The sequence below is a fragment of the Prochlorococcus marinus CUG1415 genome (assembly GCF_017696015.1).
Taxonomy (GTDB): Bacteria; Cyanobacteriota; Cyanobacteriia; order PCC-6307; family Cyanobiaceae; genus Prochlorococcus_A; species Prochlorococcus_A marinus_AE.
This window is the reverse complement of sequence record NZ_JAAORL010000002.1, coordinates 172,470-230,140: the sequence shown is the minus strand read 5'-3', so window position 1 is coordinate 230,140 and position 57,671 is coordinate 172,470. Positions and strand designations below refer to the sequence as shown.

Below are 57,671 nucleotides of genomic sequence, written 5' to 3'. Positions count from 1 at the left end.
CATTTGGAATGCGACGCATTGGATGGATACGCTTTTGGGTTCAATCCATTTTAGGTGTTGTCGTTGCGGCTGTTTTGCTTTTTTCAAATGTTGTTAATAATAACGAAGGACAGCTTGGCTTAGCGCCTGGACTATCACTTACAACAATATCCTTGATTTTACTACTTTTTAGTCTTTGGCAAGGTTGGTTAATAGTTAGAACTGGTAGAGCAATCGCAAGCAACGCAAGACCCTCAAGAGGACAAACTAGTAAATTAATAAAAAGAGGTCTCATAGTCGATTTATTAGGAATTTTGTTTGGATTAATTGGATATCAAGCTCTTATGGGTGCTCTATTTATACAAGCATCCTCTCAAACAACTGGACAATTGATAACAGCGACATCTGATATCCCAATTACTGGACTTGAAATATTATCAGTTCTCAGTAATACACAAGTTATTGCTGCGCATTTTTTAGGTCTTTGCTTTTCTTTATGGCTTTTAAGAAGGATTTACAAATAAATTATTAATTTTAGGTAAGTCGTCTAAATTACCCCTCCAAAATAAATCTGGTTCTACAGGTGTAAGCGAAATTTTATTGTCTTGTATTTGAGATACGTCACTGGGCCAGTTTTTTGGACCATAACCTTTTGATTTGAGATCTAAAACTACCTCACCTGCCAACCAATAATAATCGTCACCCCTTGGGTCTTCCCTTTTGGAAAATTGATTTTTATATTTTCTTACTGATAATCTTGTCCAGGATAATTCTTTTATTTTACTTTTCTCGCAAGGAGGTATATTCAAGTTTAATAGAAGTGAAGCTGGCCAGCTATCAATAATTGCTTGTTCGGCAATATTCATTGCAATTTCTCCAGCAAATTCAAAATTCTTCCATTTAAAACTAGCAACACTTATTGCCATGGAAGGAACATTTTCTAAGGTGCCTTCCATCGCTGCAGCGACTGTCCCTGAACAAAAAATATCTGTTCCTAAATTGGGCCCGTGATTTATTCCAGATAGAATTAGATCAGGTTTATTATCCAAGAGTTCAGATAGTGCTAATTTGACGCAATCAGCAGGCGTGCCAGAACATCCCCAAGCTTCAATGCCTTCCCCAAATAATTCGTCCGCTCTTTCCACTCTTAATGGAGATTGTAAAGTAAGACCATGACCAGTAGCTGATCTTTCTTGGTCAGGACATACTACTTTTACCTTATGCCCTCTTTTTTGCGCTGATTTTGCTAAAGCTCTTATCCCCGCAGCAAAAACACCATCATCATTGCTAATTAATATATTTAACGGTTTCATTAATCAATACATTTTATTTATGGACGATATTTAAGTAAGATAAAGCAATACTTATTTTTACTATATCAGTGAGTCAAATTGAATCATTAAGTCAAATTGAGGAAAAACTAAATAATCTTTCTCTTAAAGCAAAAAATAATATAGATAATTCCAATACTAAGGAAGAACTGGATCAATTAAGAGTTTCCTTGCTAGGGAAAAAGGGCCATTTGTCAATTATCTTGAAAACAATGGGTCAATTATCTGCTACTGATAGACCAATTGTTGGTCAGAAGGCAAATTTAATAAAGATTAATTTGCAAGAATTAATAACCAAAAGAAAAAATCAATTAAATAGTGAAGCCTTAGAGAAAAAGATTAAAACAGAAAAAATTGATGTAACTATTCCTCCAATTGGAACCCCCCCTGGAAGTAAACATCCTTTAATTTCAACTCAAGATGAGATCATAGATATTTTTTGTGGTTTAGGATATTCAGTTGAAAGTGGACCTGAAATAGAAACTGATTTTTATAATTTTGAGTCTCTCAATATACCTAAAAATCATCCTGCGAGAGATATGCAGGATACTTTCTATTTAGATGAGAATCGACTTTTGAGGACTCATACTTCTCCCGTTCAGATAAGATACTTGGAAAATAATCCTCCTCCAGTAAGAATTATTGCTCCAGGAAGAGTTTACAGGAGAGATGCTGTAGATGCTACTCATTCTCCTGTATTTAATCAGGTTGAGGTTTTATGTATAGATAAAGGTATTAATTTTAGTCATCTAAGAGGAACGGTTCTTACTTTTTTAAAGACATTTTTTGGAGATATCCCTGTAAGATTTAGAGCTAGTTATTTCCCATTTACTGAACCTTCAGCCGAAGTAGATGTTCAATGGAAAGGTAAATGGTTAGAAGTAATGGGATGCGGAATGGTAGATCCTAAGGTCTTAGAAAAATTAGGAATAGATTCTGAGACATGGACCGGATTCGCAGCTGGATTAGGAGTTGAAAGATTTTGCATGGTAAGACATCAGATTGACGACATAAGAAAATTTTATACAAATGATCTTAGATTCTTAGAACAGTTCTAATAAAATTGAAATTTTAAATTAGGATTGTCAAGCAAATTAGTTTAAAATAGTTATAGTTTTAGTTTTTTGATTGGTACGTAAAGCAGGGCTAATCGTTAATGATGGGAAAGAACTTGCTGTTCAAACTGCAAGTTCAGTTCAGAATAAATTGGAAAAATCCAATTATGAAGTTGTAAGAGTTAGTAGCTCTGGCGGAATGGTTGGATTCGCCAATCCTGATCAACATGTTCGTCCTTTGGGGTATAAGAACTGTGTTCCAGAGGGGTTTGACTCGTCAATGGAATTTGCAATTGTTCTTGGTGGAGATGGAACTGTTCTATCTGCAGCAAGGCAAACAGCACCTGCTAAAATTCCAATCCTTACAATAAATACAGGTCATTTAGGTTTTCTTGCGGAAGCTTATTTATCAAATCTTGATGAAGCAATAGATAAAATCATTGCTGGAAATTGGGATATTGAAGAAAGAACTTGCTTCATAATAAGTGTTATGAGGAATGAACAGAGAAGATGGGAGTCTCTATGCCTTAATGAAATGGCCCTTCATAGAGAACCTCTTACAAGTATGTGTCATTTTGAGATTTCTATAGGGCGACATGCTCCTGTGGATATTTCAGCTGATGGCGTAATTTTATCTACTCCAACTGGTTCTACTGCTTATTCTCTGAGTGCTGGAGGACCAGTTATTACACCTGATTGCCCAGTTGTGCAATTAACTCCAATTGCTCCACATTCATTGGCCTCAAGGGCATTGGTTTTTAATGATTCAGAGCCAGTGACTGTTTTCCCCGCAACTCCTGAAAGGTTGGTAATGGTTGTTGATGGAAATGCTGGTTGTTATGTTTGGCCTGAAGATAGAGTTTTAATAAGAAAAAGTAAACACTCAGTAAAGTTTATTAGACTTGAAGATCATGAATTTTTCCAGGTTTTAAGAAATAAACTAGGTTGGGGTTTGCCCCATGTGGCTAAACCTAACAAATAACAATTATCGAAATTTATTTTTTCCCTTTTAATAAAAAAACAGGATTATTTGGCTCTAATCTAATTCCCTCAGCGATACTTAAGCTTTTATAGGTCTGAATTAAATTTAAATTGGTTTTGAAATTTTTATCTTCTAATTCCTCTTTCAATTCTTTAATAGTTTGAATGTCAATTATTGGTATAACTATAATGTCTCCAATATTCATACCCTGAGTAAGTTTATTAATAATTTGAATTTTAGTCTTTTTATCACATCCTCCAACTACTAATCTATTAGGTATTTCAAAAGAACTTAAATTTCTTGTATTCAAGGTATTGTTTATGTCTTCTTCAAAAATAAATTTTGGTTTAACTCCAAGCCTTTTTGAGTTCTCTAGTATTAATGCTTTTGAGCCAATCCTTTTGTCGATACAAAACAAATCTAAATTAGGCCTTAATTTTAATGCCTCTAAACCAATTGACCCACAACCTGCTCCTATATCCCAGATGACACCATTTTTAGGGAGCTCTAGATCAGCTAGGATTTGAACGCGAACCTCCCTTTTAGTTAATAAATTTGGTCTATCATCAAAAGTTTTAAAAATATGGTCACTGATTCCGAAAATAGGGAGATTATTATTTGAGTAATTTTTCTTTGTTTCTGTAAGAACAACAATGTTCAAACTTGATATGTCTGAGGGCAATGAATCTTTAAGATTTAATTTTCTTATATTTTCATTGTCGAAGCCTATCTCTTCACAGAGCCAAAAATCATAGAAATCAATCAGATTTAATTCTGATAAGTTTTTTTTGATTATTTCTAAACTTTTGTTATTGGAATCTGTAATAATAGCCAAACTTGAAGGCTTTGCTTTTAGAGCCTCAACTAACTTAGTCGAATCTCTGCCGTGCATACTTACATTAACAGTATCTTGCCATGGGATCTTTAACTTACTAAACGCTAATTGAATGCAAGTATTTGAAGGGTAGAAACTTAATTCATCTTTTGAAAAATTTTCTAGTAGGATTCTACCTATTCCAAACCAAAGTGGATCTCCTCTCGAAATTAAAATAACATCAGTTTTTTGAGATCTAAGCCAGTTAACAAGTTCGTTATTACTGTTACTCGAAAAAAATAATTTCTTTTTTTCTAAATCATTTTCGCTCCATGATTTAATTTCTTCAAAATATGAATTCGGAACTGCAATATTTCCTGTCTTTATAAATAAATCTTGTAATTTGGAAGGTAAATCTTCAAATATATATGAATTAATACCTACTATATGAATTTTTCTATTAACTTCAGTCATCAATATTTAATGAAAAGGAACTAAACTGTTTGAATGTTTTATTAAATTATTTTATGATTATTCGAGTTATCATAGTAAATTAATTGTCTGAAAGGAGAAAGAGATTACATGATTTATTGTTAACTCTAATTAATAAGGATAATGAATTTGAGTTTATTGAGGAAGATTCTAGCGATTTAACATCTAGCTATTCTGAAAAAGACACTTTGAATTTATCTCGAGTTATAGAAAAAAATCGTAAAATAATCAAAAGGTATCAAGCTATTGTAAGAACAGCTGTAACTTTAGATGCCCTTATGGATTCTGAAAATGAAGAAAATTACAAAATCAAATAAAAATATTTTTTTAAAAGGAATATTACTTTTGATTTTACTACTATCCTTTATTTTTAACCCAATAAAAGTATCTGCAGAAGTTGCAGAAACAGAAATAAATGGGGAGTTAATAAATGCTAGTAGTGAGTTTTTAAGGGACTTGGACTTTGAAACTTGGCAATTAGTAGCTTATAAATCACCTCTATTTGCAGATAAATTGATCTTGAGAGTAATAGGTTATCCAGGAAATCTTAGGATTGATCATCCCACTGACTTGAGGGTTGAATCAGGCAGAAAACAGTGGCTTTTAGATGATAAAACATTACTTAATGTAGAATTAGCAAATGATGGAAGACAAGCTGCTGCAGAATTTGATCTTGATGAATTGATTAAAAATTTAGATAAAAATAGACCATTAAGATTATTTTTGTCAGGAGTTTTTTCTGAGTTACCTGTTCCTCCTTACCTAGTTAAAGAATGGAGATCATTAAGTTGATTATTGATAGAAGAAATGTCTAAAAAAAATGTAAGCCATACAAAATGGATGAAAAGAGCAATTTTTTTGGCTTCTTTAGGTAAAAATACAACTAGTCCTAACCCAAAGGTGGGAGCAGTAATACTTGATAAAAATGGAAACCTTATTTCAGAAGGATTTCATTTCAAGGCCGGGATGCCCCATGCCGAGGCAATGGCTTTTAGGAATTTAAAAAAGGATGCTAAAGGGGGATCAATGTATGTAAATCTTGAACCTTGCTGCCACCAAGGTAAAACACCTCCATGTGTAGATAAAGTAATATCGTCAGGGATAAGAAAGGTATATGTATCTATTCAAGATCCTGATAAAAGAGTCTCTGGTAAAGGTATTAAATTGCTAAAAGAAGCTGGAATTCGAGTTCACTTAGGATTATGTAAAAAAGAATCCTTAGAATTAAATAAAGCTTTCATTCATAGGAATATTACAAAAAAGTCATTTGGTGTTCTTAAATGGGCTATGAGTATTGATGGCCGAATAGGTTTAAAAAATGGCAAAAGTAAATGGATTACTAGTGAGCAATCAAGGTCAATAGTTCATTCTTTTAGAGCAGAATTTGATGCAATAATCATTGGTGGAAACACATTAAGGAAAGATAATCCACTTTTGACTACCAGAGGTTCAAAAAATCCTGAGCCTTTGCGAGTTGTTTTTACAAAAAGTTTAGATCTCCCCTCAAAATCTAGTCTTTGGGATTGTAATAAAGCAAAAACTATAGTTATTTATGATTCTTCCACAGCAAATGAAAGCTACCTCAAAAGGATTCCAAAATGTGTGGAGGTTGAAAAGATACCATCAGATAATCCAGAGTTAATTTCAAAATTACTTGCTAAAAGAGGGTGTAATAAAATCCTGTGGGAATGTGGTCCTAGATTGGCTACCGCCGCTATCCAAACTAATTGTATTCAGGAAATTATTACTTTTATTGCTCCAAAAATATTAGGTGGAGAAAATAGTATGAATCCCTTTGGTGATTTTGACTTTAGAGAAATGGATGAAATTATTAAATTAAGTAATTCACAGGTTAGTTTGATCGGTAATGATATATGCGTTAAGAATTCATTTGAAAATTAATTTTTCATACTTAATTCTTATTCATCAAAGTATATAGCGTTCGGTTCTTACCCAAAAAAAATAATACGGATACGGAAACTTTTTGTTTAGTTTATAATGAGTAAAAATTGATCACTACCATGCCAATAAGACAAGATGATAATCAACCTAATAGAAGATTTGGAATTGTTAATATCATCTTAATAGGAGTTGGAGCATTACTTTTATTTAGTAGTCTTTTCCCTAATCAAAATATGCAAATACCTAGGGTTCCTTACTCTTTATTTATAGATCAAGTGAATGATGGAGAAGTAAAAAGAGCTTATATTACGCAAGAACAAATTAGATATGAGTTAAATGGAGCAGAAGAAGGCGCACCTTCGGTTTTAGCAACAACCCCAATTTTTGACATGGACCTTCCACAAAGGTTAGAAAGTAAGGGGGTAGAATTTGCTGCTGCTCCTCCCAAAAAACCTAACATCTTCTCAACAATTTTAAGCTGGGTTGTTCCGCCTTTAATTTTTATCCTCGTTTTACAATTTTTCGCCAGAAGAAGTATGGGAGGCGGAGGTGCTCAAGGAGCTCTAAGTTTTACTAAAAGTAAAGCCAAAGTTTATGTACCCGATGATGAATCAAAAGTAACATTTGATGATGTGGCAGGAGTTGATGAAGCTAAGGACGAATTAACTGAAATAGTTGACTTCTTAAAAAGACCTGAGAGATATACAGATATTGGGGCTAGAATTCCCAAAGGAGTTCTTCTTGTAGGCCCTCCTGGAACTGGAAAGACTCTCCTCTCTAAAGCTGTTGCTGGAGAGGCTGAAGTCCCTTTCTTTATTATTTCAGGTTCCGAGTTTGTAGAATTGTTTGTTGGAGCTGGAGCAGCCAGAGTTAGAGATTTGTTTGAACAAGCCAAGAAAAAAGCACCATGTATTATCTTCATTGACGAATTGGATGCTATTGGAAAAAGTCGTTCAGGTTCAATGGGAGTTGTTGGTGGTAATGATGAAAGAGAACAAACATTAAATCAGCTACTTACGGAAATGGATGGTTTTGCTTCTACAGATAAGCCTGTAATTGTACTTGCTGCAACCAACCAACCAGAAGTACTTGATGCGGCATTATTAAGACCTGGAAGATTTGACAGACAAGTATTGGTAGATAGGCCTGATTTGTCTGGCAGAAAAACAATTTTAGAAATTTACACCAAAAAAGTTAAATTAGCAGAATCCATCGATTTAGATTCCATTGCTCAAGCTACAAGTGGATTCGCAGGAGCAGATTTAGCAAATATGGTAAATGAAGCCGCATTATTAGCTGCTAGAGCCAAAAGAAAAAGTGTTGAGCAACAAGATTTGAGTGAGGCTATTGAAAGAGTTGTTGCAGGTTTGGAGAAGAAAAGTAGAGTTCTTCAAGATGATGAGAAAAAAGTTGTTGCTTATCACGAAGTTGGGCATGCAATAGTTGGTCATTTAATGCCTGGAGGATCAAAAGTTGCGAAAATTTCAATTGTACCAAGAGGTATGAGTGCTTTAGGATATACACTCCAGCTTCCTACTGAAGAAAGATTTCTTAATTCTAAAGAAGAGTTGAAAGGGCAAATAGCTACACTCCTAGGAGGTAGATCTGCTGAGGAGGTTGTTTTTGGGAAAATTACAACAGGTGCTTCTAATGATCTCCAAAGAGCAACTGATATTGCTGAACAAATGGTAGGTACTTTTGGGATGAGTGATATACTTGGCCCTTTGGCTTATGATAAACAAGGTGGCGGACAATTCTTAGGAAATGGTAATAATCCAAGAAGGTCTGTTAGTGATGCCACTGCACAAGCTATAGATAAAGAAGTTAGGGACTTAGTAGATGATGCTCATGAGACTGCCTTAAATATTTTAAGAAATAATTTACCACTACTAGAATCGATATCCCAAAAAATACTTAAAGAAGAAGTTATTGAAGGGGAAGATTTAAAAACTCTACTAGCAGAAACTAAATTGCCTGCATAGTAGAATCTTGATTTCACTAGAAATATTTATGATAAAACCAAACAAGCTTACCAATAACAATTTTTTATCAAGCTTGGATGTATCATCTGAAGAATTTATTCATATTTTAGATATAGCAAAGAATTTTAAAAATAAAAATCTTAAAGTTGAACTAGAGAATAAAGTTTTGGGCTTAATTTTTGATAAATCTTCTACTCGTACTAGAGTTAGTTTTCAAGTAGCCATGTCAAGACTTGGGGGAACTACTATTGACCTTAATCCTTCAACTTCACAAATAGGAAGGGGAGAACCAATCAAGGATACAGCAAGAGTTCTCAGTAGATATTGTGATGTTTTGGCAATAAGAACTTTTGATCAGTCAATTTTGGAGGAATATGCAAAATGGTCTACGAAACCCATAATTAATGCGCTAACCGATTTGGAACATCCATGTCAAACTCTTGCTGATTTTCTAACTATTCAAGAGGAATTTGGTGATTTGAAAGACGTTGTAATTACTTACATTGGCGATGGTAATAATGTTGCTAATTCTCTAATTTTAAGTGCTGCTTTATTTGATATTGAAATAAGGGTTGCGTGTGCAAAAGATTATGAGCCTAATCCTTCAGTAATCAATAAAGCAAATAGCTTATATAAAAAGAAAGAGGTAAAGATAACTCATAACCCTTTTGAGGCATGTAGTGGTACTGATGTAATTTATACTGATGTTTGGTCATCTATGGGAGAAGAGAATTTAAAAATAAATAAAGACAAAGACTTCAAAGACTTTACTGTGGATAAAAATTTTATTAATAATGCTAATCAGAAAGCAATTATTATGCATTGTTTGCCAGCCTATAGGGGCAAAGAGATAACTGATGAGGCTTTTGAAAGTAAGAATAATAGGATTTTTGAACAAGCTGAAAATAGGATGCATGTTCAACAAGCTTTACTAGCCTGCTTGCTTTCTTAATAAAACTTGCTTTATAAGTACTATATAGGTACAAATGTATTAGAATAATAATTCCTTTGATGGCTAACTTGTCTGAAGAAAATCTTACTTATGCTCAGAGTGAGCTATATGAATGGATTAAAAAATATATCAAAGAATTCCAGCATAGTCCATCAATTAGGCAAATGATGGGAGCTATGGGTTTAAAATCACCTGCCCCTATTCAAAGTCGCCTGAAGCACTTGCAAGAAAAAGGTCTTATAAGTTGGCAGGAGGGTAAAGCTAGGACTCTTCAATTAGCAGGTGAAGTATTTGATGGAGTACCTGTTTTGGGCTCTATAGCGGCTGGAGGTTTAATAGAGAGTTTTTCTGAAACAAATGAAAAGTTAGATGTTACTGAGCTTTTTCAAAATAAGGATTTATTTGCTTTGACAGTGAATGGAGATTCTATGATAGATGCTTGTATTGCTCATGGTGATATGGTCCTAATGGAACCAGTTAAAGATTGCTTTGGCTTGAAAAATGGAGATATAATTTCTGCATATGTTCCTGGCTTAGGTTCAACATTAAAATATTTTGTGAAAAGAAAAAATAAAATATTTTTAGAGGCTGCTAATCCATCATATGAGCCTATTGAAGTTAATCCTGAGAGATTAAATATACAAGGTAAACTTGTTGCAGTTTGGAGAAAAATTTAAACAATTTATCAATAAAATTGTTTAATTTGCTCAAAAAAATTATATATTTATAAATAAACTTTTAAAAATGAATAATCGTGAATTTATACATAAAAATGTAAATAATTTATACGAAGAAGTTCCATATCCGCTGTGGGATCATAAAAAAAGAGTTTCGAAATTACCTAACGAGATTTTACGTTATAAATATCTGAATTTAGAAAATGTGCTTGAAAATGCTAATGTTCTAGATGTAGGTTGTGGTACAGGCAATAGGTCAATACTAGCAGCTAAACATTTTAAAGTTAAAAAATTATATGGCTTTGATGCTTGTACGAAATCTTTAGAAATTGCATCAAAAGTAGCTAAAGAGGAAAATTATGATAATTTTATTCCTATACATGGAGATTTATTTAATCTCCCTTTTGAAGATAATTTTTTTGATGTTGTAATTTCTTGGGGTGTACTACACCATACTTACAACCCTAAGTTAGGACTTAAAGAAATGCATAGGGTATGCAAATATGATGGTTATATAGGATTTTTTGTTTACAATTCTTTCGCTGATTGGAGACATAATCTTCAGAGAAAGGATGTTTTAACTAATGGTGGTAATACAATAAGTGAAAAATTAAATTATGCACTTAAGCATTATGGAAAAACTAATAAATACAAAAGGTTTAAGAAAATTGAAGATTTAAGTCAAGAACTTTTAACAGAATTTAGGGATGAATTTATTCACCCTCATAAGTCAGATCACACTATTGATGAAATTTTGGATTGGCAAAATGAATTAGCTATTGAATTTACTGGTTCTTTCCCTCCATTGAGATTTAGAGATACTATTTCTTGGATAAAAGATAGGTATAATATGAGATTTAAATACCCTATCAGTAAATCTAAGTTAGTAAATGTTGTTGGATTTATTGCTAGTTTATTTCCTAGAAGAAAAGTTTCTTATAAATTACCAAGTAAATTACATATTCTTTTATGGCATATATTTTATTTTTTACAGGGAGCTGATGGATCTTTTTCTCATGGACCTGTAATTGCTGGCAAAAAAGTTAAAAATTAACTTTAGAATTATAAAAATAAATAATGAATAGAAAAAAAGTAGGGATAATAATAAATTCAAATAATATATCTGATGAATTAAATGACTTTCTAAATGAATCAAAATATTCAAAATATTATAAAGTTGAATACATTATATTTAATAAATATTATGTACTAAATAAAAATTTATTAAGAAATTTAAGATTTCTACTTACTAAAAAATGTAGTAATAATTTTTTCAAAATATTAAATATATTTTCATTTGATATCATTATTACCTTAGAAAAAATTCTTTTTAAACTTTTACGTTTACTAAAGAGTAGAAAATTTATTGATTTTAATAGAAATAATTTTAAGATAAAGAAATTGTCTTTTTTCCCAATCTTTAATGCAGACTCTGGATTAACTTACAATGAAAAAGAAATAATTAAGTTTAAAAAACTAAGAATTGATATTCTCATTTATGAAGGTGATTTAAATATACCAAATAGTTTGATTTCCTTATGTAAGTTTGGTTTGGTTAATCTAAATTATTTTTCCGAAAAATATAAATTTAATAAATATTCTACATTTTTATCAATAATAAACAAAGATTCTACGACCGATTTTAGTATCAATATAATAAGTTCTAATTCCCTTCAATCTAAGATAATTATAGATGGTAAAATATCTACGAATTGGCTATATTCGTTAAATATAAAGAAACTAAAAGCTAAAGCTTATGCTTTTTTAAATTTAAAAATAGAAGCAATTATTAATGATCATATTCATAAAAAAACTGAAGAAGAAGATATAAATAACCGTGATGTCATAATCTATAAAAATCAATTTATCAATAATTTTGATTTATATTATCCAAATATTTTTTTAGTAATTAAATATATTTTTAATTGTATATCAAAAATATTTCCTAGTAAATATATTTGGGCAGTCGGATATCAGTTTTCAGAAGACTTCATAAATGTTGATCTTGGCAAAAGCAGATTAATAAAAAATCCTAAAGGAAGGTGGTTAGCTGATCCTTTCGTATATTTTAAAAATAATATTCATTATTGTTTTGTAGAGGATCTTAATTTAAATACGAAAAAAGGAGCTATTTCCGTATTTGAGCTTAATAAAAAAAATCATAAAGAGTTAGGTATTGCGCTAAGTGAGGATTTCCATCTCTCTTATCCTTTCTTATTTGAAGCCTATGATAGTTTATATATGTGCCCAGCAACTCCTGATGCAAAAGAAATTAGATTATATAAATGTATGGATTTTCCTCTTAAATGGAAATTAGAAAAAATATTGATAAGTAACATTCATGCAGTTGATACCAACATTTTTTACTTTAAAAATAAATGGTGGATACTAACCAATTTAAGCTCCTCAAAAATAGGAGACAATAATAGTGAATTGCATATATTTTATAGTGAAAATTTATTTACTAATGAATGGAAAAAACATCCTAAAAATCCTGTAATTTTTAATCCAAATCATGCTAGAAATGGAGGTCTAATTATTAATAATGACCAAATTTATCGAGTCTATCAAAAACATAAATTCAATGAATATGGCTTTGCTTCTGGGTTAGCAAAAATAATAAATATTTCAGAGAATACATATGAAGAAAAAAAAATAAATCAGTTTTTACCAACTTTCTTTAAAGACATAAAGGGAACACATACTTTAAATTTTAAAGATAATTGTATAGTATTTGATATTAAATTAAAGTAAAATAATTTAATAATTACAAATAAGACTTATTTATTATTGAAGTCTTTCCATAATTTTTGTCTTTGGATATTAAATTTATTTGTTTCAATATAAATTTATAAAAATTTTCAATATTTTCATTATTTAAAACTTTCTCAGGATTATCTTGAGGCTCTATCCAATTAAAAGAAAATGATTGATCAATTATTTTAGCTATGTAATCAATCAACTCTTCATAATTATTATTGAAATTTTGAAGATAATAATTAATTTCTTCTCCCCATTTAGCTCTTGGGATCTTTTTTAAACTTAAAATATTTTTGTAAGAGTTATAAACAACATTACCTAATGTAATTACAGGTTTGCCAAGTAATATAGCCTCCATACCTGCAGTACCACTGATTGTTATAGTGGCTTTAGTTTTCTTAATAAGTTCAAATGAAGAAGTACTTGGATTAATAAATCTTACATTTGGAATATTTTTTATTGTTTCATAATAATTCATGTTTCTTCTGCCAATCATACCAGGATGCTCTTTGACAATGATTCCATTAGAAATTGATAAACTATTAGAAAGCGAAATTAAAGTACCAATTTGATCAATACAATTAGTTCCGCAAATCATGGTTGTATACTCAGGTTGAATATGTAATGGGAAATAAAACCATTGGTTAATATCATCTGGAATAGATTGATAAGAAATTAATTTTTGAAATATCTTTCTTTTTAATCTTGTTTCAATTTCTGAAACCAACTTAATGTGGGGTGGATTTTTTGTATGGTCACCATAATAAGTTTTTGAAAAATAATATCTATATATATATCTAAAAAATCTATATAAATGCCCAAAAGAAAACTTGAAATGACTATAAGATAATAAACTCTCCAAAACTGGCTTTTTAGGATTCTTATTGAAACTATCAATAAGCGATTTAGCCTTCACAATAGAAGCTTTTTTGGGAATTATTTCATTGTTAATTCCATGTGTTTCAGACTCTTCATATTGAGTAAATGAAGGTAAATGATAATTTTCAAGTCTAGAATTTAAAGGGTAAATTATTGGTATTCTTTTGCTTTGACAAATATCTGAAATTGCAAAAAAGGGTAAAGCTCCAAATCCAGAAGTTAAAACAAGATCTGGTCTAATTGTCTCAATAAATTCTTCTAATTTTTTATAAGTTTTAATTATTCTTCTGGCTCTTTCAGTCCTTGGTTGATAATAATATGTTCTATCACTCATGGCTGCTGCGTTTAAAGTTGGCCGACCATATTTTTTTTCGTATTTTGCGATATCTTTTAATACTTCTACCCAATCTCTGCTATCTATCCCTTTTTTTAATTCACCAACCAAATCTTGCATAAAAAAACATTTTTCAAAACCATCATTTTTATATTTTTCATAAAATATTTTTCCATTTATCACTCCAAAACAAATTGCATTTAGCTCGTAATTTAATTTTTTAGCGATTTCTTTATATAAAAGAGTAAAATCCCAATCACATGCAAATAATATTTTCATGAATCACATTTTGAAACAACTAAATTATATCAAAAGTTTATTTTTTATATTACTTTCCAACTAAGTTTAATTGTTGGTGAAAAATTTTTTGGAGATTTTCTCTATTATTAGTTTCGTAATTTGCTCAGCAGCTTTTTCACTGCTAATCCCTTTTTGTATTATGGAAATTGTTTGTTTTGTCTTAACTCTTCCCAATCTTGGAGTAAGGATTACAATATTTTTATAAATCTTCATTAATCCATTAACAATAATTTCTAAAGCAGACTTGGAGGCAGCATACTCAACCATTCCTAAGGGAATATCTTCAATTGCAGTTGATGATGGAATAATAATTAAAAATCTTTTTTTAAAGCCTTTTATTTTGTTTGTAATTAAAATTAGATGTCTAATATATTTTTTAGAAAAGTCATTAAATAAATTTAAATCGATTTTGTTTTTTTTACCTCTCATTATTTCAGGTGTTGTACAATCTACAATAATGTCAAAATGATTGAACCTAATTGAAGATCTCTTAAATGATTCATATTGGATAATTTTAAAATTCTGATTTTGTGAGTTGAGAATTTTTTCTCTTTCTCTTAATTGCTGATTGCAAGTCCTATAGGTTGCAGTCACATTTAAACCATAACTAGAAAGTCTTGTTGATAAATCGAGGCCAATTCCTTGGCTCGCACCAATTACAATAGCTTTCAATTTTAATCCTTTATATTTATTAAAATTTGAATGTTTTATAAATTTTTCTGAAGCCTCTTTATCTTTATTAATTGAAGGTCTTAAAAAAAAATTGACTTTGGATTCTGAATGAACAGAACTTATTTTTAATTCTCCAAAGGATGCAATTTCTCTATATTTATTGAGTAAAACTATATATTTATCACTAATTTTATTTGAATCCGACTTGTATTTAATACTTGATAAAAGTGATCTTTCTCCAGGTATCTTCATTCCTACAAGAAAGGAAAAAAAACAAATATCTTTTATAAGATTAAAATTTGAAATTGTTAATTTTGGGAATAATAGCTTAGATTTTGCAATATCTAAATTGTAATAATATTCTTTTGGAATATTTTGTAATTTTAAAATCTGATCACTAGTTAATCTTTCAAGACTTTTATCAAAATCAAAGTTTTTGTTCTTTGAATGAATAAAACTATAATCTATATGCTTAACTTCAAAATTTATAGAAACCATTTCAACCTTATCTAAAGTTAGAGAAATGAAATTATTAAATTTGTTTATTACTAATTCTGAATCATGCGGCACTTTATCTTTAAATGTACATTCTACTGAAGATATTTTGGTATCCTTATTTATGATTTTTTCAAACAAAGAAAGTATAATATTTGCTCCAAATTGTATTTTATCTTTATAAAGACCTTCCTTATTATTTTCTAGATGAATTGGATTTTTGTCACAACTAAATTCGCTAAATTCTTCAGAGCTAACAAATTTTAATGACTCCATACAATATATTTAAATATCAGGATTATAATTTCTAATAACTTTTATTGGTAATTTATTAATGTAATCAAAATGTTTTATGGCATCTTTCTTACTTAATGAGAATGCTTTCTTTGTTAAATTTGATAGATACTTTTCAATAGATTTATTTTGTTTAGTAGAGACAAAATCAAAAAAAACATCTTTTTCATCCGCTTTAGATTGCTCTAATAAAGGCAATAACATTGCATCTTCTATGCTTTTACCAAAAACTCTACAACTAAGAATAAAGTCAATTACTTTTATTTTATTATTAGAATTCTGAAAACCTATTACTGAAATTATGCCTTCGGCCCCTACATTATCAGATAAGTAACCATAATAATAATCACCATTTATTAATTGCTTAAAAATACTTTTTTTATTATATTTTGAGCCTTTTAAATTAAACTGGTTTGTTCTATTAAATAATTGAATACATCTATCTAAGTTAGGATCACTAGGTTCTATAGAATATATATTTAAATTTATGTTTAATGATTTTATCCAATCAAGGTGTGAATTATTATGATATTTAGTGAGTAAATTAAATCTTTTTATTCTATCTTTATAAAGTTTTGTTCTTTTTTTGTCTTCTTCAGTAACTCTGTTTATACCTAAAAAAATCTTTTGAATTAAAAATTCAGGAAAGGAATATATATTCTTTGGAACTTTGATCACTTCTATTTCATTTAATAATTTTTTTACTTCATCACATTCATAATCGCTATCATCAATAAAAATTGTATCTTGTGGAGAAATATTTAATTCACTGCAAATTGAAATTATATTATCACTTTTATTATTCCAATTTATTCTATAAGTAACCACATCTTCTTCTTTCAAAAGACAAGCAGGATTATCAAATAAAGCTTTTAAAGCAATATCTTCATCATTTTTACTGCAAATTGCGAGTAAAAAACCATTATTTTTAAATTTTAAAAGTATATTTTGGACTTGATAAAAAACACTACCAACTGGATCGGATTTATCCATCCTAATACCTGTTATGGTATCTTCACCCACTAATCCTTTCCATATTGTATTGTCTAAATCAAAAATTATAAGTTTTTTATTTTTTATAGAATTTATAGAATAAAACTCTTGAATTTGTTTAATCAGAATATTACTATTCTGTTTGTCATAAATACTTGAAAATCTGAAGTAAACTTTATCAATGGATTGTTCTAATTGAGATATGCCCTTAAAAAAAATAACATTGCTATATTTATTACTTAAAATGAATAACTCAGCATTTAGTAGATCTATAAATCCATCATAAGAATTATTTGGGTATATTTCGTCTGAATTATCCTTATATATAAAATGTCTCGGGACAGCAAATAAGAAAATATTACTGCTATTTTCATTAATTACTTTCAATCTCATATCTAATTTTTCTAATTCCTCATATAGTTTTGTCTTGGAATTTATATAAGAATATAGATTAGAAGAAATTATTTTATAAAAAGTTTCTGAAAGCATTATTATTAAATCCCCCTCTCCTATTTTTTGATATTCATATAAATTGATATCATAAGAAATAAAATCTTTTATTAAAATGTTATTTTCTTTAGCTACTTTATTAAAAAGATATAACTCAGAATCACAGATTACGTTTAAAATCATTTTATGGAATTGTAAATTATATCCATCAAATTTTCAAATGTAAGTGTTTCTTCCTGGAAAACTCTATCAAAAAGATCATATCCCTCAACCCCTAAATTCTCTAACCTATCTTCAACTGAAGCAATAAAACTAACAATATCTATGCTTTCAATAATAGAGTCTACCCCTATGAAATATGAATCCAATTCTATATTTTTATAATTTTTGAGATTCAAATTAATTTCTTCCAAAATTATTTCTTTTATATTTTCTTTTGAAATCATATTAAAAAAATTTTTTATCTTTTATTTGAAATGGTAATACTTTTTATATGATAAATATTTCTTATATTATAGTAACATTGTGTTGCTTTAAAAATTTTATTGTAAAATTCCTAATTTTATAAATAACTGATGTCACAAGATTTTAAGAAAACAAAATTTAATAAACTTAAAATTGTTCTTATAGATTCTAAGGAATCATTACTTGAAAATATCAGTTTCCTAAAGAAAGGCTATGGTTGGTCAAATAATAGATCTCAAAATCTATTAAATAAACTATTAATAAATAATAAAACAATTAAATTTTATGGAGTAAAGCTAACTAATAAAGAAGGAATTATATTAGGGAGTTTGCTGATATTTTATCAAGGTTTGACAAAAGATAATATTAAAATCATTAACATGTCTTCAATATATGTAGAGCCTAATTCTAGAGGAATAGGTTCAATATATATGTTGAAGCAAACTGTAGAATTGCTCTCGGATTTTGTAATTACTAATGTAACTTCTAATTTAGCTGTTAATAAAATTCTTACTAAGTTTGGTTTTTATAAAGGAGAATTTAAAAATTATAATTTTAATATATTTAATTTTATTCTAAAATTTAATATTTTTAAAATCATAAGCATAAATAAACTTTCAATATTACAGAATAATAAAGATTTCTATTATCTAAATAATATCAGATATCAAAAAGGAGATTCTTTTGAAGTATCAATAAATATAAATTATAAGGTTTTAAATTTAATAATTTTAAAATGCACTATATCTAAAAATTTTTTAAAAGAAACAGTTAACTTTAATATGGTAAAAATATTATATGCATCCAATATAAATTTATTCAAAGATTATTTTAACGAAATACAATTATATTTAATGTTTAAAACACAATCATTTTTTGTAACTACACACTTAGAAATACCAGAATCTTATAAAAGGTTTAAAAGTAGTAGCGAACAATTATTTTTTAGTCAAAAAAATATAGGTATTGATTACTTGTCATTAGGAAGTGAATTAACCTTTTATGCATAAAGATTAAAGAAAGGTCTCTAGATAAAATCATTACCTTATTATTTGTAAAATTTTTGTTGAGTTTTAATAGATGTATAGTCGAGGTTATTTAAACTAACAATTAGCAGATCCTCTTTAATATAATTATAGAATTTTTAAACTCGAAACCTAATTTTCGAAAATATCTTTTTGAATAAGCTTCTTCTATAAGAATTTGATTCCTTAATTATCGATTTTAATTTCCAATCATTATTTTCTACAATTTTGAATTAATCAAAAGGTTTTTTTAAAGTAATAAAAACAAAAATATATAGTCATTTAATACATATATTTATTTATGCGTAACTTGAAAATTAATTTAAAAAATCATTTCGAAATAAATTCTTTCTAAGATTTGCTTCAAGATTGTTTTTGGATTAAATTAAAAATAAATATTTATCTTAATGTCAAATGAGAATTCATATTTATATTTAAAATTTGAACTAAAAGACAACTCTTATTTTTCGTATTTTGATTCTTTAAAAAGATATTTTTTAATAAAATATAATTCAAAAATTACATATGAAAAATCTATAAGCTCAATTAAAGTAAAAAGTGAATACTATGATGAACTATTAATTACAATCAAAAAAGATTTTCCTCTTTTTATTCCTGAAAAGAGATCAATACCAATAAATGAAATAAAGAGTTTAATAAATGAAGGATCTTATCTAGATCACACTAATAAGCTTATATCTGAAAAAATCTTATTCAAATCTGATACACTTGGCAATTTTATAGAAAGTGCAGAATTTAGTGAAGCAAAGTTATTGCTTGATCAATTTATAAAAAATACAATAAGCAAAGAAATAAAAAATGTTATTGAAGTTAATGTTCCCCTTACAGTTAGCAGTGATGCAATAATTAAAACAGGTTATATAGATAAATTCACTGATATCTTAATTTTAACTTCTGGTATAAGTAAAGAAAAAATAATAGATATTAAAAATGATAAAAGGACTCTAAGTGGTGAGAATTTTCTTTCTCCTACCGTTTGTTTTAGGGTTTTTCCTCATATTAGAGAAAAAATAAAAAGTAATTTATCCTTAACAGACTCTACAATTCTTTTTACTTCAAGAGCTCAATGCTTTAGAAATGAAATTCATGTTTTAAATACAAGTCTTAGAAGATTAAATGAATTTTCTATGAGAGAGTATATATTCGTTGGTTCTCAAAAAGAAATAACGAAAAATATTGATTTATTTACGCAAATTATAAAAAAAGTTCTAGAGGGATTATTTATCGAAAAATATTCTATTGAAGAAGCAAATGATGCCTTTTTTATAGGGGCATTTAGATCTAATTCGAAATATCAAAAATTACTAAAGCTAAAACAAGAATTTATATCTTTAGTAGATAATTATCCTTTATCATTTATAAGTATAAATCATCATAAATTAACTATGCTTAAAGCATTTAAAATTTTAAATCTTATTCAAGATAAATATACGGATCCTACTTCAACTTGTATTGGATTTGGACTAGATAGAATGATGCTAATTTTATATTCAATACATGGATTCAAAAATAAAAGTCTAATAAATTTTTTAAAAAAATTAAATTTATAGTTGTCCCTTATTTGAAAACTATATATTATTAATCCTAAAATAAGAATCTATTCATGAGCAAAGAAGAATTAGATAAAAATTTACTAAATTTAAGAAACCTAACTTTTAAAAAAATAGAGACAAAGCAAGAATTAGTAAGTGTAATTCTTTTTCTCAAGAAAGGTTACCAATGGTCCTCATACTACTCCAAAGAATTGGCAAATAAAATTTATATTTTAAATAAAGAGTTAGATTTCTTTGGATATTTTCTTATAGATGAAAATAAAAAAATTTATATTGCGATGCTTTTTTATTTTCAAGGAAAAATTAAAGTAAATAAAGAATTTATAAGCATCATCAATTTTTCTGCTTTATATGCCACTAATAAAGCAAGAGGTGTACTTTCTACATATTTTTTTAAAAAATTGATCAAGCAAAATTCTCAATTTATACTAACTGATTGTACTCCAAGTACTAGTATACAAAGATTTCTATTAAAAAATGGATTTTTAAAGACTAACAATTTTAATTTTAGTTTAAGTATCTTTTACTTATTCCCAAATTTATTTAAAGACCTATCCATTTTAAAAATAAGATTTAAAAATGATGTTGATTATCAGTTTAAGACCCCACCTAATGAGTTTTTTTTAGGGGAATGCATTCAAGAGAAATTAGAGGTAAACAAATCGAAATTAACTATATTGATAAATAAATCCTTTAAAGAAAAGAAAATCAAAAATCTAACAATAAGATTTAAAGCAATTAAAATTATATGGACTTCAGATAACTTGCTATTTTCTAGTAATTTTTATCAGATAATGTTTTTATTATTTTTAAAAAATAATTGCTTATTTGCGACTACTCATGTAAACCTTACAAATATAGTCAAATCAGTAAAAGATAAAGCGCATCATTTTTATTTAGCCCCAAAGGATATCAAATTTGATCAAATAGCGATTGGATCAGAATTATGCTATTGAGTTCACTAATCCAAAACTTTAGAATTAAAAATTAATATATAAATACTTAATTATGCAAATAATATTTCAAATCAATTAAATTAATTTATTAAAAATTGTTTATTAATCAATATTTGAAATCAAGATCTGCTTTTTAAAAACTTTAACTCTAGAAGAAATTTTATAAATAACTTAAAAAGTATTCTTTAACTTTTAATTAACATAAAGGTTTTTAGTTCTATATCTAAGATCAAAAACTATTATTTAGATTATTAAGAATTCATATTAGATTAAAAAAATTTTTATAAATTAACGTTTAATAAATTACCCTAGAGGAACTAAGAATATGATAAGTGAATTTACTTTTTGTTTCTGACCTGGATTTTACAATATTATATAAAGAAATAGCAGGTCTTTTTAAGAAAAAACTAGATTATAAATGCGATGCCTTGATTGGAGGGAGGTTGTTCTATGAAAGATACAAGAATGATATAAGTTTTCGAAAAACTTGGTATTTTCAAGAGATTTGTGGTGAAAACGAAAAAATATTAAGTGATATGAGCTGGGAAAAAGTTTTAGAAGAAATAGAAGTTTATGAAAATAAATATGGCAGACCTACTTTGTTATCGGCGGCACTCAGCGATAGAACATATTGTAATCTACCAAGACAAGATAGAGCTCGAAGAGTAATTGGGACTTATAAAAGAATTGAATCATTTTTAGATGAAAATAAGCCGGATTTCGTTATATCAAGTGGCTTTGAAGCCCTACCTCATTTCATCTTTTCAGATGTTTGTCAATATAGAAAAATTCCTGTTTTTTATTTTTTATGTACCAGAATCTTGAATCTACATTCTTCAATGTATAACCAATATGAGGAATCATCCTCACACGGGATAAATTTAAATTTGGAACCTTCCAATGAATCGCTAATTAAAGCTGAAAATTATATTGAGGCATATATAAAAAAACAACATAAACCACTTCTAGAACAACTTTTACCATATGATAATTATAAAATTGGCTTTAATAAAATATATAATTTCTTTCGATATTTATATAGATATTATGTAACTAAAACTTATGCAAATGATCATGCCTATTTATCGCCAATTAAAAAAATTAACTTTGAAATAAAAAATAGAATTAAAAGATTTAGTCATAAATATCTTAATTATTCAAATCTGCCTGATGATTTAGAAAATTGGTATTATTTCCCTTTACATGTTCAGCCAGAATATACGACATTAATTGCTGGTATTAATGCACAAGATCAAATTGGAACAATAATATCATTATCTAATAGTATTTCATTAGGAGAAGGGATTGTGGTCAAAGAACATCCGGGAATGCTTGGTAGAAGAAGTAAATTATATTATAAAAAAATAATGGCTTTGCCTAATGTTCGACTAGTTAAACCATCAACAAGTACTTTTGAATTAATTAGAAAATCAAAGGGATTAATTACAATTAATGGAACAGCAGGAATGGAAGCGGCATTAATAGGTAAACCTGTTATAACTATTGGGAATGCAGTCTTTAATAACTATTACAACATTCTCAAACTGAAAGATATTCCTAGACGAAAATGGGCTGAAAATATTCGATCATATACTAGAGGTTTCAAATTCAATAAAACTAAACTAATTAAATACGTCGCACAAGTATTTTCACAATGTAATAGCTTTGATTTCGTAGAACCTCAAAATTCAGATGCTGTTATTGAAAAAGAAAATATTCTTAAAATTTTTAATCATATTAATAATGAAATTAAAAAATCAATTTCTGATAAGAATTATGGATTGCAGATTATTGAAAACAAATCATATATTTAATTAATTAAGGTTTTTTATCAATTATTTTTCTTATCAAATTATTAATGCTATTTGGAGAATTAAGATCTTTCATATCTTCATTTCTAATTAAAGATTCTTCCAGTAAGTCAATTTGCATATTATATTTTTCATGAATTTTATTTTCTAACGTAATAATAAACGTGGCAAAATCCATTGAATCTAACATTCCATTTATGCCAATTAACTCTACATCAGGAACTAATGGGATTTTTTCATTTTTATCTAAAGTTTTATTTATCTCATCAATGCTCTTGTAGATTATTTCATATACTCCTTGTTCATTCATTATTAATTACAAATTAAATTTAAATAAAAAATTATAAGAAAGAATTTGTCAATACTTTTAAAAAAGGTTAAATATCAATTAGTTTATACATAAAAATTCATACTTTGAAGAGAAATATATATGAAAAAATTTTTTATTTCCAAAAAATAAAATTATCTTTTTAAATGTAAATTATTCAAACATTCGGAAATTTTAAAGACTTAATTTTGATACTGAAGTATAAATTATTCATAAAAGTAATAAAGGCATTATGAAAGGCATTGTTTTTAAAGAGGATGAATTTATCCCTTTGGTCAAAGAAGAAAATATTCTAAAAAGGATAATTAATTTGACATTGGAGGAATTTCCTTCGCATAAAAAAAGTTTAATTAAGAATATTAATTCACATTCACCAGAAGATTTTAAGATCCTAAAAAAACTTTTGAATAATATTAGTCTTTTAATAAGCGATGAAATTGATGATTATATAAAAAGTTATAAATGGTTCTGCCAAGAAATATTAAAAGATCAAATATGTTTTTTAAAAACCAATAAATATAGGAGAACAAACTTTAATGATGTATACAAAGATATTTATGATAATCAGAGTTATATGAAAAAATATATAAGAGGTCTTTTGCTATCTCAAATATTATGGAATAACCATTCTAAATCATTTATAAATTACACAAGATTCATAGAAAGTCAGAAAACTAATTATAGATTATTAGAAATAGGTCCAGGCCATGGTCTTTATTTAGCAGCTGCTTTAGAGAATAAAAATTGCAAACATGTTTCTGGATGGGATATAAGTGGGGAAAGCATTAATCAAACTAATTCTTCAATACAGAAAATTAAAATAGCAGATAAAGTTTCTCTAGAACAGATAAACATATTAGATGATATAGAAAAAATCCATATTGGAAGGTATAGAATAATCGTAATGGTAGAAGTATTAGAGTGCATTGATAATACAAATAAAGTTCTTAAGAATATAAAGTACTTACTTGAAAATAATGGTATTCTTTATCTAAATTTCCCGATTAATAGTCCAGCTCCAGATAATATTCTGCATCTAAAAAACATTTCAGAAGTTGAAAATATTCTTAAAAATCAAGGCTTTTCAATCTTATCTACTGCCAGTTATCCAGCTAATGGATATGACTTGAATCAAGCTATCAAAATGAAATCAACTATTTCTTGCGTTGTAATTGCAAAAAAGTAAGAAATTTCTTTAATTTTTTTGTTGATTTTATAAGTTCTTTTTGAATTCGTAATATTGATATGAATTTGGACATAATTCATATAGCTAATTTTCTAGATTGCTTAAATCTTCAAATCCCAAACTCAAAATTCCCTATATTTCATAGGAAATAAAGATTTGCTAAATTGGTAAAATATAATTTTAATTAAGTTTTTTTATCGTAGTCATCCTAGATAGTTCACTTATGCTTTAAATTAGAATTTATGTACCTCTCTTTGTATGAATAAAATATACTTTTATAAAGGGAAGTTAATTACTTTAATTATTCTTAAATTGTTCTGATGAAACAAAAACAGTTATCATCGAATTTATTAGATTTTGTTTTAATTTTTTATAATGATGATCCAAAATTTAAAACTTGGAATAAAGGGGAACTCAAAAAAAAAGATTTAAACATCTCTGTTTATTTTATAAAAATACTTTTAGTTTTGTTATTTATTTAATATGGAGAAAAAATATATCCTAGGGATTTCATGTTACTACCATGATAGTGCGGCAGCATTAATTTTTGACGGTGAAATAATTAGTGCAGTTCAAGAAGAAAGATTTACTAGAAAAAAGCATGATTCTAGTTTTCCAGAAAATGCAATTAAATACTGTTTAAATTCAAATAATTTAGACTTGAGAGACATTGAGAATATCGTATATTACGAAAAACCATTATTAACATTTGAGAGACTTTTAGAAACTTATATTGCTGTTGCACCTAGGGGTGGGAGATCTTTTATATCAGCGATGAATGTATGGTTAAAAGAAAAACTATTCTTAAAATCAGAATTAAAAAAAGGTTTGAAAAGAATTCAAAATGAAATTTTACATAGCAATCAAACATATATTCCAGAAATACTTTATTCAGAGCATCATCAATCACATGCTGCCGCTGCATTCTATCCCAGTCCTTTTAAAGAAGCAGTAATACTTTGTATGGATGCAGTTGGAGAGTGGGCAACAACCTCTGCCTGGATTGGCTCAAATAATAAAATAAAGCCACTTTGGGAAATAAGTTTCCCCCATTCCTTAGGACTTTTATACTCTGCATTCACTTATTATTGCGGATTTAAGGTTAATTCTGGTGAATATAAATTAATGGGATTAGCTCCTTATGGAAACCCTATATATGCGAAACAAATAGAGTCAAAATTAATTGATATTAGAAAAGATGGCACATTTAAATTAAATATGGATTACTTTAAATTTCATAGAGGGTTTCGAATGACGAGTAAAAAGTTTCACAAACTTTTTGGATCACCACCTCGCAAGCCTGATGAAGAATTGAGACAATTTCATATGGATTTGGCTGCATCTATTCAGTTATTAACAGAAGAAATACTAATTAAAATTGCTTATTCCTTAAGAAAAGAAACTGGAATAAACAAGATATGTCTTTCTGGAGGAGTTGCTTTAAACTGTGTTGCAAATGGTAAATTACTCGATAAAAAAATATTTGAGGATATTTGGATTCAACCTGCAAGTGGTGATGCTGGTTCCGCTTTAGGAGCTGCATTTATAGGTTGGCATGAGAATTTAAATAAACCAAGGAAAGTTGATCTAAATGATTCTATGAAAGGTACTTACCTAGGTTGTAATTTTTCTAATGAAGAAATTAATCATTATTTAAAAAAAGTAAATGCGCATTTTGAAATTTTTGAAGATGATGAACTATTTGAAAAGCTTGCTTTATTACTTGATGATGGCAAAGTTATTGGCTGGTTTAATGGACCAATGGAATTTGGACCAAGATCTCTTGGAGGAAGATCAATTATTGGAGACCCTAGGAGTCAAAAGATGCAAAGTTTGATGAATCTAAAAATCAAATACCGAGAAAGTTTTAGACCATTTGCTCCTTCAGTACTTGAAGAGGATCTTACTAGTAATTTTGAAATGAAAACTAAAAGTCCTTATATGCTGTTCGTTTCATCAGTAAAAAAAGAACTTTGCATTGAGATGAATAATGATCAAAAAAATCTTTTTGGTATTGAGAAGTTAAATATTCCTAGATCTTCATTACCTGCAATTACGCACGTTGATTACTCTGCGAGAATTCAAACGGTAAGTAAAAGAACTAATCCTCGTTATCACAGACTTATAACGGCTTTTAAAAAATTAACTAATTGTTCAGTAATAGTTAATACATCATTTAACGTTAGAGGAGAACCTATTGTTTGTACTCCTCAGGATGCTTATCGCTGCTTTATGAGAACAGAAATGGATGTATTAGTTCTACAAAATCATATACTTCACAAGAAGAATCAACCAAAAACTGAAAAAGATGAAACTTGGAAACAGACTTTTGAACTAGATTGATGATGAATAACAATATATCAAAAAAAATATTAAGAGAATTTGGATTTCTTATGAGTTTTGCCTTCCCAATTTTAATTGGATGGCTTTTACCTTATCTTTATGGTCATTCTTTTAGAACGTGGACCTTATTGATTAGTTTTCCCTTACTAATTTTTTCTATAGCTGCCCCAAGTCTACTCTCATATCCATATAAGGCTTGGATGAAACTAGGATACTTTCTAGGATGGTTTAATAGTCGTATAATACTTGGGATAGTTTTTATTTTAGTTCTACAACCTATTGCATTAATAATGCGAATTTCTGGTCATGATCCACTTAGAAGGAAAAAAACTGATCAAAAATCTTATAGAGAAATAACTACTAACAAAAAAATTAATTTAAACAAGATTTTTTAAATATGGAAGTATTTTTAGAGCTAATTAAAGACATATGGGATTTCTTAAGAGTAAGAAAAAAGTATTGGTTAGCCCCGCTTATTGTCACTATTTTACTTCTGGGAATTCTAGTTGTTTTTTCTCAAGGCTCTGTTGTTGCTCCCTTTATTTACACTATTTTTTAAACGAGTTAAAAAATAAATTTAGTTACTTATTTTCTTCTAATGTCTTTTTTTGTATGGCATTAAAGATAATTTTAGCTACTTCTTTATTGCCAAGAGGTGAGAAATGTCCTTCCCTAGGGGAGTAGTAATCAAGGTTAGTGAAATCAAATTCCTCAATCAGATTTATAAATTGAATTCCATATTTTTTAGATATTTTCTTGATATTATCTCCATAGTTTCTCGTTAATCTTGTATTAGACCTTTGCGGAATATAAGCTATATAAGGCTTACATTGATTATTACAAGCTAATGATAGCTTCTCAATACTTCTTGCTGTTACTGTATCTTTAAAATAGTCAATAGATAATTTAGATGCAATATGTTGCAAGCTAGATTTCAATGGAATTCCAAGATATAACCTGGTAGCTTTTAATTTTAATGTCTTAATTAAAAATTTTTTAACTTTTTTCCGGATTTGAGCTTTTTCATTATACCTTTCAAGACCGCCAGTATCTTCAAAATCCTTTATAGCATTTTTAAGTGCTTTTAAATAGTTTGAATTTATTCTTAAATTGAGATTACTTGAAAAATTTATTGGACTAGAACTTTTAATTAATTGATTATTTGAATTTATTTTTTCATGTACATTGTCATTGTCATAGTAGACAACTATCACATTCATCTTACTTTTATTAATATTATTTAGCGGCTTCACAATATGCTTAATCAATGCCATATATTCATAGGGAGAATTGCTACCTGAGGACAAGTTAATAGTATTAATTCCTGATAAAGATTGATAATAATTAGTTAATCTTTTTTCCTCTTCCACGCATTCACTTGCTATAAATGAATCACCAATAAATAGATTTAATGATTGGAGTTTTTCTGATTCCCAATTATTATCATTATTTCTTAAGCCGAATCTATCAGTCTTATACTTAATTAGTCCATATCCCTCATTGCAACTAAAAGCATTTTTATAAGGTAATGAACCTATAGGATAAATATTATATTTACTCGCATATGCACTAACTTCATCTGGGAAGTAGTAAGGTTCAAAACCTTCTGATTTTGCAATTTCTCCAAGTTTCTTGTCTTCAATTCGATCTGTTTTAAAAACTTTTTTATGTTCTTTGCTAGGAAACTTATCTAGTTCGTTTATAGATATAAAAATCTCAAAAACTAATAATGGAAAAGAAATTGAACAAATAAAAAGCAAAAAATTTTTCAAGGAATTTAGAATTTTTTTAACTATTATTTTTTTATAATAATTAATAATGAATCTAGTTGAAAAATTATAACAATTATTGCATTGATTGTTTATTATTTTCCCAATGAAAGCAAATTTATTATTTATATTTGAAACTTTTATGTATAGAAGAATTAATTAAAAAAATATTCTGCAGTTGCTTGTAATGCCAACGTACTTATTAAATTAATTGGCTTAGAAGCAGAAATAAAAAGTGGCTTTTCTTAATCTTGTTTTAGCAAGAAGCAACAAACCAATTTATTAGAAGAGTAAAGTCTTTCTTAAAAAAGAAAGATTATTCCGAATAAGAATGGGAAAAGTTTTTAGCATTGAAATCATGATTAAAAAGAAAATACTTTAAATATTAAATTAAAAGCTTAGTATTGCGACTACTTGCGGAACTGAATTTTCATAATTCTATTAATCAAAGTAAAAAGCAATAGAATCTACTAGTTACTTATTAATAAATGAAAGTCGATCTAAAAAAGAGGGAATAAAACTTTCTTTCTTTTTATTTTCTTCTGGTTTTTCATTTAATTTAATTACATTATTTTTGGGAGAATCAGTATTATTAAGTATTAATTCAAAATTATTAAATATATTAATTTTTCTGGATGCCTGGAATAATCCATTACATAAAGAAACAAAAGAAAAACAAGTAATCCCTATTACTTTAAAGAGATTTAGAAATTGAATAAAAGCAGACATCAATGACTTAAATATTCCAACTAAATTTTTTAATAATGTACCTAAAAGTTCATAGATTTGAATGAAGCTTTTAAAAAGAGAATCAATAAGATCAATTATATTTCGAAAGATTAAAGTAAAATCATTAATCAATTTACTTAAAAGAACATTAATTGAATTCTCATTATCTTTGCTAAATATTTTTACAATGCCAAACCAAACAAGAAATGAGGTTAGAAGAGTAATTAAGACTTTAATCATTGAATAGTATTTTTTACATCAAAGCAATATTTGCTATGAATCGCAATCAAAACAATTACTCAAAAATGAAAAAGAATTCTATTATAAAAAGTTTAAATAAAAAAGAGAGGTAAAACTGAATAAAACTACTAGTTAGTAAGCCCTGTTCAATCAAAGATTTTCTCGATAAATTTTTGACTTATTTAGATAATATTAAGAACAAATCCTACCTAAAAAGATGGCAGGAATTCTAAGGGATGATCTTTATAGATTAGATTGATTAAGGATTCTTGCCAAACTGAATAAGATAGTTGAGTATATTTAACCATTCGAAGGTTAGAACTCTGGAATAATAGATATTTAATTAGAAAATAATTACTATATATATAAGTAATTTTTTTATCTAATTTATGGCTAGACCAAAAAAAAATCAGTTGAATTCAACTTTTAGAATGGGTGAGTTTACAACTTCTAAACTCATACAAAATTTAGGGATTAATAGAGAACAGTTCCAATTTGTTGGTCCTTTTAGAAGTATTCATGGTCGAGATTAAGTCGCAGTTGTCAAGCCTAGTTTTAGTATTTGATTAATAAGTTAGTTTAGGAATCATATGACACTAAGTACTTGCATATAAGTATCGGTTTGGTTTTTATATGGTTAATTATTTTTTATATAATGCATATTCCAATTTTGGGAAAACTAATTTTATTATTTGCACTTTATTTGATTTCTGATTTATCAATAAAAAGAAGTATTTTAAGAAAAGCTGTTCGAAGGGCTAATAGAGCTAGATCAATTTTTTAATTAAAAATATCTATTAAATATTGAAGTCTTTTCCCAACCTGCTTCTAATAATTTTTTATATTCTTCTCTAGGAGATTCAATAGTGTCTATTCTTGAACCTTTCATAACTGGCTTACTTGATCTCTTATAGACGCAACCATAACTAACAATCATTGCATTAATATTTCGCTAAGGTTTACTAACTATCTTCAAATGGTTTAAATACTTTTATTCTTGATCTATCCTTATTTATTAAATTAAACTTTTCCATAAAATTATTATATTTACTGATTGAAATAGAAGAGTCCTATAAGTCCTGAAAGTCCTTAAATATATGATGAGCTTCTAGTTATGAAGTAACTCAAATCTTTTGACCAATTAAAATCACTAATAAAATTAAATGGAGCCAAGGGGACTCGAACCCCTGACCCCCTGCATGCCATGCAGGTGCTCTACCAGCTGAGCTATGGCCCCCCATTCGACTTTTATCCTACATGAAAAAGTAATTTATTAAATTAACTAAACCTTATTATAAAACTTTTTTATTTTTTTTATAATTTATAAAAACTAATAGATGTATTATTTTTAATAGCTTTATATAGATTGCATAAATTAGTGGTTAAATCTTATAAGATATATTTTTATTGATTTAAAAAATCCCTCTAGATTGAGGAATAAAAATAAATTGTTTTGTTGATTTGTTTGAATAAAAAATTTTAGTTAGTTAACATTATTAATATGATATTATTAGATACTTAAATTTTTGAAAAAATTAAATTACTATAAAAGAAGATTATTTCAAAAGATAGTTTCTCCTTTAGCAGAGATCAGATTGAGTTTTATAAAAAGTCAATCATCCTATAAAAAAGGTTCTGCTAACTGGCTCGCTGCGACTGAAAAAAAATATGGTGGTTTTCATAATGATATATCTGTAAATAAAATTTCATCTAAAGATAATCGTAAAAAAGATGAGATTAAATTCCAGAAAATGACTGGAGGTGACAAAATGTTTCACATGGGGTATTCGAGATATTATGAAAAATTCTTAGAAAGCTTTCTTAAAAAAAATTCATCAGAACTTAATATTGCTGAATTTGGAATTCTTAAAGGCACCGGTCTAGCTTTGCTATCAGATCTTTTCCCTAAATCTAATTTATATGGTTTTGATATTGATTTAAGTAACTTTATAAAAAATAAAAATAAGCTTATTGATCTTGGAGCTTTCATATATAGTTCTCCAAAGATTTTTGAATGTGATCAATATAAAATTAATGAACAATTTATTGCAAAAATTCTTGGAGATAAGAAACTTGATATTGTTATTGACGATGGACTTCATCAAATTGAAACGATTAAAAATACTGCTATGGCTATTAAACCCTTTATGAAAAAAAACAGTGTTATTTTTGTTGAAGACAATTCTTTTGTTACACCAATTTTGCAAGGGATTTTTGAAGATTCAATAGTTCATGATTGTGGAGCTTTGAAAGTGGTATGTATAAATAGTCTTTAACGAATTTATAAACTTTTAATATCTATATGAAAATTCTTTGTTTTACGCAATTTTATATTCCTGATATTGGAGGTATGCAAATTTCTAATAGCCTTATTGTTGAAGGCTTAAAAAAGAAAAAAGTAGAAATTGAATTGCATTTATTTGGAAACTCTAGGAAAATAATTGTTAATGAAAATTTAACAATAAATAATCATAAATTTATTCCTTTAAGTTTTTTTGGTCATCTGAGAACACTCTTGCTTGTTATTTCCTCTATTAAAAAAGTTAAGCCAGACTTGATATTGTTTTTAGATGAATCAATCACAAGATCTTTAGGAATGACGCCATTAAAATTAAATTTTAATTGTAAAATTTTTAGTATTAATAGTGGTTCAACGTTGACAAGAAGAAATTTACACTTTAAAGGTAAATTGAATGCTTTTTTCATTAAAAGAGGTTATGAATATATTGATAAGTTGTTTTTATCAGAATCTACAAAAAATGATTTATTAAAAAATCATAGTTATTTAGAATCTAAAATAAATGTTTTAGGTAGACCTATTAGTAATAACTTTTATCTAAAGGAAGAAAAATTTTTGAACTGGAAATCAAATGAGAAGATTCCTGTTCTGATGTCTGTTGGGGGACTTTGGAAACATAAAGGGTTTGACTTGATAATTAAATCATTAGCTCTAATGAAAAAAAAATATGGATGTGAAAAATGTGAATATATTATTATTGGAGATGGCCCTGAAAAAAAATTTTTATCTGACTTAATTAAAAAGCATAAATTATTAAAAGTTAAAATACTTGGTTATAAGCCTAATTCTGATTTGCCTAGTTATATATCTCAGTCAGATATTTTTGTAATACCTTCAATTAATGAAGGAGAGACATTTGGTAGATCTTGTGTTGAAGCTATGGCTTGCTCTAAACCAATACTTTCTTCATATTTAAGTAATTTATCTAATTTAGTGAAAGAGGGTGAAAATGGTTTTGTAGTTAAGCCAAATATAAAAAACTTTTATTTTGCTATCGAGAGGTTTTTAAATATCAGTAGATCGAGGTATATTAAGATGTCAAAATCATCATATAAAATAGCAATTAAATATAAACAGGAAAATATAGTGAATCAATTGATTAAACAATTTCCTAAATAATCAATGAAAGAATTAGATACTTTTGATAATTTGATTGCATCCTTTTTAAATAGGCTGGACAATCGAATTAAATACAATAAGACATTTGCTGATAAATATTATAAAGAGGATAATCAAAAAGATACTAATGCAAATTTTAAATATTTTAAAGAAAAACTTTTACTCGTTAAAAATATAATAAAAAAAAGTGGTAAAGAGTCCAAAATATTAGATATTGGATGCGGTACAGGAAGATTTCTTAGTCTTTTTAAAGATGAAAAAATTTTTGGGATTGATATAAATCAAAATATGCTGAATAAGGCAGAGCTTTTAAAAAAAGATAATAAATCTTTGATTTTATTTAAGACAGATATCATCAATTTTAATCGTTTTTATAAAACACAAAATTTTGACTTTATTTATTCTATTGGAGTCTTTGGTGAGCATGCTTTGATTGATAAGAAAACTCTGAATATTATTTTTTTAAATCTTAAAGCCGGAGGTTACTTGTTTTTTACAATGTATGATAATGGTTTAAGGAGAAAAGGTATTTCTAAATTAATCATAAGGCTTTTAGAAAAATTTTTTCAAATAATCAAATTAAGAAATTCGGCTATTTATATTTCACGAAGAAATAACTTAGAAGAAATAATTAGAAATATGGAGAATATAGAAATAATTTATAAAATCAGAAAATCGACTAGTTCCACATCATGGAATGGTAATCACATTATTGTTTTACTTAAAAAAAAGTTTTAAAAACAATTATTTCATTAATATTTTTTAGAAAAATTAATTTTAAAGTAATGAATTATTAAAACTATGAAAAATTAATATCGAATTTTTCATCATGTTTTTTGAGCATTTCTCTTAATGATGGAATATTTTGTATTAATTCTAACTCTTTTAATTTAGCAATTAATTTTTTTTGATCATCTATATCAAGATATCTTTTGGCATTTGAATTTTTCTTTGCAAAAGCAAATCCCCCACCATTTCTGCCAGTATTCTCTCCTGATACTGGATCAGTTGTACTTAGTATAATTTCAAAACCATGCTTTACTAGTATTGCTTGAGCACTTTTATCAGTTAGAAATCTATGATGATTTGAATTAAGCCATCTAAAACTCTCGGAGATAGGATAATATCTTCCTTCTAGAACTATTATGCCGTCTTCATCTAAATATTCCCAACATTTTTTTAAAATAGTATTTGGATTATGGCAATGCTCCAAAGAACCAATAATTATAATTAGACCAAACTTTTCTTTATATTCCATTTTTTCTCCTTGTATTACATCAACTTTTAATCCTTTTTTTATTGCAAAATTAGCTGATTTAATATCTGGATCATTACCCTTTACAACATATCCTTTTCTTTTAAATAATTCTAAGAACCCTCCGCAACCACAGCCAACATCTAGTAACTTTTTATTGGTAATTTTTAGTTTAATTTTATTCAAATAATTATAAAAATTATTTGCTCTTTCTATCGCTATTTCATATCCAAATTCATTTGGATTTCCTTCATTATCCATTTGTGTCTTTTTACCTACGTTTGTAGGATCACCAGGTTTATTAGATTGACTTCTTGCACGCATAAATGGATAAAATTCTTCATAGTATTTTTCATAGAATTCCTTCTCGAAACGAGGGTTTTGCATAAGGAATCCACATTTTTTGCATGCTTGAACTTCTACTGGAGCCAGAATATTATTACCAGTATCAGTATGTGAGCAAATAACTTCAAATTCATTCGAATTGCAAATTTCACATTTAATTAATTGTCTAGAATAATTTCTTTTGCAACCTAAAATATTAAAATATTCATTTATTGAATTTAGTTTTTGAAATGCCATTTTGTAATTGCCTTAAAGAAGAAAAAATAAATAATCTAGGTATAAAAATTTAAAATTTTATTCATCAAGATAATTTAACCTTTTTTTGATATTTATTTCAGTTTTTAGTAATATTTCTGCAATCTTTTTACCAGAATTTCCAATACCAAAAATATCAGAAGAATTATATCTACCTTTATTAATTTGGTACTTTGCCGCTTTATAAATATCATTTGCAATATGATTACAATCTATAACATTATCTCCACGTTCTCTATCTTGTTGGCGGTTGCCTATATTTACTGATCCTAAACCTAAATAAGCAGCTTCCCTTATCCCAGATGAGGAATTCCCGATGAGACATTTGCTGTTATTAATTAACTTAGCGTAATCAATTGGAGAAAAATTTTTATAAAATTTTATATATTTTGGGTTCTCAGTTTCTCTAAAAGATCTAATCCCTTTTGATATATCATCTGCTCCTGCATCGATATTTGGCCATAACCATATAATTTGTAATCCTTCTTCTCCAAGTTTTTTAACTGCCTTCAATGTTTCTTCAATTTGTCCACTGCCTAATCCATATTCTGTAGTTACAGGATGTTGAAGAACTACGAGATAATTCTTTGAGAGATCAATCTCGCTTCCAACTCCTGAATATTTTGAAAGCGTATCAGATTCAAGTCTCAAGTCATTCTCAACTAATAAATCAATCGAAGGGCATCCTACTTGATGAACAAAATTTGGATCCTCCCCCATTCTCAAGATATATTCTCTACTACGTTTTGTTGCAGGAAAATGTAAATGAGATAATTTTGTTATTGCATGTCTAACTGATTCATCTATAGAACCAGTCACTTCCCCTCCTTGAGTATGTGCTAAAGGTATATTCATATAACTAGCTGCTACTGCAGTAGATAGCGTTTCAAATCTATCAGCAACCGTTAAAACTATATCAGGATTTAATTTCTCAAATATGGTAGCAAGTTCAATTATTCCTAATCCTGCTGACTTGGCCATCGTAATAGGCTTATCTCCCTCGATGATGTTGTAAAGAACTTCTGCAGGTTCAAATCCATCACTTCTTATCAAATCAATAGGGTTCCCAAATCTATATAAAAGAGCAGATGCTCCTACCACTAGTTGTAGTTCTAGGCCCTCATTATTATTAATAGATTTAAGTAGAGACTTTATTCTTGCATAATTTGCTCTACTGAATACAACTACGCAAATTTTTTTTTTGGTCAAGATTCTTTTAGGTGAGTCCATTGGAGAAGTCTCGTTTCAGGCATATCATTTTTTAATTTCATTCCTAAGACTTCATTAATTTTATCTGGTGATATTCCTCCACCAGGCTTCTTGAAGGTTAAATCTTCTCTTTTCAATATTACATCTTTTTTTAGAGGATATTTTAATGCAATACTTTTATTAAACATAATTCTCATATCTTTTAGAGATTTGGATTCTTTATCTTTATCAACTGGATTTCTTATCATTATCTCAAACTCATTCCTGAATTGTACAAGTTTTTTTAATTGCTCAAAAGTTATAGAAGAAGATGCATCAGGACCAAACATCTTCTTATCAAAAGTAACATGAACCTCTAAAACACTTATACCTTTAGTAATAGCTGCTATCGAAGAAGAAATCTTACCACTATGATCTGAAAACCCAATATTTAAATTAAATTTATTTTTCATTTCATCAATTATGTTTAATCCTACTTTTTCAAGTGGTGTAGGGTATTTGGAATTACATTGCATTAGAACAGCTGAAAGTGAAAGATCATTAACTTTGGTGGTTATTTTATCTATCTCATCCCAAGAACTCATTCCAGTACTCAATAGAATAGTGCCTTTTTTTTTCGCAATGAAATTTATTATTGAATTACTTAGAAACTCACCAGATCCAATTTTCCAGTCTCTTACTCCTATTTTGTATAAAAGATCTACTGCCTCTTCAGAGAAGGGGGAGCTTAAAAAAGCTATGTTTCTTGAATTGGCGTGATTAAAAAGTTCTTTCCATTGATCTTCATTAAATTCCATCCTCTGCCAATATTCATACCTTGTTTTATCTTGATTAGAAAACTGGTATCTAAATTTTTCATCTAAAGTTGATTCATATTTAGATAAGTGTGTTTGAAATTTTATTGCATCTGCACCAGAATCAGCTGCGGCATCAATAAAAGAATGAGCTAATCCTAAAGAACCTTCATGCGCTTGTGCAACTTCAGCAATTATAAAACATGGATAACTAGTGCCTATTTTTTTATTGCAGAGATTAATGCAATTTGGGTTAAATTTTGATGAATTTATGCTCATAATTAATAAAATCTTTTTAAAATAAATAATTAAATTATATTCTTTAGTTTTTCTAGAGTTTTTTGTAATTTTAGTATACCTTTAGGTCCTGAAACCTCAGGATGGTATTGAAATGCACTTATATTTCTGGTTTGATAAGAGGCTACAAATTTAATATTATTGAAAGTAGATGTTTGATCAATATTTTCTTTATTTTCTACGTCATCAACTCTTAATCCATATGAGTGTATGTAGTAATAATAATTCTCTAAATTGTCTTTACTTAATGTATTTTTATAACCTATGTTTGGTATTGGTTCTTTACCTTCTGGTAATTTAGTAATTTTACCTTCAAATATTTTTAGCCCTTCTACAGTTTTTCTAGAATTGTTTTTTGAGAAACCTAAAGAATTCCTATGTTTAGGATTTTCATTTACCTCTTCACTCGATTCAAATAATACTTGCATACCAATACATATTGCGAGAAGAGGTCTATTATCATCTAGATACCTCTTCAATTTTTTTTCTAAGCCTATCTCAACAAAATTGTTCATAACTTGGTTGAAATTACCTACCCCAGGAAGACAAAGTATTGAATTGCTAGGAATATCAGAAGTATAATTTAGTATTGAAACATTACAGTTAAGTTTTGCAAGACAGTCCTTAAGTCTTCCTATATTTCCAATACCAACGTTAATGATAGATATATTTGTTCTAGGAACACTATCTTTTTCAGGAATAAAATTATCTAATTTGATGATTTTATTTTTACTTTGATAATTTAAATTTTTTGTATTAAATTTGTGGAAAGATTTAGATATAATAAAACCATCAATGTTATTAATCTTTGAAGTTAATTTATCATTTAATTGTTCTAAAATTACCCCTCCACTGTAAAGAATTCTCGAATATTTATTAATCTTTATTTTTTCTATTATATCAAAATCTATACCTTTTAAAGTACCATCTCTTGTAACATTATTAATAATAATTTCTCCTGGTTTGTACTTAGTAACTTCATCAAACCAGTCTATAAAATTTATATCTTTCATAACTTCTCTTCCATAACAAGTTAGAAGTTCTAATCTATCTTTTTTTTTAATTAGTTGGATATTTACTGTTATTGCTTGAGCTCCAAAAATTGAAATTAATTCGGCTAAGAAATCTAGATTTGAAAATAAATGAGTATTGATTGAAATCTTGTCCGCCCCTAAATTAAACATATTTTCGGCATCTTTTATTGTTTTAATCCCCCCTCCAATTGTTAATGGTGGTAAAAAACCTTTAAATTCTTTTATAAATGTCATATCACTTTTCATCCCAAAATAGCTTGCAATGGTATCTTCAATAAAAATCTCATCAAGATCAAAAGATGCAAATTTCTCTAATACATGACTAGCTGTCCCCACAACTCTATTACCTTCATATTGAATTCCTTTTATTACCGAATTTCCTTTTACTTCTATCTTCCCAATAATTCTTTTATTTCTTTTGGACACAACTATCCCCAATCACTTACTTCAAAATTATTTTCATTATTATCGGAATAAGAAATTTGCCATTCACCTATAGAATTTTTATTCCATATATGAGCTTGTCTAAAATTGTCAGCTAAATTGAAAAGATAATTTCTGTTTAAATCTTTTTGTTTGAAATAGTCTAAACCCTTAATTGATTCCATATTCATAGAAAGATATTTAAAAACTTCTTTTTCAAACCTATCAGGGTATTCTCCTTCATATTTAGAAATTAGTGAAAGGCCCTCATTTCTAGAAATTTCATTATTCCATATATCCTGAGAAGCATCAAAAGTCGTTCTTCCTAAACCTGATTTAATAAATCCTGTCCAATAGAATAAGTCGTCAAGCTTATCATCAATACTGTTAAATTTAGTATAAGTTCCTTGGGTCCTTTCTGGAGCTGGAATGAAATCTGAATTCTCTGAAGCATAATAATAATTACTTTGGGGACGCCATTTTAAAAAATACCCCAATTTGCAAATAATTATTTTCGAGTCTTCTAGCTCTTCAGAAAGAATTGGCAAATATGGATCTAATTGGTTAATCTTTAAATCAAATCTTTCTCTTAATTCTTCGATTGTTATTCCACCAAGAAAGATCTTTGATTCATCTATCTCATCTATTGCCTCTTTCACATTTGAAGCTCCCAATCCTTTATAAGAAAAATAGTTTTTTGCATCGCTACCATATTCAGCAGAGTCTTCACCATAAAATATAAGTTTAATATTAAATTTTTTTGCTATTTTTGCTGGCAAATTTTGTTGACCCAAACCAAAGGTTTGAAATGGATGAAAAAGGTTTTCCAGTGCTAATCTCGACAGCAATCTGTGAATATGGGGATTAGGACTGTATAAGATATTAGTAACTCCAGTGTTAATCCAGGATTCGAAGTTATGCTGCCCCCATTCAGTATAAATATGTGGTCGCCATGTAACTGTTAGAGGATTCATCCCATATTTGTATTTAAGTATATGGCTTGCATAGAAGCTATCTTTACCACCACTTCCTGGGATTAATACATCATAATCACCGTTTTTAGATCTGTATTTAGAGAGTATTTCTTTTAATTGTTTTTCTCTTTCTTTATAATCAATTTTCTTTTTTAATTTATTTACTAAGCACGCAGAACATATACCATCATAGAACTTAATGGTTTCTTTCTTAGTATTTTTATTATCTAAATATTGATCACTATTAACCATCTTTTGATTGGTTAATAAACAGGATTTACATCTTATTACCTTTTTTGGAAAACCAATATGATTTCTCTCAAAAAAATCTTCTTTTTTATCAAAAATTTCATCCATTTATCATATTTTAATTTGTTAAAGTTTAAAATATAACATTCATAATACCAAAGGATTATCAATTTCTTACTTATTTCTGAAGGAATATTTATAAAGAAGTATTTAAAAAATTTTTGGGAAATTACTAGGATTATATAAATAAAAATTATTTTGAAAAAAACTTATTATAAAAAACTAAATAAGTATATATCCTAAACCATATTGAAGAAGATTCTTCTTCTCTTTTAGCTTTAGATAATAAAAATGAATCTAAGATTTTTTTATTTTCTAATAACGGATTTTCTGAATTAAGTAATTCTTCAAACTCTTTGGCTAAATGATCATACATTATTTTCGAAGTTGAACAAGGCCTTTGCTTCTTGACCTTATTTTCAAGGATACTTTTTGGAGTTAAATAAGAAACCTCTCTTAAAATATTTTTATTATATCCATTCTTAAAGTGCTCTTTATAAGAAAATTCTAATACTTTTTCCAGCAAACTTATATCTAAAAATGGGACCCTAAGCTCTATACCGTATTTCATTGAAATAATATCTAAAATATATAATGATGATGGGACATCAGATCTTTTAATGTAATTTAATAAATGTGATTTATAAAAAGTTTCGGGATTTATATTTTTCATACATTCTTTACTCTTAATACCTGGATAATATCTTTCCATGGGGACCCTTAATTTGCTTTTAAAAAAGTATTCATAGTTTTGATCTTCATAGTCCGTTTCCTTTAAAAGATTATTTTTGAATAATAAATAATTTTTATTTATATTTTCTATTGGTAAATTTAAAAATTCTGAAAATTTTGATTTTATTTCCTCAAATTCATTTAATTTATTTTCTATTTCAAGGCAAAATAAATATGGGTAAACTAACCTCTTATAGCCAGAATAAATTTCGTCAGCACCTTCGCCAACTAAAAGAACTTTATAGTTATATTTACGTGATATTTTGTTAAAAAGTTGATCTTGAAAAATCCAACTTGCAGAGGCAAAAGGAGAAGATAAGTTGTCTACCATATTATTTATATTCTTGGAAAGATTTTCTAATTCACAATTTATTGTATTTATTTTTAAATTTTTTACTCTATATAAATCCGAGTCATTTTTTATTTCTGATTCAAAAATATTTGATTTGATAGTAAAAGCATCACATTCTTGTTCTTGAACATTAGCTATTGCGGTAGAAACATAAGTAGAATCTATCCCTCCAGATATTGTCGAACAAACTGGAGAATCCGAAATTATATGTTCTTTTATAATATTTTTTAAAAATTTACTATGGTGTTTTGATTTGAATTTAAAATTTGATTTTAAATCCAAATTAATTAGATTTTTATTTAGTTTTACACTACTGTAATTTAAATTTTCTAAGTTTATTGTAAAAATAGTTCCAGGTTCAATTTGTTTAATATGCTCAAAAAAAGTATCTTTTTGATCAAAACTTACTCCCATTTTTAAATATCTTATGGCTTGATATTCATCTATTGATTTTTTAAAAGGTAAATTGATTAAAGGTTTTTGTTCAGAGCAAATAAAGAAAAAATTTTCATATTTGCTTCCAATTGTTTTTTCTGAAGAAACAAAAAATAAAGGCTTTATTCCTAAGTGATCCCTTATTAAGTGTATAAGTTTAGTCTTTTTATCATAAATACAGATACTAAACATCCCCCTAAGTTCATTTAATCCATTGATACCTTTTTTTTCTAATATTTTTAATACATAAAGTGTATCTGAATTCTTAAATTCTTTTTCTGTATTATAAATTTCCCCATTAAAACAAAGTATATACCTACAATTTTTTGATTCTATAGGTTGTCTGCTCTTCGTTGAGAAATCTCTAATAGCTAATCTATAGAAAAAAGAAACAAAAATAGAATCTCTATAGTAAAAAAAATCATCAGGACCTCTATGTTCAATATGTTTTGATAATAGAGAGATTTCATTAAATTTATTTTCATCTATTTCCTTAGTTGATATAGCAGTAAGAAAACCACACATGGCTGCTTAAATTTAATTTAAACTTTATAAGTTACTTAAGGTTTATTATAACTCTTTTTTAAAGATTAATATTAATCGATGAATTGCTGACACCACCATTCGTATGAAAGTAATCTCCATAAATAATATGAATTTTTTAAATTTTTTTCATTAAGCCTATTTATATGGGTTTTAAATTTATAGGGATCCACAATATTTCTTGAAAAGAATCTATCACTTAAAAGTGTATTCCTTAATAAATTATTCATTTCTTTTAATAATAAATTCGTTTGATTAGTTTGGATGTATCTTTTTTTAGAAAAAGAAAACTTTTCCCCAAAATGTTTTTTAAGGATATTTCTTATTATTAATTTACCCATACCTTTAGTATCACTTATTAAATAATCAGTTGGTAAAGTATTTGAAAAATCAAGTAATCTATGATCTAAAAAAGGGACCCTTAATTCACAAGAATGCTGCATAGATACACAATCATTAAATCTAAGTACTCGGGGAATTTTTAAATAAAACAAATCAATAAAAGCTGCCTTCCTCTTTTCACTAATTCCCGAAGGCAAATTTGATATTATGTTTTTAATGGTCAGTGAATTAGGCGAGTTAATAAGATCTTTATTATAGAAATCGTAATTTTGATATATTTCTCCGGACAAAGATTTGTTAAAAGTTTTCGAATTTTTTCTTAGATATTTATCATATCCTAGGAATATTTCATCTATCCCGTTCCCATCTAGATGGACTTTATATCCAGCAGCTTTAGACGTTTGATATAAAATTGAATATGCAACTGTAAACATTCCTGTGAAAGGTTGTCCTTGATGTCTTATTACATCTTTAGCATGTTCTAAAAATGATAAATAATCATATTCTATAAATTCTCTATTAAAATTTATTGACTGTAATTTATAGTATTCGTCTAATTCTTCTAATCCATATTTCATAGAATATGCATATGGATTTTGATTTGTTAATTCTGATAAAAATGACAATAAGGTAGAATCTATTCCTTCAGATAAATTAATAGCTAAAGGTACATCAGAAATATAATTTTGCTCCAGTATTTCTTTAAGAATAATTTCTAAATTTTCAGTTGCATCATCAAAACTTAATTTGGAAGCTGGGCAAGAAAATCCTGGCTCATACCATTTATTTATATTTATTTTTTGGCTATTTAGTTCTAATTTAATATATGATCCACTTCTTAATTGGTGTATGTTATTAAAGAATGTATTTGAAGAATGATCTATATTTCCATCTAATATGAAATCTTTTACAACTGGTTTAAAAATTTCGACCTTATCTAAAAAAGGTAAAAGTGAATTTATTTCACTAGATGCTAAAAACCTATTTTTTGAATTAATATAGTAAAGAGGTTTTATCCCAAATCTATCTCTAAAAATATAACTTTCATTTTTATTACAATCAATAAAAATTCCTGCAAACATTCCTTCTAATTCATTAATTATATTTTTAAATCCATACTTTGTGAATAGTTTGAAAACTAAATCAGAGTCAGAACCATAATCTTCATCGTTATAATTATATTTATTCGCTAGAATTTTATAATTAATAATCTCTCCATTTATTGCAAAATATTTTTTATCATTTTTACTGAAAAATGGTTGATTTGATTTATTTGATAAATCAATAATACTTAATCTAGTATGACCTAAAGCAAATTTTTCTGTAAAAAAAATATCATTATTATCTGGTCCCCTATGATCTAAAAGCTTAATGGATCTTTTGAATTTACTTTTTTCAGGAGAATTAAGGTTTTGACTTGAGTTTAAAAATAATATTCCGCACATAATTCTTTAGCTTCAATCCAATCTTCTATTGAGTCAACATTAACATGTTTAAACTCATCCAGAAAAATAGGGATTGATTTATCACTAACTAATTTTCCTCCTTGCAAAACGTGATCTGTTTTGACTATATAAAAACGTCCATCTCTTATGCATCTTTTAGGTAAATCTTGTCTTCTTGTAATTATAGAGGAATTTTCTAAAGTTAAGAGACCCTTATTATCCAATGAAAATTGCCATTCTGAATTATACTCTTTTGGTACAGAAGTAACACTAATAAGCGAATTAGGTTGTTTAAATTTTTTTATTAATGATAAAATCTTTTTATACATTATTTTTTTTCTAAGAGGTGAAGTTGGCTGTAGGTACCAAAGATAATCATAGTTTTCTAGTTTTAAATCGCCACTAAGTTGGCATTGTTTTAATAATTCATCAGCAGTTTGTAAATCAAAATTTTTTGTAGCTGGTCTTATTCTGCTATTAAGTGCTCCACGTTTTAGAGCATATTCCAAAGTGATTGGACAATCTGTTGATACAAATATATTAGAAAATCCATTTGTTGAAACTGCCCATTCTAAACTTAAGTAAAGTAATGGCTTGCCATCAATAAGCCTCATATTCTTACCTGGTACCCCCTTTGAACCTCCCCTAGCTGGAATAAATGCTAGATGCTTTAAACTTTTTTCTTTGATCATTGTAATTTTGGGTTTACCAACTATCTAAAACATTTTTAGTTGCATTTATCCCTATAAATGGTTCAGTTATTTCCTTGATAATTTCAGAAGCAATATTAAATCCACCTTTGCCAACATAAATTATATCTCCATTTTTTAAATAAGGATTTTTATAAGAACCTGGAATGCTTCCATTCCTAGCATTAAATTTTCTTTGATCAATTCCGCCGCCTTGCATTAATCTAGAGAATTGAATTTTCCCCTTCAAAAATGAACCTCCAGCTAATTTTAATGCATCATTTAATGTGGAATTATTTGGGGCAGCTATTAAACCAGAATTTTTTACTCTGCCACTTACAAAAACTCTAATATATTTTGGATTTATATTAGTATTGATAGCCTTCATTAATTCAATTGAGGCCTTATTTTTAGATTTAGGTATATAAATCGTATCTCCATCGTAAAGAGGAATATTTACTGCTTGGTTTCCATCTCTAAGCATCTCAAGAAAATTAATAATAGCTATTTTTTTACCTTTTCCATTACTTATGGTGTCGATCCTAGTGATTTGAATTTTTGTTATGTCAGAGTAAAGACTTATCCCCCCAGCTTGTTGAATAGCATCAAATAATGTGGGTGATAAGTAAGTTGATGTTTCTGATAAACTTGAATTAATTTTATAAGGATTTTTAAAATTTGGATCATTATTTATATTCCCAAACTCGTTAATAGTTGGTTTAACTAATCCATTAAAACCACTTAACATATAAATTCCAGGACTCTCTACCTCTCCATTAACAAATACCTTAATTGGTCTATATTTTTTTACTAATATTTCTACATTTGGATCAATAAGAAAGTCTGCATATTTTTTGTTTAATAGGCTTGTAAGTTCTGAGATAGATAATCCGGAAATATAAATTCTATTAATTCTCTCTAAAAAAATCGTGCCATTTATATCTATCGAAACTAATTTATTTAATTCAGGAGCTTCTTTGGAGAACTTAATCTCAATGACATCTCCAGTTCCTAAAATGTAGTCTTCATTTGATTTTGTTTTGAGATATTCTATTGTAGGAAAATTTTCTGAAAATTCTTCTTGAGAAGCATAAGCATTTAAAGATAAGTTTCCTACAAAAAAAATATATGTAGGTACTAAAGTTATTAAAAATTGTATAAATTTCATATTACAAAAACTCTTATAAATAATTATACATAATAATTTACTTTAAAAATTATATTTTAAGGATTAAAATTTATCTTTTATCTTTAGTAAACTCGAGGCATTTCTAATCAAACTTTGATATTTAACAAGGATTTCTTGGGGTCTTTTTGCAGCTGCAAAGATTGTTTGATTTTTAATTTTGAGAGCTCCAAAATAGCGTGGAACTTCTAATCTTAGATTATTAATTACTCTTTGGATTGTAATCTAAAGACTAATATTAAATTAAGGCCAATTTATCAGCAATTTATAGTAATAAACTTAAAGTATAAATTAATTTACTTATTAAAATATTGACTTTTATTGAACTATAAATATGTTAATTTGAAGATTAAAATATAAATCATTTATGCTTAAACAATCTCTTCCTAGTGATAATGATAATGAGCTAGATGTACTGCAAAGCTATTTCAAGTTTTTATCAAGGAATAGATACTTATTATTAAAAATATTAGCATTTTCTGCTTTTTTAAGCACGATTTATTCTTTTTTAGCTCAAAAGATATGGCAAGGTGAATTTCAGATCTTATTGAGAGATACTAGTTCATCGACTGTCTCGAAACTTTTAGAAGTAGATCCCACAATATTGAATCTTTTAGGAGCGAATGAAGATAAGAAACTTAATACTGAAGTTCAAATACTTAAAAGTCCATCTGTTTTATTTGAAAATTTTAATTTTGTAAAAGAAAGCAAGATTTCAAAGGGGCAACAATTAGAAAGATGGAGATATGCTGATTGGCTTAAAAGTAGTGTGAAAGTGGAATTAATTAAAGGAACTAGTGTTTTGAATTTAGTTTATCGAGATTCAGACAAAGATTTAATCTTACCAGTTTTGCAAAAGATTAGCAATTCTTATCAAAAATATTCAGGTAAAGATAGAATTAATGATTTAAATAATGGAGTTATATATCTAAAAGATCAAATTAAAAAGTATAAATTTATTAGCGAGGATTCTCTAAGTAAAGCTGAAAATTTTGCTATTAATAATGATCTTTTAAGTCCATCGAGTATTGGCAAAAACATAGATTTTGCTGGTCAAAATAGTTTGAACCTAGGGGAAGAGAATCTTGATTCTCCTTTTAAACCAACTGAATTTGGAGCCTCTCGTGTAAGTGCTGCATCATCTATTAGAAGATATGATGAAATTATAGAAAAACTTCAATTATTAGAAAATGATAATGATTTCTATGCGTTTGTCAAAATAGTATATCCCCTTAAAAAAAATGATTTTAATTATATTGATTCAGAGTTAGAAAGTTTGAGAAACGTTTATAAAGAAAATGATTTTCAAATTACTAGATTGAAAAAAATAAAGTCTAATTTGATTAAAAATCTAAGAATAGAAGTTCCACGCTATTTTGGAGCTCTCAAAATTAAAAATCAAACAATCGTTGCAGCTGCAAAAAGACCCCAAGAAATCCTTGTTAAATATCAAAGTCTGATCAGAAATGCTAATAGAGATGTTAAGGTTTATGAAACCTTACAAAGTCAGTTAAGAGTTTTAGAGTTAGAGAAGCAGAAAATAAAGGAGCCATGGAATTTAATTACAGAACCTACTTTATTTCCTAATCCTGTAGAACCAATTAAAAAAAGAATTGTTTTTTTAGGTAGTTTTTTAGGTTTATTAATTGGATTATTAATTTCTTATTTAAAGGAAAAGAAAGGAAGTATAATTTTCGATCAAAGTGAATTAAATGAACTTTTACCAATATCTAATATAATAAATTTATCCGATCTAATAAAAAACAATGAAGAGACAAGTATTCAATTTTTAGTAAATAATTTATATGAAAAACATGAAAATGAAAAAATTTCTTTTTTATTTTTGGGCGATTTGGATAATCAAAAATTGAGTAGTTTTTCAGAAAGGTTAAATAATAAAATAAATAAAGACATTATTTCCAGTCCTAATATATTAGATTCTAAAAAACAATTAAATGATTTAATCATAATAACTAGTTTGGGATTAATTAAAAAAAATGATATCGAATTATTGCTATTGAAAATAAATCTACAAGGTATTAATATTAACTCCTGTATTTTAATTTAAACTATCAAATTCTATATTTGAGAATTCCAATCTAAAAGGTCTTTTGCTTTTGATGAATCTATCAATAAATTTAATGAAAATTTATTGATAATATTTTTTTTACCAATTAAATAAAAAAAAATGAAAATTAATTCTTTTGGTATTAAAAAACTTTTTAGTTTAAGATTCTCAATTTTTGCAACCTCTTGGAAAGTCTCTAATATTGTCAAGGGTTTTGATCCTGAAGCAACAAAAATTTGATTATTAGCTTTTTTATTAATTAAACATCTATGGATTAAATTGCATAAGTCATTAACGTAAATAATATTTCTTTTATTATTAAATCCATTAATTGGTAAAGGTATTCTAAATTTAATTAATTTTTTTATAGATGCTATATTCCCAGGCGCATTTTTACCTATGACTAAAGAAGGTCTCAAAACAGTATATTTGGTTTTACTATTTTCTAAATTTTTAATTATATTTTTTTCTGCATTCATCTTTGAAATTGTATATAAGTTATAAGGTTGGTATTCTGTATTCTCATTAACTAATTTATTTTTTGATCCTTCTCCATGAACTCCTATAGTACTGATATATACAAATTTTTTAACATTACTATATTTACAAATATTAGCTAAAAAAACTGGATATTTCGTATTGATATTTTTGATTTTATTTGGTGTTTTTAATAAATCACGATCTTTATTATGGGCTAATCCTGCTAAATGAATAACATAATTTGGATTGAATTCTTTAAATATTTTCTCAATTGCTTTTTTGGAATTTTCTTTATTAAAGTCAATTGAAAGACTATAAATTTCATATTTATAAAATTTTAAATATTTAATGAGATTTTTCCCAATAAAACCATTCCCACCAGTAATAATAATTTTCATATTATGATTTTTAACTTTCTATTTTTTTATAAATTTTTAAAGTTTTATTGTACATTTTCTGAAATGTAAATTTTGATTCGAAAATCTTGAAACTTCTTGTACCAAACTTTTTTATTAAAGAGAATTCATCCATAAATTTATCAATATAATTTTTTAATATATAAACTTCTTTTGGATTAATTAAAAATCCGTTATAAGAGTTAATTACACTCTCTGAACATCCTCCTACATCAGTAGCAATAATAGGCATTGATGATCTCATTGCTTCAAGAATACTCCTTGGAAAACCTTCCCATAATGAACAGAGTATAAATACATCACATTTGTTTAAATATTTTTCTACATTATTTTTTGAACCTAGAAATTTAACTTTATTTTTTAAACCTTTTTTGACTACTAATTGTTCAATGAATTTACGATTTGGACCGTCACCAATTAAAAAGAGTTCCCAATTTTTTTTATCGGTTAGGCTAAAACTCTCTATAAGTGTTTTATGGTCTTTTTGATATTCAAATCTCGCTACAGATATGAATCTAATCGTTTTATGAGGTTTAAAATTTTTTACTTTATATTTCCCAAGAGGCATCCCGTTATATATATTTACTAATTTTTTTTCCTTAACAACTTTTTTTTCTAAAGCCAATTTATAATCTGAATTACAAACTGTGATCACTTTCGAAACTCTGTTGCAAAGAATCTTTTCTATTTGAAGGGATATAAATCTTTTATAGAATGGTATTCCATCATTAAAAGACCATCCATGTGCTGTAAATATTGTGGGAACTTTTCTTATGAAAAAAGTGGAGACTTTTAATATTAAGCCTGCTTTAAAGGAATGAGAGGATATTATATTTGGTCTTAATCTTTTGACTGTTTGTATAAAAAATATTATTGCTTTCAAATCATTTAAGATATTAAAGTTTCTCTTAATATTTTTGCAAATAATCACATTTATACCCGAGTTTTTTAATTGTTCAAGATAACACCCATTTGAATCTCCAATAATTACATAAGGAATATGCTTGTCTTTTTTTAAAGAAATACAAATATCTTTAATATGAATTTGTGCCCCTCCAATCGTATCTGACCTAGTAATTAAAAAAACTATTTTTTTCATACTAAATAAGCTAAAGATGCGATTCTAAGAATAATGTCATATCTTCCTTCGTTCTTATAATAATCTAGTAGAAATTTGCAATCGAATTTTGAATTAACAATTTCAAATGCTTCATTTGAATAATCTCTAAACCATTCTTTGTAATAATCAATTGAAAAACCAGTCTTTTTTTTGATTTTTATATCTGGATATATTTTTTTGAACTTTTCTTTAAGTATTATTTTATTATTCACTAAATTTATTTTATGCTTTAAAGGAAGATTTATAGCAAATGATGCTAAATCTAAATCTAGATATGGCATTCTTAGTTCTACACCATTTGCCATCATCAGTCGATCTGCTCTTGATAAAAGTGGCTGTAAATAATCATTCAAGTCACTTAGCATTAATGATTGAACTTTAGCTTCATTAAAAGGTAAAAATTCATTAAAGATAGATAAGCAATTCATATAATTATTTAGCTTTTTTGAAAAATTATTTGATATTGAATTTGAATTAAAGGGAATATTGAATTTAGAAAAATCTAAAAATTTAGAAATTTTATTATTTAATTTGTTATTAAATAAAGGTAACTTTGATAATAAATATGCTGATTTATAAAAATAATAACCACCAAATAATTCATCTGCTCCTTCTCCTCCAATTAATACTTTGATACCATTTTCCTTTGCCATTTTTGCAAGAAGATAGATACCAACTCCATTACTATGAACTAGTGGGTATTCCCATGATTGAATTGTTTTTTTTAAAAATTTAAAAAACTTATCTTTGTCAATATAATCATGACTTAATTTTACAGATAGTTTTTTAGCGATATTTTGCGCATCTTTTAATTCAGAATTATCTACGCTATCTAAATGAAGGAATGAATTAAAGTTATTTTTTTTTCCATAATATGAAATTATTGAAGAATCAATTCCTCCAGATAAAATTATTCCACTTTTTACTTCTTCACATTTTCTTTTATGAATAGCATTATTAATTAATTCTGATAACTCTTCTTTTATTTCTTCTTTTGAAGAATTTGATCTCATTTCATAATCCTTGCAAGAAATTAGATCAGTTTGTTTGAAATAATTTTGAATTTTTATTGATCTGTTAATTAATGAATAAGTACCAAAACTTCCTGGTCTTAATTCAAAAATATCTTTATATATTCCATCATAGATATGCCTAGATACTACAATATCTTGCAATAAATTATCCTTAATTATTTTAGGGATATTAAGTGAAAATAGAGTTGATGTAAGAGAGGCAGTGTAGAAATATTCATTATTTGTATAGTAGTAAATTGGTTTTTTACCAAAAAAGTCTCTCACAATATGTAAACATTTTTTATATGGATCATATAAAGTAAAGGCAAACATTCCTTCAAGTAATTTAAAAGAGTCCGTGCCCAATAACTTATATAGTCTAATAATTAACTCAACCTCAGTTAAGTTTTTGTTTTTGCAAGAAAGATAATTTGTTAAATATTCTGTATTCCAAAGTTCTCCATTATAAACGATCACAAAGTTTGTATTTTTTTCTTTATAGGGTTGTTGAGCATTTACTTTATTTAAATCTCTAATACTTAATCGAGTATGCCCAAAATAAATATTATCCTGGATAATAATATTCTTTTCATTTGGACCCCTTTCTCTAAGAGAATTTAAGCCTTTATCTAATAACTTGTTTGATAAATTAAAATTATTAGAACAAAAAAAACCACACATTTTATTTATCTAAGTTTGTTTGCCATTGAATGAATGTAAATAATGCCCACATTCCATAAAGATTAGAATTATCTTTTTTTATTTTTATGTCATGCCATATTTTAAGTATCAAATTATGATTGAGGAAATTAAATTTTGAAATTACATCGTAGTTAAAATAATTATTGAAATAATTTTGAATAGAAGGATCATTAAATATCATTTCTAAAGGTACCGTTAAACCATACTTTGGCAAAGACATGTATTGATAAAAAATATCTTTGCCAAGATAATATTCTATTAAAGGAAGAAAAATATCCTTCTTTTTTAATTTTGGGTAATTTTTTCTAATAGTATATGAAAGATTAATTAAATTTTTTGATATAAATGGTAGTCTAGATTCTACGCTATATTGCATAGTGCAACTATCGGATTTTCTTAAAATAATCTCTGGTAAATATAGATCTTGATCCATTAAACATGGATCATCTTTATAAAAATCACTTTTGCTTGTTTTTTGTTCTTTATCTTCTATCAAAGGATTTTTATCGTACCATTGATAAAACATATTTAGATAACTTTGACCTGCAGACATAGAATTAATACTATTAAAATACCTTGATAATTTGCTTTTGGGTTTAAAAAATTTAAAGATAGGAATAAAATTTTTAAATTTTGCGTTTCTTAAAAATTCTATAATTTGAAATCTCTGATATCTTATGTAACCATTAAATAATTCATCAGCTCCATCTCCAGACAAACAAACTGGTGTCTTACTAGATGCAAATTCTGATAGTACTAATAATGGTATTTCCGAAGGATCTATCGCTGGACTAGTTAAGGCATAAGGTAATGATTTTATTGCATTTAAAGCTTTTTCTGGAGTGAAAATTATTTTATGGCTACTTATTCCAAGTTTATCAGATATGACTTGTGCTCTTTTAAAATGTGATTCTTTATTATTTTCAAAATCAATAGTGTAACTCTCAATTTTATTTGAATAAAACTTTCTAGCTGCTGCAGCAACTAATGAAGAGTCTAGTCCACCTGAAAGAAATATACCCAATGGTACGTCAGATCTAAGTTTTTCTATTATTGATGATTCAAAAAATTTCCTGAATAATAATGTAATTTGATCAGAATTTTCTTTTATTAAAGCCTTATTATTTGCTTTATTAAAATGTTTTTTAATTAAATTTTCATTCCTATTATTATCAGCTGCTAATTCTCCTTTATCTAAAGATAATATTTTTTTTATAGGTGTATTTTTATTTTGATCGTATCCATATTTTAGGATATTTATTATATTTTTTTTATTTAAAGAAAAATTACATTCTAGTTTATACAATATTTTTACTATGGTTCTTACTTTACTGGCAACGATAAAAAATTCTTTATCTTTAAAATAAAAAAGAGGTTTTTCACCAAAAGGATCCCTTGCAATAGTAATCTTTTTTGTTGATTTTTCATACAAAATAATTGCAAAAGGTCCATCAAATTTTGAAAAAAGATAGCTAATATTTTTTTTATTAATATTATGTTTTAAATAAAGTGTGTCGGATTTGAATTCTAAATTATTTTTTTTAGATAGTTCAGGATAATTATAAATTTCCCCATTAAAACTTCCAATATAATCTTTATTCTCAAATGGTTGATTTGAATTCTCACTTATATCTAAAATTGATAATCTTTGGTGACAAATCATTGTCATATTATCTTCACTTATCCAGAAACTACTATTATTGGGACCCCTATTAAACTGCTCGGAAGAAATTATATTTTCGCATTCACTTAGCAATTCAGTTGATGGTTTTTGTTTATAAAATTTTACTAGTCCAATACCACACATATTATTTCACTTACAGCTTTTAATTAATTTTACTTTATTAGATAATTTTGTAAATATATTATCGAGATGCTCGAATTTTTTTAATATTGCCAATTACATAAATATTTGCAATTAAATAGAAATAAATCCAAGATATAAGTCCTCCAAAGCCTCCATTACTTACAAATGATGCTAGCGATGTAATTATTAACGATGAAGTTGAGAAAAGAAGTTCGGTATTTTTAATAGACAATAGAAAAACTCTTATTAAAGGATAAATATAAATAAGAGCCAGAAAAATTCCACCAAATATTATTAATCTTAGAAACCAACTTTCATATGAGTCACTAATGAATAAGGTATTGGTATCTAAATAAGAAAAAAATTCATTTTCATTTGATTTACTAAAACCAAATAATATTGATAGAGGGTTATTAATAAATACTCCAATTAATGATGGAATAGCTTTATATTTATAAGTGAAAGAATCTGATGGTGAATTCTCTAAATATGTTCTTAGTAGTAAAATTTGAAAAGTCAAAATAGATATTCCTATCAGAAGGGACGAGCTTTTTTTCATTACTGAATCAAAACTTTTCTTAAGTACCCAGAAAAGTAAATGGCAAAAAGTTAATCCAAGATAAGCCCTTGATAAACTCAATAAAACCAAAGAAAAACCCACAATTCTAAAGATTAGAAAATTTTCTTTTTTGGGTATCGCTATCAAAATAGCCCCTAAAACTCCTAATGAAAAAGGATTAGAAAATAGCCCTGTTGGTCTACTTAAATAAGCCCATGGAGCATCTCCTGGGCCAAGCCCAACCCCGTATATCAATAAATCGGGATTAAATTTAAATAGTCCAACTAAAATTTGAGAAATGGCTGTTAGAAAATTTATTAAACCAAAAAAAAGAAAGGAATTATGAATAGAATCAGTTACTTTTTCGTTAGTAGAATATTTTAAACCTATAGAAAAACTAAGTATAGAAACAATTGAAAAATAAAAAGGAGTATTCTCTAAAAACAAAGAATTTATAAAATTTATTAATGCTCCAATAAATCCTAAAGCAAGAATAGATATCAAAAATTTATTCTTATAATGTTTATATTTAAAAAAAATAAATAAGCAAAATAAAAAACTTATTAATAAAAATACAAAACTTTTATCGCGGAATATTTCAAACGCTAGTATCCCTTTACTTTCATATACACCAATTGTGCTTAAAGCAAATAGACATAAATATATAGTAATAATGATTACTCTAATCAATACTTTTAAATTAAAAATAATAATTAATTAATATTATAGTATTAATAATTTTTTATTATTTATAAATATAAAAGTTTTGATAATATATGAATGTATCCATTTCAATTTATTTTACATATTTAGATTTTAGTCTTTATGAAAGAAAAATTATCTTTTGCTATACGAGATGATGATGTTAGTTATTTTACTAAGGCAAATGAATATAATTTATTTTGTGAAAAGTTTGTAAAAAATTTTACATTGATATCTGGAATTATCCTAAACCAAAAAGGTTGTCCAAGTTTAAATATTCCTTTGCAATATTGGTATACAGGTTTAAATTATAATATCAAAGATAATTTTGAAATTTGCGATCTGCTACATGAATTAGATAAAAGGAATAATTTTTTCCCAGCTGTTCATGGCTATGAACATAATTTTATTATTGAAAATAATAATTTAATACCAGAGTTAAGACTAAGAAATGCAATAGTCAAATTAAGTAAGAACTTAGATGAAGCTGAAAAATTTTTTAAAGAAACTTTTAGTAATCCTATTAAGATATTTATTCCACCTAGTAATACAATCTCCTCTGATTGTGCAGAATTGCTTTTTAAAAGGGATTACACATTATTCAACTATCCCGGAATCTTTAGGCACTCTAGAAGATCATCAAAAGGTTATAGGATTTTAATTCAGAGGATATTAAATTTAATGCTCAAAAAAATTGATTTACAAAAACCATATTATGAGACAAAGTATTCAAAATGTTTTAATTCAGTTCCTTTAACAACAATATTAAATCAGAACAAATTAAATTCTATAGCTAATGAATGTTCTACTAAAGGTTATCCTTTTATCTTATCATTACACCAATGGGAATTAAATTGTTTTCAGCCATATAGTCAAAAAACATATTCAGATTTATTATTAGATACTATTTCGTTCTTAGAATTAAATTATGAACTAGTAGATTTTAATCCTAAGGGTATTTTAATGAATTGATTTAAAAATCTATTATTTTTTACCAATTATCATTATAGAGCTTGGTACTTTTTGACTATTTAATATTGAGTTTAAATTTATAGAATAATCAGTATTGAAGAAAGAATTTACTGTGTACTTTTCATTTTTAACTATTATTATTTTTAGTTTATTTCTATAAATAATATTTTTAAATTCCTCAGTTTTAATCCTATTAGTATAGTGTGATCCTCTTTTAAATAAATTTGACTCCCAGTATCTTTCTGAAATTAAATGATTAAAAAAATCACCCACTAAATGATCTTTTAAATCAATTCTTAGAATAAATATACCATCCTTACAAAGTTTTTTGCTGAATAATTTAAAATAATTGTTAACTTCATTTTTATCTATATGTTCAAAAGCCGCATTGCTTATTATTAATGAAATACTTTTATTTTTAATTTCTTTTAAGGAATTAATACCATTAGTTAAATAATTTATTGAATCATAAAGAAATTTATTTTTAATATTTTTGTTAATTGATGTGGCTAAAGAAAATTCTGCAAAAATTCTTTTATCTAATTTATTCAAAGACTTCTCACCAAATTTAGTTATGTAATTATCTTTGTCAATTGCATAAGCATTTTTAAAGCCGGTTTTCAAAAAAACATAACTTAGACCTAAACTATCTCCTGGACCGACTTCTAGAAAATCCCCTTTATAGTTAAGTTCGTTTAAATCAATATTGTATGATATTAAATTTTTATTATAGTAATTAAACAATTCATAAATTTTTTTTGTATCTTTCATGTTTCCATGACTAGATATCTGCAATTTATTTAATAACTTATATATAAATGGATTATGTCCAATAAAGATTTTAGTTAAAAGCTTTACTAGAAAAACTAATAATTTTATTTGGAATTTTATAATCCTTTTCATTTTATATTTTTTATAAATGTTTCTAAAATTAAATTTGTATCACAAAGCTTGTTGATTTTTTTTATTTGTTTAGCATGATTACATATTAAAGATTCTTGAAATTTTGAATCATTATTTATCTTATTAATTGTATAAGCTATTTTTTTTGCCATTATTTTATGATCATTTGTATTGCATAAGTATTCTTTAGTTAGAATCCTTGAGGCATCCCCAGCTCTAGTAGAAAAAACTAATCTTCCAAAGTATAATCCCTCTAAAATAATATTTTGAAGACCTTCCCCAAAGGAAGAAGTTGAAATTACGATATCCGATTTCTTATAATATTCTTTTATATTTTTTCTTTGCTCAATGAATTTTATTGAATTTAAAAAAAGATTATTATAATCATAATCTTTTACTAATTTTGTCTTATATGATTCTATATTTTCTCCAACTAAGATTAATTTAATTGGCAATTTATATTTATTTTTAAGTATTTTTAATACTTTAAGGCTCATATCATGATTTTTTTGTGGATGATATCTAGCAGGATATAAAACTATGTATTCTTTTTTATTTTTTGTTGGTAATTTTAGTTGATATGAATTATTGCTTTGCAAAAAATTTGGCCAATAATTAATTTGTTTTGATCTAAATCCAATCTTTATATGATTTTTAATTCCACAGAAACTATTTACAAGAATTGGTATTTTTTGATATTTATTTATTAACGAAAGTGTCAGAATAATTAGCTTTGTAAGTTTATTAATTCCTTTATGAAAAGGTTCTCCATGCCTTATTGTCCATAACAATTGACTATTTGAAAAATAAATCTTATGCATTAAAAAAGCAATAAGCATTCCATGATACATCCAGCCAAAAAATATAATAGCTTGTTTTTTTTTATTGATTTGTTGAAGACTTTTATTCAAAAATAAAGCTTTTAAATTGAATTTATATATTGGAATTCCCATTTTTTTTAATTGGATATAAATATTACTTGATTCCTCTGGCTTTTTGATTGATATGATTTTATGGCTCTCAAACCCTTTTTCTTTGATTTTCTTTATGAATAAAATAAGATTTTTTTGTGCACCATGGTCAGTGATTGATGAGATTATATGAATAATAACTTTGTTTTTAG

General features: G+C 26.8%; 50 protein-coding genes and 1 tRNA gene (2 of these 51 cut by a window edge). 24 read left to right on the top strand and 27 right to left on the bottom strand.

The window, feature by feature from the left end:
* On the top strand, nucleotides 1-503 hold the 3' portion of the coding sequence (locus tag HA143_RS07315; protein WP_209085259.1) for a DUF3611 family protein. 31 nt of this gene lie to the left of the window's left edge; the window shows 503 of its 534 coding nt (coding positions 32-534); the start codon falls outside the window, past its left edge; it ends in the stop codon at nucleotides 501-503.
* Here HA143_RS07315 and surE read toward each other — a convergent pair.
* Nucleotides 483-1,292, bottom strand: coding sequence for a 5'/3'-nucleotidase SurE (gene surE, locus HA143_RS07310; protein WP_209085257.1), 810 nt, complete (start codon nucleotides 1,290-1,292; stop codon nucleotides 483-485). The genes HA143_RS07315 and surE overlap by 21 nt on opposite strands.
* Nucleotides 1,293-1,360: 68 nt before the next feature.
* On the opposite strand from surE, the gene pheS reads away from it, so the two are divergent.
* Nucleotides 1,361-2,368, top strand: coding sequence for a phenylalanine--tRNA ligase subunit alpha (gene pheS, locus HA143_RS07305; protein ID WP_209085255.1), 1,008 nt, complete (start codon nucleotides 1,361-1,363; stop codon nucleotides 2,366-2,368).
* Nucleotides 2,369-2,438: 70 nt separating this feature from the next.
* A complete protein-coding gene (locus HA143_RS07300) occupies nucleotides 2,439-3,347 on the top strand; it encodes an NAD(+) kinase (protein WP_209085252.1) in 909 nt (302 codons plus the stop codon).
* A 13-nt stretch (nucleotides 3,348-3,360) separates the two neighbouring features.
* Here the strand turns inward: HA143_RS07300 and cbiT are convergent, their stop codons facing one another.
* Complete coding sequence (gene cbiT / locus HA143_RS07295; protein ID WP_209085249.1) at nucleotides 3,361-4,635, bottom strand: precorrin-6Y C5,15-methyltransferase (decarboxylating) subunit CbiT; 1,275 nt, start codon at nucleotides 4,633-4,635, stop codon at nucleotides 3,361-3,363.
* 83 nt (nucleotides 4,636-4,718) lie between these two features.
* Here cbiT and HA143_RS07290 point away from each other — a divergent pair, with 83 nt between their 5' ends.
* The 8 genes from HA143_RS07290 to HA143_RS07255 all read left to right on the top strand — a co-directional run bounded on the left by HA143_RS07290 (nucleotide 4,719) and on the right by HA143_RS07255 (nucleotide 12,920).
* The gene (locus HA143_RS07290) at nucleotides 4,719-4,970 is read left to right on the top strand and encodes a hypothetical protein (RefSeq protein ID WP_209085246.1); all 252 of its coding nucleotides are present in this window, start codon (nucleotides 4,719-4,721) and stop codon (nucleotides 4,968-4,970) included.
* Nucleotides 4,945-5,445, top strand: a complete 501-nt coding sequence (locus HA143_RS07285; RefSeq protein WP_209085244.1) for a DUF3122 domain-containing protein — start codon at nucleotides 4,945-4,947, stop codon at nucleotides 5,443-5,445. Before HA143_RS07290 ends, HA143_RS07285 begins: the two co-directional genes overlap by 26 nt.
* A 15-nt stretch (nucleotides 5,446-5,460) precedes the next feature.
* Nucleotides 5,461-6,555: a bifunctional diaminohydroxyphosphoribosylaminopyrimidine deaminase/5-amino-6-(5-phosphoribosylamino)uracil reductase RibD gene (gene ribD, locus HA143_RS07280; protein WP_209085242.1), complete on the top strand. Its 1,095-nt coding sequence runs from the start codon at nucleotides 5,461-5,463 to the stop codon at nucleotides 6,553-6,555.
* Nucleotides 6,556-6,674: 119 nt separating this feature from the next.
* Nucleotides 6,675-8,537, top strand: coding sequence for an ATP-dependent zinc metalloprotease FtsH (gene ftsH, locus HA143_RS07275; RefSeq protein WP_209085234.1), 1,863 nt, complete (start codon nucleotides 6,675-6,677; stop codon nucleotides 8,535-8,537).
* A 28-nt stretch (nucleotides 8,538-8,565) separates the two neighbouring features.
* Entirely contained in the window at nucleotides 8,566-9,489 is a 924-nt protein-coding gene (argF, locus tag HA143_RS07270; protein WP_209085214.1) for an ornithine carbamoyltransferase, read from the top strand.
* 59 nt (nucleotides 9,490-9,548) lie between these two features.
* The gene (gene lexA, locus HA143_RS07265; RefSeq protein WP_209085212.1) at nucleotides 9,549-10,166 is read left to right on the top strand and encodes a transcriptional repressor LexA; all 618 of its coding nucleotides are present in this window, start codon (nucleotides 9,549-9,551) and stop codon (nucleotides 10,164-10,166) included.
* 67 nt (nucleotides 10,167-10,233) lie between these two features.
* Entirely contained in the window at nucleotides 10,234-11,220 is a 987-nt protein-coding gene (locus tag HA143_RS07260) for a class I SAM-dependent methyltransferase (RefSeq protein ID WP_209085205.1), read from the top strand.
* 23 nt (nucleotides 11,221-11,243) lie between these two features.
* On the top strand, nucleotides 11,244-12,920 hold the full coding sequence (locus HA143_RS07255) for a glucosamine inositolphosphorylceramide transferase family protein (protein WP_209085201.1): 1,677 nt from the start codon (nucleotides 11,244-11,246) through the stop codon (nucleotides 12,918-12,920).
* 13 nt (nucleotides 12,921-12,933) lie between these two features.
* On the opposite strand, the gene HA143_RS07250 is transcribed toward HA143_RS07255, so the two are convergent.
* The 4 genes from HA143_RS07250 to HA143_RS07235 form a co-directional block, all read right to left on the bottom strand.
* Nucleotides 12,934-14,418: a hypothetical protein gene (locus HA143_RS07250; RefSeq protein ID WP_209085199.1), complete on the bottom strand. Its 1,485-nt coding sequence runs from the start codon at nucleotides 14,416-14,418 to the stop codon at nucleotides 12,934-12,936.
* 66 nt (nucleotides 14,419-14,484) lie between these two features.
* Entirely contained in the window at nucleotides 14,485-15,882 is a 1,398-nt protein-coding gene (locus HA143_RS07245) for an SDR family NAD(P)-dependent oxidoreductase (protein ID WP_209085197.1), read from the bottom strand.
* A gap of 9 nt (nucleotides 15,883-15,891) precedes the next feature.
* Nucleotides 15,892-17,526, bottom strand: a complete 1,635-nt coding sequence (locus HA143_RS07240; RefSeq protein WP_209085186.1) for an HAD-IIIC family phosphatase — start codon at nucleotides 17,524-17,526, stop codon at nucleotides 15,892-15,894.
* Entirely contained in the window at nucleotides 17,523-17,789 is a 267-nt protein-coding gene (locus HA143_RS07235) for a hypothetical protein (RefSeq protein ID WP_209085183.1), read from the bottom strand. The genes HA143_RS07240 and HA143_RS07235 overlap by 4 nt, the downstream gene beginning before the upstream one ends.
* Before the next feature lie 129 nt (nucleotides 17,790-17,918).
* Here HA143_RS07235 and HA143_RS07230 point away from each other — a divergent pair, with 129 nt between their 5' ends.
* The 4 genes from HA143_RS07230 to HA143_RS07215 all read left to right on the top strand — a co-directional run bounded on the left by HA143_RS07230 (nucleotide 17,919) and on the right by HA143_RS07215 (nucleotide 23,177).
* A complete protein-coding gene (locus HA143_RS07230; RefSeq protein WP_209085180.1) occupies nucleotides 17,919-18,818 on the top strand; it encodes a hypothetical protein in 900 nt (299 codons plus the stop codon).
* 422 nt (nucleotides 18,819-19,240) lie between these two features.
* Nucleotides 19,241-20,404 carry a hypothetical protein gene (locus HA143_RS07225; protein ID WP_209085178.1) on the top strand — a complete coding sequence of 388 codons (1,164 nt, stop codon included), beginning with the start codon at nucleotides 19,241-19,243 and terminating at the stop codon, nucleotides 20,402-20,404.
* A 53-nt stretch (nucleotides 20,405-20,457) separates the two neighbouring features.
* On the top strand, nucleotides 20,458-21,363 hold the full coding sequence (locus HA143_RS07220; protein ID WP_209085174.1) for a hypothetical protein: 906 nt from the start codon (nucleotides 20,458-20,460) through the stop codon (nucleotides 21,361-21,363).
* 332 nt (nucleotides 21,364-21,695) lie between these two features.
* On the top strand, nucleotides 21,696-23,177 hold the full coding sequence (locus HA143_RS07215) for a hypothetical protein (protein ID WP_209085171.1): 1,482 nt from the start codon (nucleotides 21,696-21,698) through the stop codon (nucleotides 23,175-23,177).
* 4 nt (nucleotides 23,178-23,181) lie between these two features.
* Here HA143_RS07215 and HA143_RS07210 read toward each other — a convergent pair whose 3' ends face one another.
* Nucleotides 23,182-23,484, bottom strand: a complete 303-nt coding sequence (locus HA143_RS07210; RefSeq protein WP_209085168.1) for a hypothetical protein — start codon at nucleotides 23,482-23,484, stop codon at nucleotides 23,182-23,184.
* Between the two features lie 250 nt (nucleotides 23,485-23,734).
* Between HA143_RS07210 and HA143_RS07205 the strand changes: the two genes are divergently transcribed.
* The 4 genes from HA143_RS07205 to HA143_RS07190 all read left to right on the top strand — a co-directional run bounded on the left by HA143_RS07205 (nucleotide 23,735) and on the right by HA143_RS07190 (nucleotide 27,590).
* Nucleotides 23,735-24,688 carry a class I SAM-dependent methyltransferase gene (locus tag HA143_RS07205; protein WP_209085165.1) on the top strand — a complete coding sequence of 318 codons (954 nt, stop codon included), beginning with the start codon at nucleotides 23,735-23,737 and terminating at the stop codon, nucleotides 24,686-24,688.
* A 483-nt stretch (nucleotides 24,689-25,171) separates the two neighbouring features.
* On the top strand, nucleotides 25,172-27,031 hold the full coding sequence (locus tag HA143_RS07200; protein ID WP_209085160.1) for a carbamoyltransferase family protein: 1,860 nt from the start codon (nucleotides 25,172-25,174) through the stop codon (nucleotides 27,029-27,031).
* The gene (locus HA143_RS07195; protein WP_306822620.1) at nucleotides 27,031-27,426 is read left to right on the top strand and encodes an SxtJ family membrane protein; all 396 of its coding nucleotides are present in this window, start codon (nucleotides 27,031-27,033) and stop codon (nucleotides 27,424-27,426) included. The genes HA143_RS07200 and HA143_RS07195 overlap by 1 nt, the downstream gene beginning before the upstream one ends.
* A gap of 2 nt (nucleotides 27,427-27,428) precedes the next feature.
* A complete protein-coding gene (locus HA143_RS07190) occupies nucleotides 27,429-27,590 on the top strand; it encodes a DUF5989 family protein (protein ID WP_209085158.1) in 162 nt (53 codons plus the stop codon).
* Nucleotides 27,591-27,612: 22 nt separating this feature from the next.
* Here the strand turns inward: HA143_RS07190 and HA143_RS07185 are convergent, their stop codons facing one another.
* From HA143_RS07185 to HA143_RS07170, 4 genes are all read right to left on the bottom strand, one after another.
* The gene (locus HA143_RS07185) at nucleotides 27,613-28,803 is read right to left on the bottom strand and encodes a hypothetical protein (protein WP_209085156.1); all 1,191 of its coding nucleotides are present in this window, start codon (nucleotides 28,801-28,803) and stop codon (nucleotides 27,613-27,615) included.
* Nucleotides 28,804-29,274: 471 nt separating this feature from the next.
* On the bottom strand, nucleotides 29,275-29,769 hold the full coding sequence (locus HA143_RS07180; protein WP_209085154.1) for a hypothetical protein: 495 nt from the start codon (nucleotides 29,767-29,769) through the stop codon (nucleotides 29,275-29,277).
* Between the two features lie 784 nt (nucleotides 29,770-30,553).
* The gene (locus HA143_RS09750; protein ID WP_245210909.1) at nucleotides 30,554-30,706 is read right to left on the bottom strand and encodes a hypothetical protein; all 153 of its coding nucleotides are present in this window, start codon (nucleotides 30,704-30,706) and stop codon (nucleotides 30,554-30,556) included.
* 227 nt (nucleotides 30,707-30,933) lie between these two features.
* Nucleotides 30,934-31,006, bottom strand: a tRNA-Ala gene (locus tag HA143_RS07170).
* 289 nt (nucleotides 31,007-31,295) lie between these two features.
* Between HA143_RS07170 and HA143_RS07165 the strand changes: the two genes are divergently transcribed.
* The 3 genes from HA143_RS07165 to HA143_RS07155 are packed head-to-tail and all read left to right on the top strand — an operon-like array spanning nucleotide 31,296 to nucleotide 33,925.
* Nucleotides 31,296-32,045: a hypothetical protein gene (locus HA143_RS07165; protein WP_209085152.1), complete on the top strand. Its 750-nt coding sequence runs from the start codon at nucleotides 31,296-31,298 to the stop codon at nucleotides 32,043-32,045.
* Nucleotides 32,046-32,071: 26 nt separating this feature from the next.
* Nucleotides 32,072-33,187, top strand: coding sequence for a glycosyltransferase family 4 protein (locus tag HA143_RS07160; protein WP_209085149.1), 1,116 nt, complete (start codon nucleotides 32,072-32,074; stop codon nucleotides 33,185-33,187).
* A 3-nt stretch (nucleotides 33,188-33,190) separates the two neighbouring features.
* Entirely contained in the window at nucleotides 33,191-33,925 is a 735-nt protein-coding gene (locus HA143_RS07155) for a class I SAM-dependent DNA methyltransferase (protein WP_209085145.1), read from the top strand.
* 61 nt (nucleotides 33,926-33,986) lie between these two features.
* Here the strand turns inward: HA143_RS07155 and HA143_RS07150 are convergent, their stop codons facing one another.
* The 9 genes from HA143_RS07150 to HA143_RS07110 all read right to left on the bottom strand — a co-directional run bounded on the left by HA143_RS07150 (nucleotide 33,987) and on the right by HA143_RS07110 (nucleotide 45,788).
* Nucleotides 33,987-35,024 carry a class I SAM-dependent methyltransferase gene (locus tag HA143_RS07150; RefSeq protein ID WP_209085142.1) on the bottom strand — a complete coding sequence of 346 codons (1,038 nt, stop codon included), beginning with the start codon at nucleotides 35,022-35,024 and terminating at the stop codon, nucleotides 33,987-33,989.
* A 57-nt stretch (nucleotides 35,025-35,081) separates the two neighbouring features.
* Complete coding sequence (gene neuC, locus HA143_RS07145) at nucleotides 35,082-36,251, bottom strand: UDP-N-acetylglucosamine 2-epimerase (protein WP_209085139.1); 1,170 nt, start codon at nucleotides 36,249-36,251, stop codon at nucleotides 35,082-35,084.
* Nucleotides 36,248-37,324, bottom strand: a complete 1,077-nt coding sequence (locus HA143_RS07140; protein WP_209085122.1) for an N-acetylneuraminate synthase family protein — start codon at nucleotides 37,322-37,324, stop codon at nucleotides 36,248-36,250. The genes neuC and HA143_RS07140 overlap by 4 nt, the downstream gene beginning before the upstream one ends.
* Nucleotides 37,325-37,353: 29 nt before the next feature.
* Entirely contained in the window at nucleotides 37,354-38,802 is a 1,449-nt protein-coding gene (gene hisH / locus HA143_RS07135) for an imidazole glycerol phosphate synthase subunit HisH (protein WP_209085121.1), read from the bottom strand.
* Between the two features lie 2 nt (nucleotides 38,803-38,804).
* Nucleotides 38,805-40,130 (bottom strand): N-acetyl sugar amidotransferase, encoded by a 1,326-nt coding sequence (locus HA143_RS07130; protein WP_209085120.1) that lies wholly within the window; start codon nucleotides 40,128-40,130, stop codon nucleotides 38,805-38,807.
* Between the two features lie 145 nt (nucleotides 40,131-40,275).
* Nucleotides 40,276-42,126: an asparagine synthetase B family protein gene (locus tag HA143_RS07125; RefSeq protein WP_209085119.1), complete on the bottom strand. Its 1,851-nt coding sequence runs from the start codon at nucleotides 42,124-42,126 to the stop codon at nucleotides 40,276-40,278.
* 71 nt (nucleotides 42,127-42,197) lie between these two features.
* A complete protein-coding gene (gene asnB, locus HA143_RS07120) occupies nucleotides 42,198-43,931 on the bottom strand; it encodes an asparagine synthase (glutamine-hydrolyzing) (protein ID WP_209085117.1) in 1,734 nt (577 codons plus the stop codon).
* A complete protein-coding gene (locus HA143_RS07115; protein ID WP_209085116.1) occupies nucleotides 43,910-44,623 on the bottom strand; it encodes a cytidylyltransferase domain-containing protein in 714 nt (237 codons plus the stop codon). Before HA143_RS07115 ends, asnB (HA143_RS07120) begins: the two co-directional genes overlap by 22 nt.
* A gap of 13 nt (nucleotides 44,624-44,636) precedes the next feature.
* On the bottom strand, nucleotides 44,637-45,788 hold the full coding sequence (locus HA143_RS07110) for a polysaccharide biosynthesis/export family protein (RefSeq protein WP_209085114.1): 1,152 nt from the start codon (nucleotides 45,786-45,788) through the stop codon (nucleotides 44,637-44,639).
* Nucleotides 45,789-46,173: 385 nt separating this feature from the next.
* Between HA143_RS07110 and HA143_RS07105 the strand changes: the two genes are divergently transcribed.
* The gene (locus HA143_RS07105; protein ID WP_209085111.1) at nucleotides 46,174-47,874 is read left to right on the top strand and encodes a Wzz/FepE/Etk N-terminal domain-containing protein; all 1,701 of its coding nucleotides are present in this window, start codon (nucleotides 46,174-46,176) and stop codon (nucleotides 47,872-47,874) included.
* 11 nt (nucleotides 47,875-47,885) lie between these two features.
* On the opposite strand, the gene HA143_RS07100 is transcribed toward HA143_RS07105, so the two are convergent.
* Genes HA143_RS07100 through HA143_RS07080 form a run of 5 tightly spaced genes read right to left on the bottom strand, consistent with a single transcriptional unit; the run spans nucleotide 47,886 to nucleotide 54,475 of the window.
* Entirely contained in the window at nucleotides 47,886-48,752 is an 867-nt protein-coding gene (locus tag HA143_RS07100; protein WP_209085110.1) for an NAD-dependent epimerase/dehydratase family protein, read from the bottom strand.
* Between the two features lie 10 nt (nucleotides 48,753-48,762).
* The gene (locus HA143_RS07095) at nucleotides 48,763-49,869 is read right to left on the bottom strand and encodes a glycosyltransferase family 4 protein (protein ID WP_209085107.1); all 1,107 of its coding nucleotides are present in this window, start codon (nucleotides 49,867-49,869) and stop codon (nucleotides 48,763-48,765) included.
* The gene (gene asnB, locus HA143_RS07090) at nucleotides 49,866-51,584 is read right to left on the bottom strand and encodes an asparagine synthase (glutamine-hydrolyzing) (protein ID WP_209085105.1); all 1,719 of its coding nucleotides are present in this window, start codon (nucleotides 51,582-51,584) and stop codon (nucleotides 49,866-49,868) included. The genes HA143_RS07095 and asnB (HA143_RS07090) overlap by 4 nt, the downstream gene beginning before the upstream one ends.
* A gap of 1 nt (nucleotide 51,585) precedes the next feature.
* Nucleotides 51,586-53,412, bottom strand: a complete 1,827-nt coding sequence (gene asnB / locus HA143_RS07085; RefSeq protein ID WP_209085103.1) for an asparagine synthase (glutamine-hydrolyzing) — start codon at nucleotides 53,410-53,412, stop codon at nucleotides 51,586-51,588.
* A gap of 58 nt (nucleotides 53,413-53,470) precedes the next feature.
* Nucleotides 53,471-54,475, bottom strand: coding sequence for a hypothetical protein (locus HA143_RS07080; protein ID WP_209085101.1), 1,005 nt, complete (start codon nucleotides 54,473-54,475; stop codon nucleotides 53,471-53,473).
* Between the two features lie 321 nt (nucleotides 54,476-54,796).
* Between HA143_RS07080 and HA143_RS07075 the strand changes: the two genes are divergently transcribed.
* Complete coding sequence (locus HA143_RS07075; RefSeq protein WP_209085098.1) at nucleotides 54,797-55,645, top strand: hypothetical protein; 849 nt, start codon at nucleotides 54,797-54,799, stop codon at nucleotides 55,643-55,645.
* 12 nt (nucleotides 55,646-55,657) lie between these two features.
* On the opposite strand, the gene HA143_RS07070 is transcribed toward HA143_RS07075, so the two are convergent.
* Nucleotides 55,658-56,416, bottom strand: a complete 759-nt coding sequence (locus tag HA143_RS07070) for a hypothetical protein (RefSeq protein ID WP_209085097.1) — start codon at nucleotides 56,414-56,416, stop codon at nucleotides 55,658-55,660.
* A gap of 128 nt (nucleotides 56,417-56,544) precedes the next feature.
* Nucleotides 56,545-57,671: the 3' portion of a glycosyltransferase gene (locus tag HA143_RS07065; protein ID WP_209085095.1), read on the bottom strand. 10 nt of this gene lie beyond the right edge of the window; the window shows 1,127 of its 1,137 coding nt (coding positions 11-1,137); its start codon lies off the right edge, out of view; its stop codon occupies nucleotides 56,545-56,547.

Bases quoted from the DNA above. Each gene is read 5' to 3' on its own strand.
- HA143_RS07260 (WP_209085205.1), top strand. From the start codon at position 10,234: ATGAATAATCGTGAATTTATACATAAAAATGTAAATAATTTATACGAA.
- HA143_RS07220 (WP_209085174.1), top strand. From the start codon at position 20,458: ATGAGCAAAGAAGAATTAGATAAAAATTTACTAAATTTAAGAAACCTA.
- ribD (WP_209085242.1), top strand. From the start codon at position 5,461: ATGTCTAAAAAAAATGTAAGCCATACAAAATGGATGAAAAGAGCAATT.
- HA143_RS07235 (WP_209085183.1), bottom strand. From the start codon at position 17,789: ATGATTTCAAAAGAAAATATAAAAGAAATAATTTTGGAAGAAATTAAT.
- HA143_RS07160 (WP_209085149.1), top strand. From the start codon at position 32,072: ATGAAAATTCTTTGTTTTACGCAATTTTATATTCCTGATATTGGAGGT.
- cbiT (WP_209085249.1), bottom strand. From the start codon at position 4,635: ATGACTGAAGTTAATAGAAAAATTCATATAGTAGGTATTAATTCATAT.
- HA143_RS07130 (WP_209085120.1), bottom strand. From the start codon at position 40,130: ATGGATGAAATTTTTGATAAAAAAGAAGATTTTTTTGAGAGAAATCAT.
- HA143_RS07200 (WP_209085160.1), top strand. From the start codon at position 25,172: ATGGAGAAAAAATATATCCTAGGGATTTCATGTTACTACCATGATAGT.
- HA143_RS07195 (WP_306822620.1), top strand. From the start codon at position 27,031: ATGATGAATAACAATATATCAAAAAAAATATTAAGAGAATTTGGATTT.
- HA143_RS07240 (WP_209085186.1), bottom strand. From the start codon at position 17,526: ATGATTTTAAACGTAATCTGTGATTCTGAGTTATATCTTTTTAATAAA.
- HA143_RS07105 (WP_209085111.1), top strand. From the start codon at position 46,174: ATGCTTAAACAATCTCTTCCTAGTGATAATGATAATGAGCTAGATGTA.
- asnB (WP_209085103.1), bottom strand. From the start codon at position 53,412: ATGTGTGGTATTGGACTAGTAAAATTTTATAAACAAAAACCATCAACT.
- HA143_RS07285 (WP_209085244.1), top strand. From the start codon at position 4,945: ATGAAGAAAATTACAAAATCAAATAAAAATATTTTTTTAAAAGGAATA.
- asnB (WP_209085105.1), bottom strand. From the start codon at position 51,584: ATGTGTGGTTTTTTTTGTTCTAATAATTTTAATTTATCAAACAAGTTA.
- HA143_RS07245 (WP_209085197.1), bottom strand. From the start codon at position 15,882: ATGGAGTCATTAAAATTTGTTAGCTCTGAAGAATTTAGCGAATTTAGT.
- HA143_RS07205 (WP_209085165.1), top strand. From the start codon at position 23,735: ATGAAAGGCATTGTTTTTAAAGAGGATGAATTTATCCCTTTGGTCAAA.
- HA143_RS07075 (WP_209085098.1), top strand. From the start codon at position 54,797: ATGAAAGAAAAATTATCTTTTGCTATACGAGATGATGATGTTAGTTAT.
- HA143_RS07230 (WP_209085180.1), top strand. From the start codon at position 17,919: ATGTCACAAGATTTTAAGAAAACAAAATTTAATAAACTTAAAATTGTT.
- HA143_RS07190 (WP_209085158.1), top strand. From the start codon at position 27,429: ATGGAAGTATTTTTAGAGCTAATTAAAGACATATGGGATTTCTTAAGA.
- HA143_RS07225 (WP_209085178.1), top strand. From the start codon at position 19,241: ATGTCAAATGAGAATTCATATTTATATTTAAAATTTGAACTAAAAGAC.
- argF (WP_209085214.1), top strand. From the start codon at position 8,566: ATGATAAAACCAAACAAGCTTACCAATAACAATTTTTTATCAAGCTTG.
- HA143_RS07125 (WP_209085119.1), bottom strand. From the start codon at position 42,126: ATGTGTGGTTTTCTTACTGCTATATCAACTAAGGAAATAGATGAAAAT.
- HA143_RS07180 (WP_209085154.1), bottom strand. From the start codon at position 29,769: ATGATTAAAGTCTTAATTACTCTTCTAACCTCATTTCTTGTTTGGTTT.
- HA143_RS07210 (WP_209085168.1), bottom strand. From the start codon at position 23,484: ATGAATGAACAAGGAGTATATGAAATAATCTACAAGAGCATTGATGAG.
- asnB (WP_209085117.1), bottom strand. From the start codon at position 43,931: ATGTGCGGAATATTATTTTTAAACTCAAGTCAAAACCTTAATTCTCCT.
- HA143_RS07140 (WP_209085122.1), bottom strand. From the start codon at position 37,324: ATGAGCATAAATTCATCAAAATTTAACCCAAATTGCATTAATCTCTGC.
- HA143_RS07150 (WP_209085142.1), bottom strand. From the start codon at position 35,024: ATGGCATTTCAAAAACTAAATTCAATAAATGAATATTTTAATATTTTA.
- surE (WP_209085257.1), bottom strand. From the start codon at position 1,292: ATGAAACCGTTAAATATATTAATTAGCAATGATGATGGTGTTTTTGCT.
- HA143_RS07250 (WP_209085199.1), bottom strand. From the start codon at position 14,418: ATGAAAATATTATTTGCATGTGATTGGGATTTTACTCTTTTATATAAA.
- lexA (WP_209085212.1), top strand. From the start codon at position 9,549: ATGGCTAACTTGTCTGAAGAAAATCTTACTTATGCTCAGAGTGAGCTA.
- HA143_RS07070 (WP_209085097.1), bottom strand. From the start codon at position 56,416: ATGAAAGATACAAAAAAAATTTATGAATTGTTTAATTACTATAATAAA.
- HA143_RS07115 (WP_209085116.1), bottom strand. From the start codon at position 44,623: ATGATCAAAGAAAAAAGTTTAAAGCATCTAGCATTTATTCCAGCTAGG.
- HA143_RS07155 (WP_209085145.1), top strand. From the start codon at position 33,191: ATGAAAGAATTAGATACTTTTGATAATTTGATTGCATCCTTTTTAAAT.
- ftsH (WP_209085234.1), top strand. From the start codon at position 6,675: ATGCCAATAAGACAAGATGATAATCAACCTAATAGAAGATTTGGAATT.
- HA143_RS07110 (WP_209085114.1), bottom strand. From the start codon at position 45,788: ATGAAATTTATACAATTTTTAATAACTTTAGTACCTACATATATTTTT.
- HA143_RS09750 (WP_245210909.1), bottom strand. From the start codon at position 30,706: ATGATTGTTAGTTATGGTTGCGTCTATAAGAGATCAAGTAAGCCAGTT.
- HA143_RS07255 (WP_209085201.1), top strand. From the start codon at position 11,244: ATGAATAGAAAAAAAGTAGGGATAATAATAAATTCAAATAATATATCT.
- HA143_RS07095 (WP_209085107.1), bottom strand. From the start codon at position 49,869: ATGAAAAAAATAGTTTTTTTAATTACTAGGTCAGATACGATTGGAGGG.
- HA143_RS07100 (WP_209085110.1), bottom strand. From the start codon at position 48,752: ATGAAAATTATTATTACTGGTGGGAATGGTTTTATTGGGAAAAATCTC.